The sequence below is a fragment of the Rehaibacterium terrae genome, from assembly GCF_014202935.1.
GTDB lineage: Bacteria > Pseudomonadota > Gammaproteobacteria > Xanthomonadales > Xanthomonadaceae > Rehaibacterium > Rehaibacterium terrae.
Map to the genome: position 1 here is coordinate 68,857 of NZ_JACHHX010000002.1, position 57,671 is coordinate 126,527.

Here is a 57,671-nt window from a genome sequence, read left to right on the forward strand (position 1 = left end):
AGGAGAAGGCCGCGCTGAGCCGTCAGCGCGATGCGCTGGCGCAGGAACTGGCCGAGCGGCAGGCGCAGCTGGAGGCGGCAGAGGCGGAGAACGGCCGGTTGGCGGAGGCCAAGGGGCAGCTGCAGGCCGAGTGCGCCGCGCTGGTGAGCCGGCTGGAGCAGGCCGAGCAGGCACGGGCGGCGCTGCAGGCGGCCCAGGTGGCCTGGGCGGAGGAGAAGGCCGCGCTGAGCCGTCAGCGCGATGCGCTGGCGCAGGAACTGGCCGAGCGGCAGGCGCAGCTGGAGGCGGCAGAGGCGGAGAACGGCCGGCTGGCGGAGGCCAAGGGGCAGCTGGAGGCCGACCTGGCCACCCGGCTGCGACTCATGGATGACGAAGTGTTACGGGCTGAAGCGCAGCTCGATCTGCTCAAGGCACTGGTGGTGAGAGAGTCCGGACCATGAGCAAGCCCTCAGGCCGACCTGCACGACCGCGACGTACGGGGGCGCGCGCCGCGCGTGACACGTCGCGGCCGACGCAGGAAGTCACACCCCACGACGTGCATCTGCTGGAGAGGGCCAGACTGCAGTGGCAGTTCGGCGACTGGCAGAGCCTGGCTGCGCTTGGGCAGGACGCCCTGCAACATCATCCGATGCGAGCCGAACTGGCCCTGTTTGCTGCTGCCGGTCGCTTGCAGACCGGCCAGCTCGACGAGGGGCGGGCCTATCTGCGTTTGGCTCGCGACTGGGGGGCGAGCCTGGAGCAGATCGGCCGGATCCTGATCTCGGGTGTGTACAGCAGCCTGGGTCGTTTTGCCCTGCTGGCTGGCCTGCGGCTCGATGCCATGGACCGGTTCGAAGCGGCCATTGGCGCGGGAAGCCCTGGGGCGGACCTGCGTCTGTTGGCCCAGGCTCGCTATGCACAGCAGATCCAGCAGCTTCGGCAGTTGAGCCAGCAGATGCCTCGCCCATTGCAGGCCGAGACGCCCGAGCGACCACTCTCGATCGCGACCTCGGTGTCCACCTATATCCTCCGGCTTGCCCTCGAGCTCGAGGATCACGCTGTCATCGATCTTGGATTCAACACCGTCAGGAAAGAATGGCTGACCGTGTCGGGAGACGTGGTCGAGTACAGGACCGACGAGAGTGCGCCGCTTTACCTGGTCAGCAACCAAAACGGTAATTTCGACAAGCCCGCCGGTGATGTGCAGATCTCGCTGAGAGCAGGCGCGGCCTATGTGATATCGGGGGAGCTGGCACATAGCGGCGACAGCAGCCCGGTGGTCTGGATCTTTCAGTACGATGCTGCTGGAAAAAGGATCGATTCGGCATCCATCAAGACTGAGCACGGGCGGTTCAAGCATCGGTTTGCGACCCGATCGGAAATGCGGCGCTTCGATATCGGTATCCGGTTCTCCGGCGCCGGGACTGTGACCTTGAGCAAGACGCGTCTGCAGTTGTGCGAGTCGACCGCACAGGATCTGGCCGCCGACTTCGAGGCGAGGCTGGACGAGCTCGCCCGCAAGCAAAAAAAGGAAGTCGAAAACTCGATGAAGCAGATCGAGAACTTCCTGCGCTTGCAGAATTATCTGGGTCAGGATGTGCTGCTGCCCGAGATGCATGGCTGGCCGATCAGCCCCGACCTGGGCGTGCTGCTGGTCAAGCTGGTCGAGCAGAACGGATATGACGCCGTGATCGAGTTCGGATCCGGCACCTCCACGCTGATCTTGGCCAGAGCTGTGCAGCGCATGGCACAGCATACGGGGCAGAGCCCGGTGCCCCTGTTGAGCTTCGAACATCTGAAGGAATATGCCGGTAAAACCCGGACGATCCTCGCGCAGGGCCGGTTGGCGAAGCTGGCGGATGTCGTCTTGACCCCCTTGGTCGATTGGTTGGACGACCAGCAGGTTCGGTACCGCTTCTATGCCTGCGAGGAGGCCTTGGCGCGACTACGGCAGCGATTGCCTCCAGGCAAGGTGGGCAAGGTGCTGGTCTTCGTCGACGGCCCGCCGGCGTCGACGGGCAAGCACGCACGTTATCCAGCTCTGCCCAAAGTGCTGCAGGCATTCCCTCCTGAGCAATTCGTGGTGCATGCGGTGCTGGACGACTACCTGCGTGAAGATGAGCAGCAAATCGTCGCCAGTTGGGTGCAGCACTTGCAGCAGCGCGGCATCCCCCACACGGTGACCAAATACCCGAACTTGGAGAAAATGGCCTGCCTGATCGAGGTGGGTGGCAAAAGGACTGATGAGGAATGAGGATACTGACCATCTTTGGCACCCGCCCGGAAGCGATCAAGATGGCCCCGGTCGTGAGGGCGCTGGCGTCCGACGTGGCTTTCGAAACCAAAATCTGCGTCACTGCGCAGCACAGGCAAATGCTCGACCAGGTGCTGGAGCTTTTCGCCATCCGCCCGGATTTCGACCTCAATCTGATGCAGCCAGGGCAGGACCTGTACGACATAACCGGCAACGTATTGCTCGGGATGCGTGAGGTGCTCAGCCAGTGGCGGCCCGACATCGTGCTAGTGCATGGCGACACCACCACCACCCTGGCAGCAAGCCTTTCGGCCTACTACGCCAAGGTCAGGGTGGGGCATGTGGAAGCCGGCTTGCGCACCCACGACAAATATTCTCCCTGGCCGGAGGAGATGAACCGCCGGATCGCTGGCGCCGTGGCGGACATCCACTTCGCCCCGACCGCCCAGGCGCGCGACAACCTTCTGCACGAAGCCATCGCGCCAGAGGCCATCCATATCACCGGCAACACCGTCATCGATGCGCTGCTCGAGGTGGTAGAGCGGCTGCGCAGTGATGAATCACTCCGCGCCAGCCACGATGCGCGTTTCGACTTCCTCGATCCGTCTCGACGCCTGATCCTCGTCACCGGCCATCGCCGGGAGAACTTCGGCGCCGGGTTCGAAAACATCTGCCTGGCGCTGCGCGATCTGGCTGCGCGCGGTGATGTGCAGATCGTCTATCCGGTGCACCTCAACCCCAACGTGCAGGAGCCAGTGCGCCGCATCCTTTCCAGCGTACCCAACGTGTACCTGATCGAGCCACTCGACTACCTGCCGTTCGTGTACCTGATGGATCGCAGCACGCTGATTCTCACCGACTCTGGCGGTGTACAGGAGGAGGCGCCCTCGCTAGGCAAGCCGGTACTGGTGATGCGCAACACCACCGAACGCCCGGAGGCGGTCGAGGCCGGCACCGTTCGACTGGTCGGCACCGATCGCCATGGCATCGTCCGTGAGGCCAGCCGCCTGCTGGACGACCCGGCAGCTCATGCGGCCATGGCACAGGCCCACAATCCCTATGGCGACGGCATGGCTGCCCGACGCATCCGTGACCTGCTCAAAGCAGGCTCCTGACCGGAGCGATCCACAGGATCTGTACTTGGAGAAAGGAAGTTCCGCATGTTCAACACTCTCTCTATGATCGGCCTGGGCTATATCGGCCTGCCCACCGCCACCCTGTTCGCCTCACGCAAGAAGAAGGTCATCGGTGTCGACATCAATCCGCACGCGGTCGAGACGATCAACCAAGGGAAAATCCACATCGTCGAGCCCGAGCTGGACATGTTGGTGCATTCCGTCGTCACCGAAGGTTATCTGCGCGCCACCACCCGGCCGGAACCCGCCGATGCCTTCCTCATCGCCGTGCCCACCCCGTTCACCGACGGCCACAAGCCGGACCTGAGCTGCATCGAAGCCGCAGCTCGGGCCATCGCTCCGGTGCTGGCCAGGGGCAATCTGGTCATCCTCGAATCCACCTCGCCGGTTGGCACCACAGAAAAGCTTGCCCACTGGCTGTCCCAGGCCAGGCCGGATCTCACCTTCCCGCAACAGGTCGGGGAGGAGGCCGACATTCAGATCGCCTACTGTCCGGAGCGGGTACTGCCGGGCAAAGTGGTGCATGAACTGGTCGCCAACGACCGCGTGATCGGCGGCATGACGCGCAAGGCCAGCGACATGGCCGTGGCGCTGTACAAGGTGTTCGTCCAAGGCGAGTGCATCGTCACCAACGCCCGCACCGCCGAGATGTGCAAGCTCACGGAAAACAGCTTCCGCGACGTGAACATCGCCTTCGCCAACGAGCTGTCGATGATCTGCGACAAGCTCGGCATCAACGTCTGGGAGCTCATTCGCCTGGCCAACCGCCACCCGCGCGTGAACATCCTCCAACCTGGCTGCGGCGTGGGCGGACACTGCATCGCGGTGGACCCGTGGTTCATCGTCGACAGCACGCCCGAACAAGCGCGCCTGATCCGAACGGCGCGCGAAGTCAATGACCACAAACCCGAATGGGTGGTCGACAAGATCAAGGCGGCGATTACCGATGTGCTAGCCGCCAACCCGGGGCGCACCATCAGCGACGTGCGAGTCGCATGTTTAGGCTTGGCGTTCAAGCCGGATATTGACGATCTGCGGGAAAGTCCTGCATTGGAGATTGCCAAAACGGTCGCTCGGCTCGGCTGTCAAGTGGCAGCCGTCGAACCTCACATCGAGGCGCTACCCCCGGATCTCCTGATGGGCAATGTGCGTAAAGCAGAACTGGGTTCAGCCCTATTGAGGACGGATGTCATCTGTGTGCTGGTGAAGCACCGGGTCTTCGTCGAGTCGAAGGCCGAAATTTCTGCACACCTCCGGTTGGTCGACGCCGTGGGGCTGCTGGGTTGATATGGTGCTAGGTTGAAATGGATATGTCCGTCAAAGAAAAACAGGGCACCTCTTTGGCTAGAGCCGCCTCTGAGGCATTCCGCAAGGGTGATTACGCCGCAGCCCTGAAAATCTATCGCCAGCTTTCAACGCTGCTTGGCGAAAGAAATTTTCAAGCCAACGTGTTCCTGTGCGAGAAGCGCTTGTACGAACTGTCAGGGTTGAATCGGTCTGCCAATGCCTCCAAACTGCTCCTAACCCTGACTGAGCGCCGACCCCTCGCAGAGGCGACGCACCCACTCAAGAGCTTGAAAGTGGCCGCCATCATGGACGAGTTCACCCACAGCTCTTACAAATACGAATGTGATTTGCTCCAGTTGTCTCCTCAGCATTGGCGTAAAGAGCTTGAGGAATTTCAGCCTCAACTACTTTTCATTGAGTCGGCTTGGCGTGGCAAGGATGAGCTTTGGGGAAGCAAAGTTGGTCATACGAGTCCGGAGCTGCGCGGCATCGTCCAGTGGTGTAAGCAACACGCTATTCCGACCGTCTTTTGGAACAAGGAAGACCCGGTCCACTTCGAAACCTTCCTGAATACAGCAAAACTGTTCGATCATGTCTTCACAACGGACATCGACTGCATCCATCGCTACAAGGCGGCCTTGGGGCACGAACGCGTGTACCTGCTCCCGTTTGCAGCCCAGCCCGCTGTGAACAATCCGATCGAGCTGTATGAACGCAAAGACGCAATTTGCTTCGCTGGCGCCTATTACGTCAAATATCCTGAGCGAACGAAAGACTTGGTCGAGTTCGTTAGACACCTGCCGCAGTTCAAGCCTTTTGAGATTTTTGACCGGAATTATGGCAGGAGTGATCCGAGTTATGCTTTTCCGGATGATTATAAGCCTTACATCGTTGGCAAACTACCATTTGATCAGATTGACCGGGCATACAAAGGGTATTTTTGCTCGATAAACCTGAATTCGGTCAAGCAGTCTCAGACGATGTTTGCCCGCAGAGTTTTCGAGCTCTTGGCGTCGAACACCATCACGGTGAGCAATTATTCGCGCGGGATACGCCTGCTGTTCGAAGATCTGGTGATCACGACGGACAGCGGCGCTGAAGCGGTTAGACGTTTGAAGGAATTGACCGCCGACGAAACGAAGAGCCGGAAGTTGCGCCTGGCCGCCCTGCGAAAAGTCATGGCCGAGCATACGTATCAAGACAGGTTGGCGTACGTCGCGTCGAAGGCGCTGAACAAACCTGGCTTGGACTGCCTGCTGCCCCAGGTGGCAGTGGTGTGCTACGCCAATGATCAAGAGAAGGTGCAACGCCTCCTGCGCCTGTACCACAACCAGGAATACAGCCGCAAGCGCTTGTTGATGGTAGTTCCCGGCGGCTTCCAGCCCCAACTGCCACTCAACATGGCCGGCGTGGAAGTCTTGAACGCGTCGGCCGTGGCGTCAAAGACGTGGTCAGAGGTGCTGTTGCCGGGTGAGTGGCTGGCACCGATGGTGCCCGAAGACCATTATGGCGCCCATTACCTGACCGACCTTGTGCTGGCTACACGCTATGCCCCCGGCCCCATCATTGGGAAGGCGAGCCATTACGTCCGATCAGAAGCGACGGGGTTATGGCTCAAGGACCGTGCCCAAGCGTACAAGAAAGTACCGGGGTTACTGGCGCGAGCAGCCATGGTACGGGGTGAACACGTGGCGACGGCTCCGGTGCGAGAGTGGATCACCACGCTTCATACCGCAAGGTTGGAGCACCCTGATGCGCTCTCGATTGACGAGTTCAACTACTGTCGCAACGCGGGGATGGAAGGACTCAAGGAAGAGGAACGTGCTGAGACGGATAACTTGCCCGGGCTCTCGACGGGGATCCGTCTTGATGCCCTGATACAGCGGGCTGAGGCCATCCAGCCACTCGCTGCACAGGACGAGGGCCCAGCGCTCAGCCCGGGTGAACTGTCCGATCTTTTCGCAGGCCAACCCAGCCATAAGCCCGTACAGATTTCACAGGATGACCGCGGACTGCGTGTGCAATCGGAACTTCCGGATGATACGCACGAGTACGTCTATGCCCGCCGTGATCTGGACTTGCAGGCGCTGGGTATCACGGAAGGCGGCCGGTTACGCTTCTATCTCGATGCCACCCCGGGGCTGAATTTGCAAGTGGTCTGGCTCTTCTTGGACGGTCGAGGAAAGAAGCTGGGACACGTCGTGAAAGTCGGCAACCGTAATCACGAGGTGGATATCCCTGCGGAAACGGCCAAACTCCGTCTGGGGCTACGGGTCTATGGCCCAGGGGGCGCCCAAGTGAAGAGCCTCCTCCTTGCCCACCGCGCACTGGAACCTGCCGAACTAATCACCACGGGCGACTACCTCGTCCTAACCAATCACTACCCCTCGGCCAATGACCTCTATCGCAACGGTTTTGTGCACCGAAGGGTCGTGGCTTACCGAGAAAGGGGCGTGAAGGCGGATGTATTCCGCTTGCGGCCTGGAGAACAGCTGTCTTACCACGAGTTCGAGAACGTAGATTGTCTCACGGGGTCCGCGGAGGCTCTCGATCGTCTACTGGCCACCGGGCGCTACCGAGCGGTGCTCGTGCACTTCCTCGACCCGGGCATGTGGCAGGTCCTGGAGCGCCACGTGCGACGGCAGCGAATCATCGTGTGGGTGCACGGCGCGGAAATCCAGCCCTTTCACCGCCGCGAGTACAACTACCGCACAGACAAGGAGCGGGCCGCCGCGCAGGCCAAGAGCGATGCCCGCATGGCCTTCTGGCGCGGCTTGCTCAAGACCATGCCGCCCAACCTGCATCTCGTCTTCGTTTCCCGCTATTTCGCGGAAGAAGTCATGGAGGATCTGGGGTTCCGGTTGCCGGAGAGTCACTTTAGCATCATCCACAACCCGATTGACACCCGTCTTTTCACGTACGAACCGAAGCCGCCGGAGCAACGAAAGAAGGTTCTGTCTATTCGGCCCTATGCTTCCGCCACATACGCTAATGACTTGAGCGTCAAGGCCATCACGGAGTTAAAGGACAGGTCGTGGTTCAGCGACGTCGAGTTTCGCCTCATCGGTGACGGAGTACTTTTTGAAGAAACTCTGGCGCCGTTGCGAGGCCTGTCGAATGTGCACCTTGAGAGGCGGTTTCTGACTCAACAGGAAATCGCGTCGCTACATAGGACGTATGGGATCTTCCTCTGCCCCACGAGGATGGATACACAAGGCGTCTCTCGAGATGAAGCCATGGCCTCAGGTCTCGTGCCGGTCACGAATGCCGTTGCCGCTATTCCCGAGTTTGTCGACGAGGGCTGTGGTGTCCTGGCACCAGCAGAAGACCATCTGGCGATGGCGCAAGGTATCGAAAATCTAGTCCTCGATCCGGACAGGTTCCAGCAGATGTCGGCGGCAGCGGCGGCGCGTGTTCGTAGACAGTCAGACGCATCTGTGGTGATCGATGCTGAGCTAAAGATTTTGGGCGCAGAAGATGCTTCTCATAACTGCTGCATGGGGATGTGAATGGAAACGCCGGTTCAGGTTCTGAAAATCCGCGCTGAGTTGTCTGGAAGCACTTTGCGCTGCGAGATAGTAATTTCAGGCGAAGAAGACCCAGAGCTGGAGTATGCATTCTACATAAACAGGAATGATCGCCGCATACATACACGGTGGTATCAGAAGAGCCGGTTGTTTGATTATGACACCGGCTTCGTATCTGGGTATTATCAGGTCATCGGGTTTGTGAGAGGCCGTGGCGGTGCTGTGCAAAGCGCCAAATCTGCTCCGATTTTTGCGCATCCGATAGAGATTGATGAAGGAGCCATCAGTGTGTTTGGCGATGAGGGTTCCGTATATTTGCTGCGGGGTGAGCGATGGAAGTTCCCAGCAATTTTTTTTCCGGGTGAAGCTAATTCACTCTTCGTGCTGATGCCGTCCGCTGTCGATCGAGCCAAGGTTTCTTTGCCTGTCTTTAGCCGTTGGACATGGGCTGCTCAAGGCATCTTCCCGGGAAAAGTGCTATGCGTTGCTGACCCCACGTTGGAGCTAAATCGGGATCTCCAATTGGGCTGGTGCCTTGGGAGTCTAGAGAACTGCGCGACTGAAGAACTTGTTAAACTGGTTATTATGTTTGCTCGCGCTCAAAGCATCCCGCGCGATAGAATAGTTTTCTACGGCTCGTCTGCGGGAGGTTTTGCGGCCCTTGCCCTTGCGGCTCGGCTAGATGGTTCTGTTGCGGTTGCCATCAATGCTCAGACGGATGCACTAGCGTATCATGTATCAAAGCAGGTTGCACTTGTGCGGCAATGGTGTTTTTCTGGGTGGGATGAGGAGCGTATTCGTGACACATTTGCTGATCGAGTGAATATGATCTCTAGGTGGGATAATGTCGGTAGATCCAGAGTTGTGCTTGTCCAGAATGAATTAGATGAACACCATTACTCGATTCATTTTAAACCATTTTGGGAATCGCTTGGGGGAGGGAGGGCAGCAATGGGCATCTGTCGAGCCGGGAAGCACGTGGCGTGGGTCTATCGGGATGAAAGAGGACACGTTCCCGAAACCTCCTCCGCCCCTCGATTTCCTTGGACACGCTCTTGCGGGATCCTAACCCCAAGAGGAGAGTCCGAGATGAAGCACAAGAAGGTCGAGTTGGTGAAGGAGCGCGGCCGCTGGTCGGCGAAGTCCAAGCGTGATGCGGTGCTGAGGCTGCTGCGCGGCGAGGACTTGGACACGGTGTCGCGGGAGTCGAAGGTCACGGCGGCGAAGCTGACCGAGTGGCGCGAGGCGTTTCTCGCATCGGGCATGGCGGGCCTGAAGGCACGCGAGACCGACGCGCGGGACGAGGAAATCGAACGGCTCAAGGCGGTGCTGGGCGAGATGACGATGCGCTGCGAGCTGCAGCGCGACGCGATCCGGAGGTTGAAAGCCGGCCTCCCTTTGGACGAGACGAGGTTGCCGAAATGAGCGCGGCGACGTCGGAGGGGACGGGCCGGGTGTACGGGGTCAGGCGCGTGTGCTCGGCGTGGGAGCTTGCCCGCTCGACGTGGTATGCCCAGGCTGCGGCCACGCGGCCGGACCGTGCCCCGCCGGCCAAGCGCGGCCCGAAGACGGCGCTCAGTGACGAGGCGCTGGTGGCGGCGATCCGGGCCGTGCTGGCGGTGAGCCCGTTCACCGGCGAGGGCTACCGCAAGGTGTGGGCGAAGCTGCGGGCCGAGGGCATCCGTAGCGGCAAGTCGCGGGTGCTGCGGCTGATGGGCGCGCACGGCCTGCTGGCGCCGCAACGCGGCGGCGGCCCGCGGGGACCGCGGGCGCACGAGGGGACGATTCTCACCGAGGCGCCGGACCTGATGTGGGGGACGGACTTCTCGACGACGGTCACGCTGCGGGAGGGTACGGCGGCGGTGTTCATCGCGGTCGACCATTGCACGGCCGAGCTGGTGGGCGTGCATGCGGCGGCCCGTGCGACGCGCTGGGAGGCACTGGAGCCGATCCGGCAGGGGGTGCGGGAGCGCTTCGGGCGGATCGGCGCGAAGGTCGCCAGCGGGCTGCGGTTGCGCCATGACCACGGGACGCAGTACATGGCCGACGATTTCCAGCAGGAGCTCGCGTTCCTGGGGATTGCGTCGAGCCCGTCGTTTGTCCGCGCCCCGGAGGGCAACGGGTGCGCCGAGCGGATGATCCGCACGCTGAAGGAGCAGTTGCTGTGGGTGCGGACGTTCGAGACCGTGGAGGAGCTGCGCCAGGCGCTGCTGGCGTGGCAGAAGGTGTACAACGAGCACTGGATGGTGGGCCGGCACGGCCACCGCAGCCCGGCACAGGTGCGCCGGGATCACCACGCCACGATGCAGCGCATGGCGGCGTGAATTACGCCCTCAGGCGTGTCCAGGAAATCGGGAGCGGTTCAAACCCTTGAAATGGCAAGGAAGATCGTTTCGTTGATCTAAGTGTCTGGTCCCGGAAAGTTCTTGGCCTATTTTGAGAGCAGATGGCACTTCGCGTAAATCCGTTTCCGAGAGCTGAACCGGCATGAGATCGCCCGCATCGTTCAGTTCGCCCCCTCGTCGTTTCGTGCGGTCAGCCGAAGAGGCCGACGAATTGTTTGCACGTTTGAAACGTGACGGCCTCTCGCCGCAAGACCGCGAGCGGATGGCGGCCGGCGCCGATTACGTGGCGAAGCACCACACCTGGGCGCATCGACTGCGCCAGATTCTCGACGTCGTTCACGGCAGTCGATCGAGCTGACGGCGTGCAAGCACTGAAGTTTTTCTGGCGCTGTCGGAAGGAGCAGTACGCTTCCGCCTTGTCGTGTGTGGGCGTGAAGGGATCGCCGCGCACACCGCAACAACTGTGGGCCTTCCACCGCATCGGCGCGCATCGTACGGTTGCCGACGCTCCCGTTGCCTTTGCAGGGTGGCGCTCGGCCTTCGCCAAGGCGGTGGCTCACGCCGCCTGCGGTGACGCTGCGGCTGCCCAAGAGGCCGTCACGCGCTTTGCGGCCCAACGACCGCCGGCTGCTCAGCACCTCCGCCTGGCGGAAGCGCTGCTGCCTTTCATGCCCGAGGCCGCCTTGCGGTTGATCGAAGAGCAACGCGAGGTGCCCGCGGCCCTGCGGGTGGCGGCCTGGCTGCGCTGTGGCCGCGCGCAGGATGCACAGCGCTTGCTCGATGAGCTGCCGCCAGCCCTCTTCGCGGCGCAACCCGAGCTGCACTTGTTGCGCACGAATGCGAGTGCAGGCGCTCCCGCCGAGCAATTGGGGCGCCTCAACGCCTTCCTGCAGGCCCACGGCGTGCCGGCGTTGCGGCTGCGCGATGTGAACCAGCCACCGTCGCCCGGCAATGTCATGGCCGGCGAGCCCACGCAGGTGGCACAAGGGCCGCTGGTCAGCGTGGTGATGACGACCTACCGCACGGGCGCGCGTGCGGTGGCGGCTGTCGAATCGGTGCTGGCGCAAAGTTACCGCCATCTGGAGTTGATTGTGGTGGACGATGCCAGCGGCGATGACACGATCGAACGTCTGCAAGCGCTGGCGCTTCGCGATGCGCGCCTGCGGCTTGTGAGCTTGCCGCGCAACGTCGGCACCTACGCCGCCAAGCTGATCGGCCTGACCCGCGCGCGCGGGGAGTTCCTCACCTGCCACGATTCGGACGATTGGTCGCACCCGGAGAAGATCGCCCGACAGGTGGCGCCGCTGCTGGCAGACCCGCGCTTGGTGTGCACGGTGTCGAACTGGGTGCGCATGAGCGACGACGGCAGCTTCTACGCCCGCATGGTGCATCCGCTCACGCGCCTGAACCCGTCGTCGCCCTTGTTCCGGCGCGAGCGCGTGCTACGTGAAGCCGGCGCCTGGGATTGCGTGCGCACGGGCGCGGACAGTGAGTTCTTGGCCCGCCTGAAGCTGGTGTTTGGCGCCAAGGCCGTTCGCAAGGTCGGTCAGCCCTTGACGCTGGGCAGCCACCGCCCTGATTCCTTGATGACGGCCTCGGCCACCGGCTACTGCGAAGCCGGCATGTCGCCCCAGCGGCTGGCGTACTGGGAGGCCTGGAACCGCTGGCACATCGAAACGCTGGCGCGGCGCCGCAAGCCCTTCATGCCGGCCGACGTCCGCGCTGCGGTGCGGCATCGGCCCTTTGACGTGCCCGAGAGCCTGCGGGTGCCTCCTGAAGACGTGGAAGCCTGCCTGGAGGCCGCGCTTCCCGACGCCTGGGTTTGACGGGCCGGCGCGGTGAAGAGCGAGCCGCCTGAGCCACGGCTGTCGTCGCGCACAATCCCGCCAGATCTTCTTGTTCACCCTGCCAAGACTTTGACCTCTGCGCCCCCCCTGGCCCGCTGCTTGGCCGTCCTCACGCCAGGCCTGCAGCGGGTGGACACCTTGTCGGCGTTGCTCGGCGATGTCGAGCTGCGCATGAGCCGCCGGCCTGCTGTCGAAGGCCTGGACGCGGTCCTCGCCTGGGGCCGCAAACCGAGCGCGCGCGTGGCCGAGGCGTTCGCTTCCCGCCACGGGCTGCCCGTGTGGCGTGCCGAAGACGGTTTCTTGCGGTCGGTGGGGCTCGGGAACCAGGACCCGCCCTTGTCCATCGTGCTCGACGACCTGGGCATCTACTACGACGCTTCCTCTCCCTCTCGAATCGAGGCGTTGATCGCGCGGCCCCACGGGCAAGACGAGTGCTCGCGGGCGGCCGCGCTGCGCGCCTCGTGGTGCGAAGGGCGCCTGTCCAAGTACAACCATGCGCGCGAGGCGACGTCTCCCTTGGAGGGGCCCTTCGCGCTGGTGGTGGATCAGACCTAGTCGGCCCTGAAGAACCCCTCATAGCCAGCAGCCATGCGGCCTGTGGCGTCGAGGGGTCGTGTTGAGTTTGCCGGGAACGGATAATCTCCCCCGCGATTCCTTGCAGATTCGGATACCCGATGCGCCGCCGCTCGACGCCCGCCGAGGACCCGACGGTCCGTCCCGATGACTTGTTCCGGGCCCGCCTGGAAACCCAGATCGACCTGCGTCATCCGCTGGCCCGGCTGGCCTGCCGCATGCCCTGGACGGCGCTGGAGGAAGCGCTTTCGTGCACGTTGCCCGCGCCCACCGTGAGCGGCGGCGGGCGACCGGCGTTGCCGGTTCGGCTGATGGCCGGTCTGCTCTACCTCAAACATGCCTACGACCTGTCGGACGAGGCGGTGTGCGAGCGTTGGCTGGAGAACCCGTACTGGCAGTTCTTCACCGGCGAGGAATTCTTCCAGACCCGGCTGCCGTGCGACCCCAGTTCGCTGGTGCGCTGGCGCAAGCGTCTGGGCGAGGCGGGCATGGAGGAGTTGCTGGCCCAGACGATTGCCGCTGCGCGCTCGATGAAGGCGGTGAAGGCACGGGACCTGGAACGGGTGATCGTGGACAGCACCGTGCAGGAGAAGGCGGTGGCGTACCCGACCGACAGCCGACTATTGGAGGCGGGCCGCCGCAAGCTGGTGCTCCTGGCCAAGCGCCACGGCATTGCGCTGCGGCAGAGCTACGAACGGGAAGGGCCCACGCTCCGTCGCCGTGCTGGCGGCTATGCACACGCCAAGCAGTTCAAGCGGATGCGCCGTGTGCTGCGTCGCCAGCGCACGGTACTGGGCCGGGTGATTCGCGACATCGAACGCAAGCTGGCCGATGCCGGAGAGGCGGCCAAAGCGGCACTTGGGACGTGGCTGGATCGCGCCAAGCGGCTGCATGCGCAGCGTCCGAAGGACAAGGGCAAGCTGTACGCATTGCATGCCCCGGAGGTGGAGTGCATAGGCAAGGGGAAGTCGCGACAGCCGTACGAGTTCGGGGTGAAGGTCGGCCTGGCGGTGACCGCCAGGCAGGGCTTGATCGTCGGGGCCCGCAGTTTTCCCGGCAATCCGTACGACGGCGACACGCTGGCCGAGCAGTTGGAGCAGGCCGAGATCGTGAGCGGCTGCAAGCCGAAGGTGGCGATTGTGGATCTTGGCTACCGGGGCCGCGAAGTGGCGGGCGTGGAGATCCTGCATCGAGGCAAGCCCAAGCGCCTGACCCGAAGCCAATGGCGCTGGGTGAAGCGTCGCCAGGCGATCGAACCGATCATCGGCCACGTCAAGGACGACTGTGGCCTGCGCCGCTGCTGGCTGAAGGGCGCGCAAGGGGACGCCATGCACGCGGTCCTGTGCGCGGCGGGCTACAACCTGCGCTGGCTGATGCGCTGGATCGCGGCTTTTTGTGCCTGGATGCTGGGGGCGTTGATTTCGCTCATCACGGCTGGATCGCAGCCAACGGTACCCGCACGGGGATGAGAGGCGGATTCTTCAGGGCCGACTACCGCGTGTACTGCGCCATGAAACTCAATCTGCGCCGCGCCGCCAAGCGACGCCTGCCGAAGCGCGAGCGCGTGCCGCTGTACGTGCCCGAACATCCCGATACCGTCTGGTCGGCCGATTTCATGCTCGACGCGCTGGCCTGTGGTCGGCCATTCCGCACCTTCAACATCACCGACGATTTCAACCGCGAGATCATCCACATCGAGGTCGACACATCGATCACGTCGCAGCGGCTGGTGCGCATTTTCGAGCGCATCCGCCAGGAGCGGCCCCTGCCGCAGGTGCTTCGCGTGGACAACGGCCCGGAGTTCCTGGGCGAGGTCTTCGTCGCGTGGGCCAAGCAGGCCGGCATGGCGATCGTTTCTGCGCGACGTTTCGGTGGCCAGTCTGGAATTGGTGGCGGGCGCCGGACTGCTGGCGTTCGGTGCCGGCTTCGGCGGCTGGCACTGGTGGGCCTCGGCGCAGGCGGGCACCAGCACGCCGGTGGGGACGATCATGATCGCGGCCCTGTCCGTGCTCTCCGGTTTGCAGCTGCTGCTGGCTTTCGCCGGTTACGACATCGCGACCGTGCCGTGGCGGGCGATTCACAGGCGGGTCGGGCGAGTCCGTGGCGCCGCGTCGGCCCGCTCTGCCCAGCCGCCATTGCCCTAAAGTCCGCTGCCGGGGCGCAGGCCGGCGCGGTAAACTCTGCCGCTCCCTGCACAACCGGATCGTGATCATGGTGGACAGCGCGAACCCCCCGGCCGGCGCGCGGCACGGCGCCGATCGCAAGCTCTACGCCAGCGCCGAGGCGGCGCTGCGCGACATCGTCCGCGACGGGCAGACGCTGGCGGTCGGCGGCTTCGGCCTGTGCGGCATCCCCGAGGCCCTGATCGCGGCGCTGCGCGACAGCGGCGTCACGGGGCTGACGGTGATTTCCAACAACGCCGGCGTGGACGGCTTCGGCCTCGGCATGCTGCTGAGCACGCGGCAGATCAGAAAGATGATTTCGTCCTACGTGGGCGAGAACAAGGAATTCGAGCGGCAGTTCCTGGCCGGCGAGCTGGAGCTGGAATTCAACCCGCAGGGCACCCTGGCCGAGCGCCTGCGCGCCGGCGGCGCCGGCATCCCGGCCTTCTTCACCCGCACCGGCTACGGCACGGTGGTGGCCGAGGGCAAGGAGACGCGCCGGTTCGGCGAGCACTGGTACGTGCTGGAGACCGCGCTCACCGCCGACGTGGCGCTGGTGAAGGCGTGGAAGGCCGACAAGGCCGGCAACCTGGTGTTCCGCAAGACCGCGCGCAATTTCAACCCGGTCTGCGCCATGGCGGGCAAGGTCTGTGTGGCCGAGGTGGAGCAGCTGGTGGAGATCGGCGAGATCGACCCCGATCACGTGCACCTGCCCGGCATCTACGTCGACCGCATCGTGGTCAACCCGACCCCCGAGAAGCGCATCGAGCAGCGCACCGTGCGGACGGGCTGAGCCTCATCCGACGCCGATGCGCCGCGACCTTGCCGTCTTCACGCGATGTCATTCCCGCGAAAGCGGGAATCCAGTGGCTTCAATGTCCGGATGGCACCCCGAAGTCGCTGGATCCCCGCTTTCGCGGGGATGACGGTGTGGAGTTTCCCGGCAGGGGGCAGGGCACTTCGAATACCGAATCCAAGACAGGAACAACGACCATGGCCTGGACCCGCGAGCAGATGGCGCAGCGCGCCGCGAAAGAACTCACCGACGGCATGTACGTCAATCTCGGCATCGGCCTGCCGACGCTGGTGGCCAACTTCATCCCGGAGGGGATGGACGTGTGGCTGCAGAGCGAGAACGGCCTGCTCGGCATCGGCCCGTTCCCGACCGAGGACGAGGTGGACCCGGACCTGATCAACGCCGGCAAGCAGACCGTCACCGCCCGGCCGGGGGCGAGCTATTTCGGCAGCCACGACAGCTTCGCGATGATCCGCGGCGGCCACATCGACCTGGCCATCCTCGGCGCGATGCAGGTCACCGACCGGGGCGACCTCGCCAACTGGATGATCCCCGGCAAGATGGTCAAGGGCATGGGCGGGGCGATGGATCTGGTGGCCGGCGTCAAGCGGGTGGTGGTGCTGATGGAGCACACCGCCAAGGACGGCAGCCACAAGATCCTGCCCGAGTGCACGCTGCCGCTGACCGGCGTGGGCGTGGTGAACCGCATCATCACCGAGCTGGCGGTGCTGGACGTGACGCCGGACGGCCTGGCGCTGGTGGAGCTGGCGCCGGGGGTGAGCGAGGACGAGCTGCGCGGGAAGACCGGGGTGCCGCTCAGGCGCGCCGCCTGAAGCCTGCCCTCCCGGCAGGCGCGCGCTGCCAGCAAAAACAAACGGCCGCCCCGGGGGGGCGGCCGTCCGCGCAGGCGCCGTCGCGGCGGCTCAGCCCAGCGCCGCCTCCAGCTCCGGCACGAGCTTGAACAGGTCGCCGACCAGGCCGATGTCGGCGACTTCGAAGATCGGCGCCTCGGGGTCCTTGTTGATGGCGACGATGGTGCCGGCGTCCTTGATGCCGGTCAGGTGCTGGATCGCGCCGGAGATGCCGATGGCCAGGTACAGTTCCGGGGCGATGATCTTGCCGGTCTGGCCGACCTGCAGCTCGTTGGGCACGTAGCCGGCGTCGACCGCGGCGCGCGAGGCGCCGACCGCCGCGCCGAGCTTGTCGGCGAGCCGGAAGATGATGTCGAAGTTCTCCTTCGAGCCGAGGCCGCGGCCGCCGGACACCACGCGCGATGCGCTCTGCAGGTCCGGGCGGTCGCTCTTGCCCTGCCGGAGTTCGACGAAACGGGTGTGGGTCGGCAGGGCGACATCGACGCTGGCGCTCTCGATGGCGGCGTCGCCGCCGGTGCCGGCAGCCGGCCACGAGGCCACGCGCACGGTGGCGACCACGGTACGGTCGGCCGGCGCCTGCACGGTGACGATGGCATTGCCGGCGTAGATCGGCCGCCGGAAGGTGTGCGTGCCCTCGACCGCCATCACGTCCGACACCTGCGCCACGCCCAGCCGCGCCGCCACGCAGGGCATCAGGTCCTTGCCGAAGGTGGTGGAGGGGCCGAACACGTGGCTGTAACCGGCGGCGATCTTGGCCACCTGCGGCGCCAGCACCTGGGCGATGGGGTGGGCGTTGGCGGGGTTGGCGACGGCGATGACCTTGCGCACGCCGTCGAGCCTGGCCGCCTCGGCGGCGACGGCGGCCGGGTCGGCGGCCAGCACGACGATGTCGATGGCCGCGGGCGCGAGCGCGGCGGCGGCGCTGACGCACTTGGCGGTGGCCGGGTTGAGTTTGCCGTCGAGGTGCTCGGCGACGATCAGGACGTTGCTCATGGAAGCGTTCTCCGTGTTGCAGGCTCCCCTGTCGGAGCGGCGTGAGCCGCGACAGGCGTACCAGCGATGTTCCGGGTCGCGGCTTGCGCCGCTCCGACAGACAGGGCCGGGCTTACAGCAGGCCCTTGGCCTTCAGCGCCGACACCAGTTCGGCCACGTCCTTCACCATCACGCCCTTCTGGCGCTTGGGCGGCGGGGCGTAGCCCAAGATCTGGAGGCCGCCGCCGTGGTCGACGCCGAGCTCGGCGAAGGCGATGGTCTCCAGCGGCTTGGACTTGGCCTTCATGATGTCCGGCAGCTTGATGAAGCGCGGTTCGTTCAGGCGCAGGTCGGTGGTGATGACGGCGGGCAGCTCGATCTCGAGCGTCTCCAGGCCGGCATCCACCTCGCGGGTGACGCGCGCCTTGCCGTCGGCGACCTCGACCTGGCTGGCGAAGGTGGCCTGCGGCCGGCCCCACAGCGTGGCCAGCATCTGGCCGGTCTGGTTGGCATCGTCGTCGATGGCCTGCTTGCCGAGGATGACCAGGCCCGGCTGCTCCTTCTCGATCAGCTTGAGGAAGGCGCGGGCGGCGGCCAGCGGCTGCACCGCCTCGTCGGTGACGACGTGGATGGCGCGGTTGGCGCCCATCGCCAGGCCGTTGCGCAGATGCGCCTGGCAGTCGGCTGGGCCGAGGGTGACCACGACCACCTCGCTGGCCACGCCCTTCTCGCGCAGGCGCAGGGCCTCTTCCAGGGCGATTTCGTCGAACGGGTTGGCGGAGAGCTTGACGCCCTCGGTGACCACGCCGGAGCCGTCCGGCTTGACCTGGATGCGGACGTTGTAGTCCACGACCCGCTTGTATCCGACCAGGATCTTCATCGTCTTCAAGGTTTCCTGTGCGACGGGCCGCGCGGCGCGGGGCCGGCGGCGGAAGGGGAACGCCGGATTTTACCCGCCGGGGCGGGGCGGCGCATCCGCGCGCGCCGCGCCTGCGGCACTGCCGGTACACTCGGCCCACGCAGGCCGTCAGCCGCAGCCACCACGCCCGGAGCATGAGCGCCATCCCCGCCGCCCCCATCGATGTCTCCGTCCCCGGCACCCTGCGCCTGCGCGGGGCGTGGACGCTGCCCGAGGCGGCGACGCTGGAGCGCGAGCTGTCGCGCGATTTCGGCCGCGTCGAGCGGGTCGATGTCGCCGCCGTCGAGCGGCTCGATTCGGCCGGGGTGGTGGTGATCCTGCGCCTGCTCGACCGGCTTGGCCTCGATCCCGCCACGCTGGACTGGCGCCAGGAGCACCGCGCGCTGGCGCAGACGGTCGGCCGCGCCTTCGCCATCGAGCCGCACCCGCTGCGGCGCGATTACGGGGTGAAGGCGCTGGTCGAACGGGTCGGTCACGCCGTGCACGAGGTGTGGGCGCAGGGCCGGATGCTGCTCGGCTTCCTCGGCCTGAGCCTGTCCACGCTCGCCGGCGTGCTGCTGCGCCCGGCCAGGCTGCGGCTGACCGCCACCGTGCATCACATGGAGCAGGTCGGGCTGGATGCGGTGCCGCTGACCGCGCTGCTGAGCTTCATGATCGGCGCGGTGGTGGCCTTTCTCGGCATCACCGTGCTGCGCGACTTCGGCGCGGAGGTGTTCGTGGTCGAGCTGGTGGGGTTCTCCTTCCTGCGCGAGTTCGGCGTGCTGCTGACCGCGATCCTGCTCGCCGGCCGCACCGCCAGCGCCTTCACCGCGCAGATCGGCGCGATGAAGGCGCGCGAGGAGATCGACGCAATCCGCACCCTCGGCCTGGACCCGATCGAGCTGCTGGTGATCCCGCGCCTGCTGGCGCTGCTGGTGATGCTGCCGCTGCTGAGCTTCCTGGCCGCGCTGGCCGGCATCGCCGGCGGCCTGGTGATCTGCATGCTGGAGATGGGGATGTCGCCGGAGGCGTTCGTGGTGCGGCTGCACGAGACCATCCAGCTGCGCCACCTCGTCACCGGCCTGAGCAAGGCGCCGGTGTTCGCGGCGGTGATCGCGCTGATCGGCTGCCTGGAGGGCTTCAAGGTCGGCGGCACGGCGCAGTCGGTCGGCGAGCGCACCACCTCCAGCGTGGTGCAGAGCATCTCGCTGGTGATCCTGCTCGATGCCGTGGCCGCGGTGTTCTTCATGGAGATGGGCTGGTGAGCGAGGCCACCGACGACATCGCCATCCGCATCCGCGGCCTGGTCAACCGTTTCGGCACGCAGACCGTGCACGACGGGCTCGACCTGGACGTGCGCCGTGGCGAGATCATGGGCATCGTCGGCGGCTCGGGCTCCGGCAAGTCGGTGCTGATGCGCACCATCCTGCGGCTGCGTCCGCCGCAGGCCGGCAGCATCCACGTGCTCGGCGTGGACGTGCTCGGCGACCAGGCGGGTGCGCATCGCATCCTGGAGACGCGCACCGGCGTGCTGTTCCAGGACGGTGCGCTGTTCTCCTCGCTCACCGTCGAGGAGAACGTGCAGGTGCCGCTCAAGGAGCACTACCCCGAACTGCCGCGCGAGCTGATCGAGGACCTGGCGCGGGTGAAGATCCGCCTCGCCGGCCTGCCCGAGGGCAGCGGCGCGAAATACCCGGCGCAGCTGTCCGGCGGCATGCGCAAGCGCGCCGCGCTGGCGCGCGCGCTGGCGCTGGACCCGGAGCTGCTGTTCCTGGACGAGCCCACCGCCGGCCTCGACCCGATCAGCGCCGCCGCCTTCGATGAATTGCTGCGCATGCTGCAGCAGTCGCTGGGGCTGACCGTGTTCCTGATCACCCACGACCTGGACACCCTGTACGCCATCTGCGACCGCGTGGCCGTGCTCGGCGACGGCCGCACGCTGGCGGTGGGCACACTGTCCGAGGTCGGCCGCGTGGATCATCCCTGGGTGCAGGACTACTTCCACGGCCCGCGCGGACGGGCTGCCGCCGGGGCCTGAGCCGGGGGCGGGATTCGTTGCAGGCGCGGCGTTGCCGCGATCGCTGCGTTGCGGCGCAGGGTGCCAGGCGGGTCCGGCCACGGGCGGCAGAATCCTGCTGCGATCCCGTATCCTGTGCCCGACCCACGCCCGGAGTCACCATGGAAACCAAGGCCAACCACGTCCTGATCGGCGCCTTCACCCTCGCCGTCTCGGCCGGCCTGCTGCTGTTCGCGCTGTGGGCCGCCAAGTACGCGTCGGAAAGCTCCTGGGCGGAATACGACGTGGTCTTCCGCGAAGCCGTCACCGGCCTGTCGGTCGGCGGCATCGTCCAGTACAACGGCATCACCGTTGGCTCGGTGCGCCATCTGTCGCTGGCGCCGGACGACCCCGGCCGGGTGATCGCCCGTATCCGGGTCGGCGCCGACACGCCCGTGCTGCGCGATACCACCGCCCGCCTCGCTCTGACCGGTCTGACCGGCGTGGCCTTCATCCAGCTCTCCGGGGGCAGCCCCGGCAGCCCCCGGCTCCTCGCGCGCGAGGACGAGCCGGTGCCGGTGATCGTGGCCGAGGAGTCGGCGCTGCAGAAGCTGTTCGCCTCGTCCGAGGACATCGCCATCGCCGCCAGCGAGGTGCTGGTGCGGCTGCGCAACATCCTCAGCGACGAGAACGCCGCGCGCATCGCCACCACCCTGTCCAACATCGATGCGGTCACCACCACCATCGCCGCCGAGCGCGAGGACATCGGCGCCTTGATCCGCTCCGCGCGTGAGGCCTCCGAGCGTCTGGAAGGCAGCCTGCGGCGCTTCGACCGCCTCGCCACCGCGCTGGACGAAAACCTGACCGACGAGCTGCCGCAGCTGCTCGGCAACCTCAGGCGGACGATGACGCAGGTCGATTCGCTCACCCGCCGCGCCGACGTCATCCTGGCCGAGAACCACGAATCGCTGGCCAGCTTCGGCAGCCAGGGGCTGGCCCAGGTCGGCCCGGCGTTGGCCGAGCTGCGCGAACTGCTGCGCGAACTGACCCGCATCAGCGCGCGCCTGGAGGACAACCCGGCCGCCTTCCTGCTCGGCCGCGACCAACCCAAGGAGTTCTCGCCGCGATGACCCGTCTGCCGTTGCCGCGCGCCGTCGTGGCGCTCGCCCTCGCCGCCGCGCTCGCGGCCTGTTCGCCGCTGCCGGCCAAGCGCACCAGCGCGCAGATCTACACCGCCGAGCCGCGCATCGCCGTCGACGAGACCTGGCCGCGGGTGACCTGGCAACTGGTGGTGGTCCGCCCGGTCGCCAGCCAGCTGCTCGATTCCAACCGCATCGCCGTGCGCCCGCGACCGGGCCAGTTGCAGGTGTACCGCGATGCGGTGTGGGTGGAGAGTGCGCCGAACCTGGTGCAGAACGCGATCCTGCGCGGCTTCGAGGATTCCGGCCGGATCGTCGCCGTGGGCCGGCCCGGCACCGGCCTGCGCGCCGACTATTCGCTGAGCCTGGACCTGCGCCGGTTCGAGACCGACTATCCCGCCGACGGCGGCGCGCCGCAGGTGCGGGTGGAGATCCGCGCGCGCCTGCTCGATGCGGTCAGCAACCAGGTGCTGGCCTCGCGCACCTTCGCCGCGGCGACGCCGCTGTCCGACACCGCCACGCCCGCCGCCGTGGCGGCGTTCGAGCCGACACTGGGGCAGGTCGCGCAGGACATCGTCGGCTGGACCCTGGTCACCGGCGAGGCCAACGCGCAGAGCGTGATGCGCCGCCGCTGAGGCGCGCTCGTGCAGAAACGGCCTGGTCGCCTGCCGAAGGTCAAGCAAGGCCTGGACACGTGCCGTCATCCCCGCCAAAGCGGGGATCCGGCGACTTCGAGCCTTTGAAAGCCAAAGACACTGGATTCGGCCGCTTCGCGGCTTACCCGCTGCCACCGGCCAGCCGTTCCTGCATCGGGCGGTGGACGATGCGGCGGAAGGTGAGGTTGATGCGCGCACCGACCGGGCGCGCCGTCTTCGGCAGGGCGTGCCGGTAGTGGCGCTGCGTCGCGCCGCGCATCACCAGCAGGCTGCCGTGCGGCAGCTCCAGCGCCAGTTGCCGCGCCTGGTCGCGGCGATGGCGCAGCACGAAGCGGCGGGCGGCGCCCAGGCTCAGCGAGGCGATGACCGGTGCCGGGCCCAGCGCGGGCTCGTCATCGCTGTGCCAGCCCATGCCGTCGGCACCGTCGCGGTACAGGTTGGCGAGCACGCTGTCGAAGCATTCGCCCGCCGCCGCCGACACGCGTCCGCGCAGGGCGGCGAGGGCGGGCGGCCACGGATGCGGCGCGAAGCGGGTGCGCGAGTAGGTGTAGGCCGCGCCGGGATCGCCGATCCAGCAGCTCAGCCGCGGCGAGTCCACTTCGCGGCCGAAGAGGCGGATGCGGTGGCGCTCCCAGGCGATGCCCTCGCGCAGGGCGGCGAACAGCGCGTCGGCCTCGGCGGCGCACAGCCAGACCGGATCGAACAGCAGCTCGGCATCGGGCAGCGGCAGCGCTTGCAGGCTCATGCGTGCGATTGCACTCGATTGTAGCAACGATGCAGTCGTCTGCCGCAGGCTCACGCCGCTCCGAGATGCATCACTGCATCGCGTCGATGACGCAGGCGAGGATCTGGCCGAGTTCGAGCAGGCGCAGGTCGCTGCCGCGTGCGCCGACCAGTTGCAGGCCGATGCCGTCGCCGAGCGGCAGGCTCAGCGCCGGGCAGCCGGCCAGGCTGGCGAGGGCGGAGAGGTCGGCGAGGTTGGACGGCTCCTCGGCGCCGAGGTCCGGCGGCGGGGCGGAGACGGTCGGCAGCAGCAGCACGTCGACGCGGTCGAAGAGCTGTCGCATCCGCACCACGTGGACGTCGAGGCGGCGGTCGGCGGCGACGTAGTCGACGGCGCGCTTGCCTTCGGCAAAGGCGAGCAGGCCGCGCAGGCGCGGCGAGCTGCCGGCGAGGCGGTCGCCGTGAGCGGCGAGGATCTCGGCCTCCATCAGCAGCAGCGCGGCGCGGCGGGTGGTGGCGATGTCCAGCGGCGCGAGGTCGAGGTCGATGGCGTGCAGCGCGCCCAGTCCGGCGCCGGCGCGCGCCACGGCGCGTTCGAAGACGTCAACGACGCTACCTGTCACGCCCAGCGCATCCAGGCCGCGCACCACGCCGACGCGCAGGCTGCCCGGCTGCCAGTCGGGCAGGGCGAACGGGGTGCGGCGCATGCGCGAGCGCGGGTCGCCCGGGTCGTAGCCGGCCAGCACCTGCAGCAGCGGCGCGATGTCTTCGACCGCGCGGGCGAGCACGCCGACGGTGTCGAGCCGGCGCAGCGCCGGCGCCATGCCGCGGCCGCTGATCTCGCCGAAGGTCGGGCGCAGCCCGGCCAGGCCGCAGAAGGCGGCCGGGATGCGGATCGCGCCGAGCGTGTCGGTGCCGATGGCGGCGCTGGCATGGCCGGCGGCGACGGCGGCGGCCGCGCCGGCCGAGGAGCCGCCGCAGGCCTTGCCGGGGAAGCGCGGGTTGCGCACGTCGCCGTGGTGCGGATTGCGCCCGACGGTGCCGAAGGCGGCCTCGTCGAGCGCGGTCTTGCCGAGGATCACCGCGCCGGCGCCGCGCAGACGGCCGACCGCGTGGGCGTCCTCGGCGGCGACCGGGGCCGGGCCGGGCAGGCCGAGGCCGGTCGGCAGCCCGGCGACGTCGAGGTTGTCCTTGACCGCCAGCGGCACGCCGTCGAGCCGGCCCAGCGGCTGGCCCTGCGCGCGGCGCGCGTCGGAGGCACGGGCGGCGGCCAGCGCGCCGTCGGCATCGACGTGGGTCCAGGCGCGCAGCTGCGGGTTCTCGCCGTCGATGGCGTCCAGACAGGCCGCGGTGAGCGCCGCGCTGCTGGTCTCGCCCAGCGCCAGCGCGCGCAGCACGCGGGTGAGCGGGGCGTGGCGCAGGGCGTCGGCGGTGCTGGCGGTCATGGGCGGTCCGGGGCGGGCAGGTGCGCCGATTATGGTGGCAGCGCTGTCGATTTGCCGTGTCCGGGTCCGATCATCGACAATCCAAACGCTTGATTCGTGACGTGTTCCCCACGGCCTGGCGTCGGGGGCACCAAAGCACGCCCCATCCGCCGGCGCCGTCGCTGCCCGGCAATGCAGCCCTGGAGTGAGCCGATGTCCGAGCGCGAGTTCATGGAATACGACGTGGTGACGGTCGGCGCCGGTCCCGCCGGCCTGGCCTTCGCCATCCGCCTCAAGCAGCTCAAGCCGGAGCTGTCGGTCTGCGTCATCGAAAAGGCCTCGACCATCGGCGCGCACATCCTCTCCGGCGCGGTGATCGAGCCGCAGCCGCTGGACGAGCTGCTGCCGGGCTGGCGCGAGAATCCGCCGCCGATCTGCGTGCCGGCCGGGCAGGACGAGTTCTGGCTGCTCAGCAAGACCGGTGGCATCCGATTCCCGATCGTGCCGCCGGGGATGAACAACCACGGCAATTTCATCGTCAGCCTCGGCGCGCTGTGCGCCTGGCTGGCGCCGCAGGCCGAGGCGCTGGGCGTGGAGATCTACCCCGGCTTCGCCGCGGCCGAGCCGTACTTCAACGAGGACGGCAGCGTCGGCGGCGTGCGCATCGGCGACATGGGCGTGGCCCGCGATGGCTCGCACAAGCCCGGCTACACGCAGGGCATCGACATCCGCGCCAAGGTCACCGTGTTGGCCGAGGGCGCGCGCGGTCACCTCACCAAGCAGCTCGTCCAGCGCTTCGCGCTCGACAGGGACTGCGACCCGCAGGGCTACTCGATCGGCATCAAGGAGCTGTGGCAACTGCCCGCAGGTCGGGTCACCCCCGGCAGGATCGTGCATACCTTCGGCTGGCCGGCCGACAGCAAGACCTACGGCGGCAGCTTCATCTACCACCTGGACAAGGACCGGGTCGCCATCGGCTACGTCTCGGGGCTGGACTACAGCGACCCGCTGTACCAGCCCTACGAGGCCTTCCAGCAGTTCAAGCACCACCCGATGATCAAGCCGCTGCTGGAGGGCGGCAGCATCCTCAGCGCCGGCGCGCGCGCCATCGTCACCGGCGGCTGGCAGTCGCTGCCGAAGGTGGAGATGCCCGGCGCGCTGCTGATCGGCGACACCGCCGGCCTGCTCAACGTGCCCAAGATCAAGGGCACCCACCAGGCGATGCGCTCGGGCATGCTCGCCGCCGAGCATCTGGCGGACGGACTCTCGCCCCAGGGCTTCGATGCGAAGCTGCGCGCCTCGGCGGTGATGAAGGAGCTGCGCCGGGTCCGCAACGTCAAGCCCGGCTTCAAGAAGGGCCTGTGGTTCGGCCTGCTCAACGCCGCCTGGGAAACCGCCACCGCCGGCCTGTCGCCGTGGACGCTCAAGAACCATCCCGACTGGTCGAGCCTGCACAAACTCGGCCAGTACCGGCCGCCCAGGCGCGACTACGTCGAGCGCACGCTGCCGCCGCGCGATCGCCTGGCCGGGGTGTACTTCGCCGCCACCGAGCACGACGAGGACCAGCCGGTGCACCTGAAGGTGGCCGACACCTCGATCTGCGTCACCCGTTGCGTCGAGGAGTACGGCAATCCCTGCACCCGCTTCTGCCCGGCAGGCGTGTACGAGATCGTCGAGGACGCGTCGGGCAAGCGCCTGCAGATCAATGCCGCCAACTGCGTGCACTGCAAGACCTGCGACATCAAGGACCCGTACGAGATCATCACCTGGGTGCCGCCGGAAGGCGGTTCGGGACCGAACTACCAGAACCTCTGACACCTCATCTTCTGTAGGCGCGGCGTGAGCCGCGACCGGCTGGCCCGCGCGGCACCCGGTCGCCGCTCACGCCGCTTCTGTGGGAGCCAAACGCCCATGCCCCGCATCGCCCTGGTCACCGCCATCGCCGCCCACGGCACCGACGACGACATCCCGCCGCTGGCCGAGGCGCTGGCGCGGCTGGGCGTGGCCAGCGAGACGCTGGCCTGGGACGACCCGACCGTGTCCTGGGCGCGCTTCGACGCCGCCGTGCTGCGCTCACCCTGGGACTACACGCGGCGGCTGCCGGAATTCCTCGCCTGGTGCGAGCGCGTCGCCGTGACCACGCAGTTGCTCAATCCGCTGCACGTGGTGCGCTGGAACACCGACAAGCACTATCTCGCCGAACTGGCCTGCGCCGGGGTGGCGGTCGTCGAGAGCGTGTTCCTCGAACCGGGCGACGACCCGGCCGGCTTCCCGGACTGGGACGAGTACGTGATCAAGCCGACGGTGAGTGCCGGCTCACGCGACACCCAGCGCTATGTGCGTGCCGAGCGCCCGGCGGCGGTCGAACACGCGCGGGCGCTGCTCGCCGCCGGGCGCAGCGTGCTGGCGCAGCCCTACCTGCACGAAGTCGACGAGCACGGCGAGACCGCGTTGCTCTATTTCGATGGGATCTTCTCGCACGCCATCCGCAAGGCGGCGCTGCTGACTCGCGGCGAGGCGCCGACCTCGCACCTGTTCGCGCCGGAGCGGATCGCCGCGCGCGAGCCCGATCCCGCCGAACGCGCCGCCGCCGACCGCATCGTGGCGCTGCTGCCGCGCCTGCTCGGCCTGGGCGCGCCGCTGCCCTATGCGCGCGTCGATCTGTTGCCGAGCGCCGACGGGCCGCGCCTGCTCGAGCTGGAACTCACCGAGCCGTCGCTGTTCTTCACCCACGCCCCCGGCGCGGCGGACCGCTTCGCGCAGGCATTGCGGGCGCGGCTCGGCGCACGCTGATTCGCCCGCGCGTGGAGCGGCTTCCGCCGCGACCCGAGGCCCGGGACCTGCACAGCCGTAGGCCACGGATCGGCGCGGATGGACGCGGATAAGACTTTGAATTGGCGCCATCCGCGCTTCATCCGCGCCGATCCGTGGCTGAATCTTCGCCGTTGCGTTCCGGTTGCGGCTCAGGCCGCTCCTGCAAGGGCTGTCCCGGCGGCTCGATATGCGCCACCACCCGCGCCGCCAGGGCCTCGGGCGGCTCGTGGGTGGTGTCCAAGTGCAGTTCGGCCCGTTCGGGCGGCTCGTAGGGCGAGCCGATGCCGGTGAAGTTGGGGATCTGCCCGGCGCGCGCCTTGGCATACAGGCCCTTGGGGTCGCGCCGTTCGCACACCTCCAACGGCGCATCCACGAACACCTCGACGAACTCGCCCGGCGCGAACAGCTCGCGCGCCATGCGCCGCTCGGCGCGGAAGGGCGAGATGAAGCTCACCAGCACGATCAGGCCGGCATCGACCATCAGCTTCGCCACTTCGGCGACGCGGCGGATGTTCTCGACTCGGTCCTCGTCGCTGAAGCCCAAGTCCTTGTTGAGCCCGTGGCGAACGTTGTCGCCGTCGAGCAGGTAGGTGTGGTGGCCGAGCGCGTGCAGGCGGCGCTCGACCAGGTTGGCGATGGTGGACTTGCCGGCGCCCGACAGGCCGGTGAACCACAGGCAGCGCGGCGCCTGGCCCTTGATCGCGGCACGCGCGGCCTTGTCCACGTCCAGCTGCTGCCAGTGCACGTTGGCGGCGCGGCGCAGGGCGAAGTCGAGCGTGCCGGCGGCGACGGTGGCGTGGCTGATGCGGTCGATCAGGATGAAGCCGCCGAGCGTGCGGTTGTCGCGGTAGGCCTCGAAGGGCAGCGGTTGGTCGAGCGCCAGATTGCACACGCCGACCTCGTTGAGCGCGAGCCGCTTGGCGGCGATGTGCTCCTGGGTGTTCACGTCGATGCGGTGCTTGATCTCGGTGACCTGGGCCACGGCGGTGCGGGTGCCGATCCTGAGCCAGTACGGGCGGCCGGGCAGCAGTGGGGCGTCGTCCATCCACAGCAGGTGCGCGGCGAAGGCATCGGCCACCTGGGGCGGGCGTGACGCGCTGGCGATCACGTCGCCGCGGCTGGCGTCGATCTGGTCGGTGAGCGTGAGCGTGACCGGCTGGCCGGCGTCGGCTTGCGGCAGGTCGCCCTCCGGGCCGATGACGCGGGCCACGCGCGAGCGGCGGCCGGACGGCAGCACCACCACCTCGTCGCCGGGGGCGACACGGCCGGCGGCGACGGTGCCGGCGAAGCCGCGGAAGTCCTGGTCCGGCCGGTTCACCCACTGCACCGGCAGCCGGAAGCCGATGTCGCCCGCCGGCTCGGGGATCGGCGCGGCCTCGAGCGCTTCGATCAGGGTCGGGCCGGCATACCACGGCATCGTCGCCGCGCGCGTCACGAGGTTTTCGCCGCGCAGCGCCGACACCGGGATGCATTGCACCGCGGCGATGCCGAGCTGCGCGGCGAGCGCGCGGTAGTCGTCGGCGATGCGTTCGAACACGGCGCGGTCGTGACCGACCAGGTCCATCTTGTTCACCGCCAGCAGCACCTGGCCGATGCCGAGCAGGGCGGCGATGTAGCTGTGCCGGCGGGTCTGGGTGAGCAGGCCCTTGCGGGCGTCGACCAGCACCACGGCGAGGTCGGCGGTGGAGGCGCCGGTGGCCATGTTGCGGGTGTACTGCTCGTGGCCGGGACAGTCGGCGACGATGAACTTGCGCCGCTCGGTGGTGAAGTAGCGGTAGGCGACGTCGATGGTGATGCCCTGCTCGCGCTCGGCCTCCAGGCCGTCGAGCAGCAGGGCGAAGTCGATCTGGTCGCCCTGGGTGCCGTGACGGCGGCTGTCCTTGAGCAGCGCGGCGAGCTGGTCGTCGAACAGCTGGCCGGTGTCATGCAGCAGGCGGCCGAGCAGGGTGCTCTTGCCGTCGTCGACGCTGCCGCAGGTGATCAAGCGCAGCAGCGATTTCGACTCGTGCCGTTGCAGCCAGGCGTGCAGGTCGGTGGCGTCGCCCATGTCAGCGGCCTCCGGAGGCCGTGTCGGCGGGGCGGCGCGGACAGGCCGGTGCGGCCGGATGCGGCGTCCGCGGCGCGCGTGGGGAACCGCAAGCCGGCAGCGTGCGCGCGTCCGCGGCCGTCGTCATCGAATCCCGGCTCAAAAGTAGCCCTCCTGCTTCTTCTTCTCCATCGACGCGGCCGGGTCGTGGTCGATCACCCGGCCCTGCCGCTCGGAGGCGCGGCTATGCAGCATCTCGGCGATCACGGCGTCGAGGGTGTCGGCGTCGGATTCGATGGCACCGGTGAGCGGGTAGCAGCCGAGCGTGCGGAAACGCACCCGCCTGATCGCCGGCGTCTCGCCTTCGCGCAGCGGCAGGCGCTCGTCGTCGACCACGATCAGCGCGCCGTCGCGCTCGACCACCGGCCGCTCGGCGGCGAAGTACAGCGGCACCACCGGGATGCGCTCGCGGCGGATGTACAGCCACACGTCCAGCTCGGTCCAGTTGGAGAGCGGGAACACGCGCACGCTCTCGCCTTTGTGGATGCGGGTGTTGTAGAGGTTCCACAGCTCCGGGCGCTGGTTCTTCGGGTCCCAGCGGTGCTGCGCGTTGCGGAAGGAGAACACGCGCTCCTTGGCGCGGGACTTCTCCTCGTCGCGGCGGGCGCCGCCGATGGCGGCGTCGAAGCCCCACAGGTCCAGCGCCTGGCGTAGCGCCTGGGTCTTCATCACGTCGGTGTGCACGCTGGCGCCGTGGGTCACCGGCGAGACGCCCGCGCGCAGCCCCTCGGGATTGGTGTGCACGCGCAGCTCCAGCCCGCACTCGGCGGCGCGGCGGTCGCGAAAGGCGATCATCTCGCGGAACTTCCAGCCGGTGTCGATGTGCAGCAGCGGGATCGGTGGCCGCGCCGGGTGGAAGGCCTTGAGCAGCAGGTGCAGCAGCACCGAGCTGTCCTTGCCGATCGAGTACAGCAGCACCGGGTTGCGGAACTCGGCCGCCACCTCGCGCAGGATATGGATGCTCTCGGCTTCGAGGCGGTCGAGATGGGACGGGGCGGGCATGGGCGCGCGGGTCGGGAGCGTCGGGCAAGTCTAGCGGATGCGGGCCGTGCTGCGTCCGCAGGCGGCGTGGTTAAGCCTGCGCGTGGCATGCTGTGCGCCGCTTCCGCCGCCGCCCGCCGCCGCGCCATGACCGACGCCGAATCCAGCTTCGTCGCCCGCACCGAGTTCATCATCGAGCTGGCGCGTCGGCTGCACGCCTATGGCACCACCGCGCAGCGCCTGGAGGGCGCGATCTCGGCGGTCGCCAGGCGGCTGGGCGTGGGCTGCGAGGTCTGGTCGAACCCGACCGGCATCATCCTGAGTTTTTCCGACCCCACGCGCGGGCCGCTCACCGACACCACCCGGGTGATCCGGCTGGAGCCGGGCGATGTCGACCTGCGCAAGCTCTGCCAGGCGGACGAGATCGCCGACCGGGTGGTGACCGGGGAGATGGACCTGGCCGCCGGCAAGGCGGCGCTGCGCGCGCTGGATCGGCCGCCGAGCCGGCGCATGGTGGCGATGACGGTGTTCAGTTTCGGCCTGGCCTCGGCCTCGGTGGCGGCGTTGCTGCGCACCGGCTGGGGCGACATCGCCACCGCGGCCGTGATCGGCTGGCTGATCGGCGCGCTGTCGATGGCAGCCACCACCCGGCCGCGCCTGCTCGAGGCTTCCGATGCGGTCGCCGCGCTGCTCGCCACCCTGCTGGCGGCGGCGGTGGCGACCTGGCTGATGCCGCTGACGCTCAACCTGGTCATCGTCGCCTCGCTGATCGTGCTGTTGCCCGGCCTGGCGCTGACCAACGCGGTCGCCGAGCTGACCCATCAGCACCTGGTCTCCGGCACGGCGCGCTTCGCCGGGGCGATGGCGACCCTGCTCAAGCTCACCTTCGGCACCGTGGCGGCGATGCAGTTGGTGCGCCTGCTCGGCTGGCAGCCGCAGGAAGCCGCCACGGCGCTGCTGCCGCCGTGGCTGGAGTGGGTGGCGCTGGCGACGGCCTCGTACGCCTTCGCGGTGCTGTTCCGCGCCGAGAAGCGCGATTACCTGCTGGTGATGGCGGCGGCCTGGCTGGGCTACGGCGTGACCCGTCTGGCCGGTGTCTGGCTCGGCACCGAGGCGGGCGGTTTTCCAGTCGGGGTCTTCCTGGCCGGCATGGCGGTCACCGCGGTCAGCAATGGCTACGCGCGCTGGGTGAATCGGCCCGGCGCATTGATCCGGGTGCCGGGCATCATTCTGCTGGTGCCCGGCAGCGTCGGTTTCCGCAGCCTGACCTTCATGATGGAGCGCGACGTGATGCTGGGTCTGGATACCGCCTTCACCCTGGTCAATGCGCTGGTGGCGCTGGTGGCCGGCATCCTGTTCGGCAATCTGCTGATCCCGTCGCGGCGCAATCTGTAACTGCAAAGCCGGCCGCTGAAACGAAGGTGCCGGCAAACGCAAACGCCGGCCAATGGCCGGCGTTTGCATTCGATGCGCTGGCGCGCTGTCAGATCAGCAGATCCGATTCCTTCCTGCCCTGGGCCAGTGCCTCGGTGAACCAGCGCGGACGCTTGCCGCGGCCGGTCCAGGTCTGGCTGGGGTCGGCCGGGTTGCGGTATTTCGGCGCCACCTTGCCGCCGCTGCGCTTGCGTGCCGCCGGTGCGCGGCCGCCGCCGAACAGCTCCTCGATGGTGTAGCCCTCGGCCTTGGCCATGGCGGTGATTTTCCGGCGGACCTCGGCGATACGGTCGCGATGCAGTTTCTTCTGCTGCTGTTCGGCTCTGGCGATGAGCTCGGCCAGCTCCTGGGCACTGAGACTTTCGAGATTGATGGTCATGAATCCTCCGTAATCCGGTCCTGCGTGGCGGGTGAATCCGGTGAAATCCGGTGATATCCGGTAAAACGGTATCGGAGGCGATTATGTCGAGAATAAGAAAAGCCCGTCAATGGACGGGCTTTTCGACGGGCTGCAATTCGCGGGGCAGGAGCGAATGGGCTATTCGGCCAGCCCCAGTCGCCGGCGCAGGCCGTCGCGATCCAGCGATTCGGCGGCCTGGGCGCGGCGGGCGCGGTATTCGAAGGTGCCGGCGGCCAGGCCGCGCTCGGACACCACCACCCGGTGCGGGATGCCGATCAGTTCGATGTCGGCGAACATCGGGCCGGGACGCAGGCCGCGGTCGTCCAGCAGCGGGTCGAGGCCGGCGGCCTGCAGCTCGCTGTAGAGCGCCTCGGCGGCCGCGGCCACGGCCGGATCGTTCTTCGGGTTGATCACGCACACCGCCACCTGCCAGGGCGCCATCGGCTCGGGCCAGCAGATGCCGCGCTCGTCGAAGTTCTGCTCGATGGCGGCGGCGACGATGCGGCTGACGCCGATGCCGTAGCAGCCCATGTGCATCACCCGCGCCTTGCTGTCCTGGTCGAGCACGGTGGCGCCCATCGCTTCGGCGTACTTGGTGCCGAGCTGGAACACATGGCCGACCTCGATGCCGCGGGCGATGCGCAGCGTGCCCTTGCCGTCCGGCGAGGGGTCGCCCTCGACCACGTTGCGGATGTCGGCGACCAGGTCCGGCTCGGGCAGGTCGCGGCCCCAGTTGACGCCGGCCAGGTGGTAGCCGCCCTGGTTGGCGCCGACCACGAAGTCGGCCATCGCCGCGACGCTGCGGTCGGCGATCACGGTGACCGGCTTGAGCGGGTTCACCGGGCCGAGGAAGCCGGGCGCGGCGCCGAGGTGGTCGAGGATCTCGGCCTCGGTCGCGAGCCGGTATTCGGCCAGGCCCGGCAGCTTGGCCAGCTTGATCTCGTTGACGGTGTGGTCGCCGCGCACCAGCGCGAGCACGAAGCCCTGCTCGCCGACCAGTGCGACCGACTTGACCGTGCGCGCGAGCGCGATGCCCATCAGCGCGGCGACTTCCTCGCAGGTCTTCTGGGTGGGCGTGTCGATGCGGCGCAGCGGCTCGGCGGGGGCCGGGCGCGGCGCGGCCGGGGCCAGCGCCTCGGCCAGTTCGACGTTGGCGGCGTAGTCCGAGCCGTCGGAAAAGGCGATGGCGTCCTCGCCGGAGTCGGCCAGCACGTGGAATTCGTGGCTGGCCGAGCCGCCGATGGCGCCGGTGTCGGCGAAGACGGCGCGGAATTTCAGGCCCAGGCGGGTGAAGATGCGCTCGTAGGCGCGGTACATGTTCCAGTACTCGGCCTCCAGCCCTTCGGCGTCGAGGTGGAAGGAGTAGGCGTCCTTCATCAGGAACTCGCGCGCGCGCATCACGCCGAAGCGCGGGCGGATCTCGTCGCGGAACTTGGTCTGGATCTGGAAGAAGTTGACCGGCAGTTGCCGGTAGGAGCGCAGCTCGTGGCGGGCGAAGTCGGTGATGACTTCCTCGTGGGTGGGGCCGTAGCAGAACTCGCCGTCCTTGCGGTCGCGAAGCTTGAGCAGCTGGCCGCCGAACTTCTCCCAGCGGCCGGTCTCCTCCCACAGCTCGCGCGGCTGGATCGAGGGCATCAGCAGCTCGATCGCGCCGGCGCGGGTCATTTCCTCGCGCACCACGGCTTCCACCTTGCGCAGCACGCGCAGGCCCAGCGGCGTCCAGGTGTAGATGCCGGCGGCGAGCTTGCGGATCATGCCGGCCCTGAGCATCAGCTGGTGGCTGACGATCTCCGCGTCGGCGGGGGTTTCCTTGCTGGTGCTGAGGTGGAATCGCGAAAGGCGCATGGCGCGGTCGGGCCGGTCGGCAAAAAGGAAGGCGATTGTAGCGGCGCGCCCGGCACGGCCCAAACCGCCGCGCCGCGGCGGCGGGCTCAGTCGCGGTCGCGGGGCGGCGTCAGCGGGACGACGTTGCGGTCGTCCGGAATGTCCACGATCTCGTAGGGGCGGCCCTGCGGCGGCCGGTCGGTGACCTGCAGCACGCCGTCATCGTCGCGCCAGCGGTACAGCGTGGGCGGCCGGGTTCCGGTCGTGGCGCGCGGCGTGTCGGCCGGGGCGGCGGCCGGTGCCGCCTCGCGCGGCACGCGGTCCAGCCACCAGGCCAGCGCGCCGCCGAGCAGCAGGCCGAGGATGACGGCGTGCCAGGTCCGCATGGTCGGCCCCGGCCTCAGCCCTCACAGAAACGCCGCAGCTGCTCGGCGGCCAGTTCGATCTGGTGCGCGCGCTCGGTGGCGTCGAGCGGCTCGGCCTGTCCGTCGCCGTCGAGGTCCATGCTGACCTGCGGCGAGCGTTGCAGGGTTTCCAGGTTCTGACGGGCGCGCTGGCAATTCTCGGCACGCAGGGTGGCCTCCGGGGCATCGGCGGTCCCGGCCGTGTCCGTTTCGCCGCGCCCGGAATCGCGTTGGCGGATGTGGACGTCCTGGTAGCGAACGCCCGGCGGCGGCGAGTCGGAGTAGTGGGTGACGCCGCGCTCATCGGTCCACTTGAACACCCGCTCGGCGGCGGGACCGCTCGCGGGCAGGGTGAACAGGACGGCCAGCAAGGCACACGGCACGACGCGCATGGCACTTCTCCAGGGGGGTGGCCCTTGGTAGCACCGTCACCAACTGCGTGCAAGCATCCCGGCCGGGCGTTCATGCCGGCCGGGCCGAACGGCTACACTCTCGGGCAGGAAAGGGCACCGGTCGCCATCCGGCCCGTCCGCCCGTGCCCGCCTCCGCCGAGCCAGGACGCATTGATGCACGCTACCGACAACCCCCAGAAGCCGCGTCCCCGCGCCATCTACCTGCTGCCCAACCTGTTCACCACGGGCGCGCTGTTCGCCGGTTTCTACGCCATCATCGCCGCCTCGCAGGGGCAGTTCATCGCCGCCTGCATCGCCGTCTTCGTGGCCGGGCTGCTCGACGGGCTGGACGGACGCATCGCGCGCCTGACCGGCACCAGCAGCGAATTCGGCATCCAGTACGACTCGCTCGCCGACCTGGTCAGCTTCGGCATGGCGCCGGCGCTGGTGATGTACCACTGGGCGCTGCACACCCTGCGCTACGACGGCGCCACCTGGGGCAAGGTCGGCTGGACCGCCGCCTTCCTCTACGCCGCCTGCACGGCGCTGCGGCTGGCGCGCTTCAACGTGCAGACCGGGCAGGTGGACAAGCGCTGGTTCATCGGTCTGGCCAGCCCGGCGGCCGCGGGCCTGATGATGGCCTTCGTCTGGACGCTGGCGGCCGCGGGCTACAGCGGCGAGCAGGTGCGTTTCCTGGCGCTGGGCGTCACCGTGGCCGCCGGCCTGCTGATGGTCAGCCGGGCGCGCTATTTCAGCTTCAAGGCGTTCCCGCGCTCGGACCGGGTGCCGTTCCTGTTCATCGTGCTGGCGGTGGTGGTGTTCGTCGCGCTCACCATCGACCCGCCCAAGGTGCTGCTGACGGCCGGCGCCTTGTACGCGCTGTCCGGGCCGGCGATGTGGGCATGGCAGCGCCTGCGGCGGCAGCGGAGCGGCGGCGCGGCATGAGCCCGGCGGGCCTGCCCTGGTCGGCCGAGCAGCAGCGCCTGCTGGCGGCGATGGGCTATGCGCTGTATGCGCTGCGCGGGCCGGTGGGCGAGCCGGATGGGGCGGCAACGGCCCCGGCGCCGGCGGTGGCCGTGGACGCTATCGATTTCGACGATCCGCTGTTCCCGGCCCTGATCCGCGCCGCCGGCCTGCTGCCGGCGCGGCCGAGCGAATTCGACTGGCAGGGCTGGGCGCATGCCGTCGGCCTGCCGCCGCTGGCCGAACTGCGCCGCGATCCGCAGGCCAAGCGCGCGTTGTGGCCGCGGCTGCGGCGCTGGCGGCGGGAGCGGGCGCGGCGATGAGCGCCGTCCCGGCCGGCGCCGTCGCCGAGCTGCGGCCGATGCGCGAGGCCGAGATCGAGCTCGTCGCCGCCATCGAGCGGCGCGCCTACGAGTTTCCCTGGACCGCCGGCATCTTCCGCGACTGCCTGCGCGCCGGCTACGAATGCTGGGTGCTGGCGCTGGACGGGATGCCGGTCGGCTACGGCATCCTCAGCGCCGCCGCCGGCGAGGCGCACGTGCTCAACGTCTGTGTGGCGCCGGAGCATCAGGGGCGTGGCCTGGGGCGGCGCCTGCTGCACCGGCTGCTGGAGCTGGCGCGCTGGCACCGGGTCGAGCGGGTGTTCCTGGAGGTGCGGCCGTCCAATCCGGTCGCGATCGGGCTGTACGAACGCGCCGGCTTCAACGAGATCGGCCGGCGGCCCAACTACTACCCGGCCAAGGGCGGGCGCGAGGACGCCATCGTGATGGCGATGGAGCTGCTGCCGCCGTAGGCGCGTGCAGCGTCAGAGAAAGACGAGGCGGTGGCACAGCCTGCGCTCTCCCTCGTTTCTCGCTCCTCTTCACTCGTCTCTCGCACTCCGCACCCCGGCTACAGCGCCGCCAGACGCTGCAACTGTTCGCGCAGGCCGGCGAGCTGACGGGTCCATTCCCCGAGGCGCTGGCGCTCCTGCTCGACGACGGCGGCCGGGGCGTTCTGCACGAAGGTCGCGTTGCCGAGCTTGCCGTTGCACTTGGCGATCTCGCCCTCGACGCGCCGGATCTCCTTCTCCAGCCGCGCGCGCTCGGCGCCGACGTCGATCAGCCCGGCCAGCGGGATCAGCACGCGCAGCTCGCCGATCACCGCGGCGGCGGCCGGCGGGGCTTCGTCGCCGGGGTCGAGCCAGGCGATCGACGCCAGCCGGGCGAGGAACTTCAGCGCCGGCGCGAAACGCGCGCCGCGTTCGCGGTCGGCGGCCACGCCGCCGGCCAGCAGCAGCGGCACGGCGCGGCCCGGGGCGACGTTCATCTCGCTGCGGATGCGGCGGATGCTCGACACCACCGCCTTGAGCCACTCGATGTCGGCTTCGGCATCGCCGAAATCGGCGCTGAAATCGCGCGGCTCCGGGTACGGGCGGCGGCTGATGCTGTCCTCCGTCAGGCCCAGTTGCGGCGCCACCGACTGCCAGATCTCCTCGGTGACGAAGGGGATCAGCGGGTGCAGCAGGCACAGCAGCCGCTCCAGCACGAACAGCAGGGTGTGGCGGGTGCTGTCGGCGACGGTGCGGTCCTCGCCCTGGAGTGCGGGTTTGGCCAGCTCGAGGAACCAGTCGCAGAACTCGTTCCAGGTGAACTCGTACATCGCCTGGCTGGCCAGATCGAAGCGGTAGGCGGCGAACTGCGCCTCGACCTCGCGCACGGCGTGGGCGAGGCGGGCCAGGATCCAGCGCTCGGCATCGGTCTGCGGCTGCGGCATGCCCTGCGCGGCGAAGCCCTCGCAGTGCATCAGGACGAAGCGCGCCGCGTTCCACAGCTTGTTGCAGAAGGCCTTGTAGCCCTCGCAGCGGCTGAGGTCGAACTTGATGTCGCGGCCGTGGGTGGCCAGCGAGGCGAAGGTGAAGCGCAGGGCGTCGGCGCCGAAGGCGGGGATGCCGTCGGGGAATTCCTTGCGGGTGGCCTGTTCGATCTTCGCCGCCATCTGCGGCTGCATCAGGCCGGTGGTGCGCTTGGCCACCAGCGCATCGACGCCGATGCCGTCGATCAGGTCGATGGGGTCGAGCACGTTGCCCTTGGACTTGGACATCTTCTGGCCGTCCTTGTCGCGCACCAGGCCGGTGATGTAGACGTCCCGGAAGGGCACGCGGCCGGTGAAGTGGTCGGTCATCATGATCATCCGGGCGACCCAGAAGAAGATGATGTCGAAGCCGGTCACCAGCACCGAGGTCGGCAGGTAGCGGTCGAAGCCGTACTTCTCCATCTCGGCCGGATCGGGCCAGCCGAGCGTGGAGTGCGACCACAGCGCCGAGCTGAACCAGGTTTCCAGCACGTCCTCGTCCTGGCGCAGCGGGTGTCCGGCGCCGAGGCCGTGCCTGCGGCGCACTTCCTCCTCGTTGCGGCCGACGTAGACCTTGCCCAGGTCGTCGTACCAGGCCGGGATGCGGTGGCCCCACCACAGCTGGCGGCTGATGCACCAGTCCTGGATGTTTTCCATCCAGTGGCGGTAGGTGTTGATCCAGTTCGGCGGCACGAAGCGCACCGCGCCGTTCTCGACCAGCTCCAGGCCGCGCGCGGCGAGCTTTTCCATGCGCACGAACCACTGGTCGGTGAGGTAGGGCTCGATCACCTGGCCGGTGCGGTCGCCGCGCGGCACCATCAGCTTGTGCGGCTCGACCTTGACCAGGAAGCCGCCGGCCTCGAGGTCGGCGAGCACCGCCTTGCGCGCCTGGTAGCGGTCGAGGCCGCGATACTTCGCCGGGGCGTTGTCGTTGATGGTGGCGGTCGGGGTGAAGATGTTGCGCAGCGGCAGACCATGCCGCTGGCCGATGGCGTAGTCGTTGAAGTCGTGCGCCGGGGTGATCTTGACGCAGCCGGTGCCGAACTCGCGCTCGACGTAATCGTCGGCGATGACCGGAATCTCGCGGTCGCACAGCGGCAGTTTCAGCGTCTTGCCGACCAGATGCGCGTAGCGCGCGTCCTCCGGGTGCACGGCCACGGCAACGTCGCCGAGCATGGTTTCCGGGCGGGTGGTGGCGACCTCCAGCGCACCGGTGCCATCGGCCAGCGGGTAGCGGATGGTCCACAGCTGGCCGTTCTCCTCCTCGTTGACCACTTCCAGGTCGGAGATCGCGGTCTGCAGCACCGGATCCCAGTTCACCAGCCGCTGGCCGCGGTAGATCAGGCCTTCCTCGTACAGGCGCACGAAGGTCTCGATCACGGCGCGGCTCAGGCCCTGGTCCATGGTGAAGCGCTCGCGGCTCCAGTCACCGGAGGCGCCGAGGCGACGCATCTGCCGGGTGATGGTGTTGCCGGACTCCTCCTTCCATCGCCACACACGCTCGATGAATTTCTCGCGGCCGAGGCTCTCGCGCGTCTCGCCCTTGCCTTCCAGCGCGAGGTTGCGGTTGACCACCATCTCGGTGGCGATGCCGGCGTGGTCGGTGCCGACCTGCCAGAGCGTGTCGAAGCCGCGCATGCGGTGGTAGCGGATCAGCGTGTCCATCAGCGTGTGCTGGAACGCGTGGCCCATGTGCAGGGTGCCGGTGACGTTCGGCGGCGGCAGCATGATGGCGTACGGCGTGCCCTGTCCGGTGGGCTTGAAGCAGCCGGTGCTTTCCCAGTGGTCGTACCACTTGGTTTCGAAGGTGCCGGGTTCGTAGCTCTTGGGCAGTTCGCGGGTCATGGGCTGGAGGCCTTGGTAACCGGTAATGGGGAGACGGCAACCGGAGAGCGGCGGCGGAACCAGGCGATCCTGTTCCCGGCTGCCGGTTTCCGGTTCCCGTCGTCTACATGTCGTACTTGTTCAGGACGAAGCCACGCGCCTGGTACTCGCGCCAGCGCTGGCGCAGCGGGCCGCGCGCCGATTCGTCGGCCGGCACCACTTCCAGCACGCGCTGGTAGTCGCCGGGCGCAATGCCGTCGCGCAGGTTGATCACCAGCGACCGCGACGGCGGGTCGTGTCCGGGCGCGGCGATCAGCACCGCGGCCTCGTCCTCGTCCTCGTCGGCGCCGGCGATCTGGTGCGGGATGTAGGCATTCTCGTCGAAAGCCCACAGCAGGTCGTCCAGCGCCTCGGCCTGCGCGGCATCGCGCGCCAGGATCAGCGTCGGCTGGCCGGCCTCGTGGGCCTTGCGCGCCAGCTCGCAGACCAGCAGCAGCGGATTCTCGCGGAAGCGCGGCTTGGCGATCAGGTAGAAGTCGGCGCGGGACATGGCTGAAGGCATGGGAACCGGAAACCGGGAGCCGGTGACCGCAGAGCAGGGGGCTTCAGGGGGTGAAGGCGCATGGAGGGACGAGGGTTTTCCGGTTACCGGCTCCTGGTTCCCGATTCCCGATTACCGGTTACCGGCCCTGTCCATCAACCACTGGCTGAGCAACCCCACCGGCCGCCCGGTCGCCATGCCCTTGCGGCCCTCCTCGGAGCCGGAGCCGGCGATGTCCAGGTGCGCCCAGCGCCGGCCTTCGGTGAAGCGGGCGAGGAAGCAGCCGGCGGTGATCGCGCCGCCCCAGCGGCCGCCGATGTTGTAGACGTCGGCGAAGGTGGAGTCGAGCAGCGGCTGGTAGTCGTCCCACAGCGGCAGGCGCCAGGCGCGGTCGTGCACGTGCTGGCCGGCGGCGAGCAGCTCGTCGGCGAGGTCGTCGTGCTTGCTCATCAGGCCGGTGGCGACCTTGCCCAGCGCGATCATGCAGGCGCCGGTGAGGGTGGCGACGTCGACGATCGCGGCCGGCTCGAACTTCTGCACGTAGGTCAGCGCGTCGCACAGCACCAGACGGCCTTCGGCGTCGGTGTTGCCGACCTCGATGGTCTTGCCGGACATCGAGGTGAGCACGTCGCTGGGACGGTAGGCGTTGCCGTCAGGCATGTTCTCGACCGCGGCCAGCACGGCGACGAGATTCAGCGGCAGGCGATTCCTGACCGCGGCGACGAAGGTGCCGAACACGGCGGCGGCGCCGCACATGTCGTACTTCATCTCCTCGATGCCGCCCTGCACCTTGAGGTTGAGGCCGCCGGAGTCGAAGGTCAGGCCCTTGCCGACCAGCGCATAGGGTCTGGCCTCGCCGGCGCCGTTCCAGCGCAGCACGATCAGCTTGGGCGGGTTGGCCGAGCCGCGCGCCACGGCGAGCAGCGCGCCCATGCCGAGTTTTTCCATGTCCTCGCGCTCGAGCACGTCGCACTCGGCGCCGGCGTGTTCGGCGGCGAAGGCGCGGGCGCGTTCGGCGAGGTAGGCCGGGTTGCAGATGTTCGGCGGCAGGTTGCCCAGCTCGCGGGCGGCCTCGACACCGGCGGCGATGCCCACGCCGGTGTCGAGGGCGGGCCGCAGCGCGGCCTCGCCGTACACGGTCACCTGGCGCAGCCCGGGGCCCTCGTCCTTGACCGGCTTGGTGGCGGTGTAGCGGTAGGCGGCATGGTCGGCGGCGACCACGGCCTGCTGCACGGTCCAGGCGGCGTCGCGGCCGGAGACTTCGCACTCGCTCAGGGTCAGCAGCGCGTGCCGCGCCGGGCCGTCCTTGAGCGCCTTCACCGCCTCGCCGACCGCCTTGAGCCAGGCGCCGGCGTCGAGCTTGTCGCGCTCGCCCAGGCCGACCACCAGCACCCGCGGCGCCTTCACGCCCGGCAGGTCGTGCAGCAGTGCGGTGCGGCCGGCCTTGCCGGTGACGTCGCCGCGGGCGATGAGCCGCTTGAGCCGGCCGCCGCTGGCGTCGTCCAGCGCGTCGCCGGCCGGCGTGAGAGTGCCGTCGGCGTACAGGCCGAGCACCACGCAGTCGGTCTCGGCGGCGGCGGGGGCGGGGCGGTTCAGGTCGAATTCGAGGGCCATGTGTGAAGTTCCGTACAATCGCGGTCGTGTTCCGCGGCGGGTGTGGCGCCCGGGCGGACGCGACCGGAGCAGTCGCGTCGCCGATCAAGCACGCAGGTGATTGATCAACCGGGAGGGGGTGGGCACAGTAGCCGGTCCCGGGTCGACCGGGCCGCTGCCAAGCCGCCAGTCTACTAAACGCCGCCCCCGCCTTCATGCCCTGGCCGTGGGCTGGAAGCCGCTCCCGTTCCGGACGCCCACCTGCCTGCCTCCGTTGCCCTGATGCTGATCGAGCGCTACCTCGTCCGCGACTTCATCGCCACCTTCGCCGCCAGCCTGCTGGTGCTGGCGATGGTGAGCCTGGGCGGCATCGTCACGGCCCTGCTGTCGGAGATCGCGCGCGGCAAGCTGCCGGCCAGCCTGCTGCTCTCGCAGCTGGGGCTGCGCTCGGTCGGCTACTTCTCGCTGATGCTGCCGCTGGCGTTGTTCCTCGGCCTGCTGCTGGCGATCGGCCGGCTGTACCGCGACTCGGAGATGGCGGTGCTGGCCTCGGTGGGCCTGGGGCCGCGCCAGCTGTTGCGGCCGGTGGCGATGCTGACCGTGCCGGTGGCGCTGCTGGTGGGGCTGTGCTCGCTGTGGGCGGCGCCCAAGGCGCTGGACCACTCGCAGCGGATGATCGACCAGGCCAACCGCTCGCTGCTGGTGGCCGGGCTGGAGCCGGGCCGGTTCATCGAGCTGCCCGGCGGCGGCGGCGTGCTCTACGTCGGCGAGATGTCCGACGACGGCACCCGTTTCGGCCGGCTGTTCCTGCAGTCCGAGAAGGACGGCCGGGTGGATGTGACCACGGCCCGTGCCGGCGAGCTGTTTCTCGACGGCGGCGAGGAGCGCTACCTGCAGCTGTATGATGGCTTCCGCGCCGAGGGCGAGCTGGGCGCGCGCGAGTACCGGCTGATGCGCTTCGCCCGCAACGAGATCCGCCTGCCCGACCGTGCCGGTGACGTGGTCCGCGACGAGGTGCGCATCCGCAGTCTGCGCAGCCTGTTGCCCGATGCCGCCCCGGAGGCACGCGCCGAGCTGCACTGGCGGCTGGGCGCGCCGCTGGCGACGCTGGCGCTCGGCCTGCTCGCCCTGCCGCTGGCGCGCAGCGAGCCGCGCCAGCCGCGCTACGGCCGGGTGCTGTTCGCCCTGCTGGCCTACCTGCTCTACACCAATCTGCTGATCCTGTCCCGCGCCTGGCTGGGGAGCGGGCAGATCCCGCTCTGGCTGGGCGCCTGGTGGGTGCACCTGCCGGCTTTCGCGATCGGGGCGTGGCTGCTGCTCACCGATGGCCAGGTGGCGCGGCCGCGGAGGGCGCGCGCATGACGCTGCGCCCGCGCATCCACGATCTGTACGTCGCCAGGACGGTGCTGCTGTCGCTGGCGGCGGCCTGGGGCGTGCTGCTCGGCTTCGACCTGATCATCGCCTTCGCCGACGCGCTGAACTCGGTCGGCGAGGGCGATTACACCGCTGGCCATGCCGTGCTGTACACGCTCAACACGCTGCCGCGGCGCGCCTACACCCTGTTTCCGACCGCCGCGGTGATCGGCTGCCTGCTCGGCCTGGGTGGGCTGGCCGCGACCTCCGAGCTGACCGCGCTGCGTGCGGCCGGATTGTCGCGCCTGCGCATCTGCGCCGGCGCTGCGCTGGCGCTGGGCGTGGTCACCGCCGGCATGGTGGTGGTCGGCGAGACGGCCGGCCCGGAGGGCGACCAGCGCGCCCAGGCGCTGGCCACCGCCGCCAAGTCGCGCGACATGATCCTGGCCCGCTTCTCCGGCCTGTGGGCGCGCGAGGGCGACGTCTTCCTCAACGCCCGCACCGGCGTGCAGCGCGGGCGCAGCGGCGAGGGCTGGGTCGAGCTGGAGGACGTGCGGCTGTACGAGTTCGCGCCCGACGGCCGGCTGCTGTCGCTGGCACAGGCGCGCATCGCCGAGCACCGCGCCGGCGAGTGGACCCTGCGCGAGGTGCGTCGCACCCGGTTCGGCGAGCGCGAGGCGACGCTGGAGGAGCGGGCCGAGGAGCGCTGGGCCTCCTCGCTCGATGCGGGGACGCTGGCCGCCAGCATGGTCCGTCCGCGCTACCTGACCACCGCCCAGCTCGGCGCCACCATCGAACACATGCGGCGCAACGGCATCGATCCCGGCCCCTACGCGGTGGCCTACTGGGAGCGCTGGTTCTACCCGCTCAACGTGCTGGCACTGTGCCTGGCGGCGATGCCGTTCGCCTTCGGCCAGCTGCGCTCGGGCGGCTTCGGCAAGCGGCTGTTCGCCGGCATCGTGTTCGGTCTGAGTTTCTTCCTGCTGGAGCGGCTGGCGGTGAACCTGGCCAGCGTCTACCGCATCGACCTGCGCCTGGCCCACCTGCTGCCGCCCTTGCTGGTGCTGGCGACCAGCTGGCTGCTGTTCCATCGCCGCGTCTGAACCGGTCGCGGCCCGCGCCGCCTACCCTCGCGCGGGTTTCGGCAGGCGTACCAGCACGGTGTCGGCGGCCAGGTCGTGCAGGCCGCGGCGTTCGTCGTCGATCAGGCTCCACAGCAGCGCCAGTCCGAGGCTGAGGCTGGCGACCGCATAGCGCCGCCACAGCATGGCCACGCCGGCGGGGCGGCCGTCGGCGGCGACCACTTTCAGCCGCCACGGCCGCATCCCGAGGGTCTGGCCCCCGCGCCGCCACGACAGTACCGCGTAGGCGCCGGTCACCGCCCACAGCAGGGCCAGCTCCAGCCAGGCGCCGGGGCTGCCCGGGGTCACCGGCACGCCGCCGCGCAGGGCATAGACCACGGCGCTGGTCAGCAACCACAGCGCCAGCACGGGCAGGGCGTCGTAGAGCAGGGCGAGCAGACGCCAGCCGAGGTGGGCGGGGCGGGCGGCGGTGTCGGGAGTCGAGGCCATCGCGACAGGATAGCCGTTAAGCTTCGGCGCATGCCTGCTTCCACCCCCGCCGACCGCCGTCTGCGCGCCCGGGCGATGCCGCCGGCCCCTGCGCCCGACCAGCGTCTGATCGACGATGTTCTCGACCGTTTGTGGGCGGAAGCCGGCCTGGCGCGACAGACGCTGGCCAGCTACCGGCGCGATCTGGACGGGCTGGCGCGCTGGCTGGGCGGGCACGACGGCGGGCTGCGCGGGGCCGGCCGCGAGCGCCTGTTCGCCTACCTGGCCGAGCGCACCGCGCAGGGCTACTCGGCGCGCAGCAACGCCCGCCTGTTGTCGGCCTTGCGCGCCTTCTACGGCCAGTTGCTGCGGCGCGGCGAGATCGCCGTCGATCCGACCGCCCGGCTCGATCCGCCCAAGCTGCGCAAGGCCCTGCCCAAGGCGCTGTCCGAGAGCGAGGTCGAGGCCCTGCTGCTGGCGCCCGACATCGGCACTCCGTTGGGCCTGCGCGACCGCGCCATGCTCGAACTGATGTACGCCACCGGCCTGCGCGTGAGCGAGCTGGTCGGTCTGCCGACGGTCGCGGTCAACCTGTGCCAGGGCGTGCTGCGGGTGCTCGGCAAGGGCGGCAAGGAGCGGCTGGTGCCGCTGGGCGAGGAGGCCCAGCACTGGCTGGAGCGCTACCTGGCCGAAGCGCGGCCGCTGCTGGCCGGGCAACGGACCCTGGCACCGCTGTTCCTCAACCGGCGCGGCAAGGCGCCGAGCCGGCAGCAGTTCTGGAACACGGTCAAGGCCTGTGCGCTGCGTGCCGGCATCGACCCGGCGCGGGTCAGCCCGCACGGCCTGCGCCACAGTTTCGCCACCCATCTTCTCAACCACGGCGCCGACCTGCGCGCGCTGCAGATGCTGCTCGGCCACAGCTCGCTCTCGACCACCCAGATCTACACCCTGGTGGCCAGGGAGGGGCTCAAGCGGCTGCACGAGCGGCATCATCCGCGCGGCTGAGGGGGTGATTCGGAGCCCGGAACCCGGAGCCCGGACCCCGGCAAGCGGCAAGGGCGTGAAACATCGGTCGTCGCCGCGGCCTGCGGCGAGGCAGTGCTTGTCCCGAGCCCCGAGCCCCGAGTCCATGCCAAAATCCCGGGAACCCCACCGGCCGGCCGCTGTCACACCGGCCCAGACCGACGCTTTCGCAAGGATCCGCCCATGAATCGCCTGCTTGCCGCCGCCCTGGTCGGCGCCCTGAGTATCACCGCCTGCGCCGCCGACCAGTCCGGGGACGCGCGCGCGACGCCGGCCGCCGCCTCGGCCGCGGAGGGCGACGCCGCCGTCCGGCAGGCGCTGGAAACGCTGGTCCCCAACGTCAAGATCGACAGCATCAAGCCGTCGCCGATCGCCGGTTTCCGCGAGGTGGTGCTGTCCGGACAGGTGCTGTACGTCTCCGAGGACGGCAAGTACCTGATCCAGGGCACGCTGTTCGACATCGCCACCCGTACCGACCTCACCGAGGCGACCCGCGCCGGCATCCGCCGCGAGGCGCTGGCCAAGGTCGGCCCCGAGCAGCGCATCGTGTTCGCGCCAGCCGAGCGCAAGCACACGGTCACCGTCTTCACCGACATCGACTGCGGCTACTGCCGTCGCCTGCACCAGCAGATGAAGGAGTACAACGAGCTCGGCATCGCGGTGGAATACCTGTTCTTCCCGCGCGCCGGCATCGGCTCGGAGAGCTTCCAGAAGGCGGTGTCGGTGTGGTGCGCCGACGACCGCCACCAGGCGATGACCGAGGCCAAGAACGGCATCGAGATCCCCCGGCGCGAGTGTGACAACCCGGTCGCCAGCGACTTTGCCCTCGGTCAGCAGGTCGGCGTGGACGGCACGCCCGCCATCTACACCGGCGAGGGCATCTACATCGGCGGCTACCTGGCCCCGCAGCAGATGCTGCAGCGCCTGGAGCAGCTGGCGGCGCGCCAGGCCGCACGCTGAATCCCGGCCCCGCGCGACCCCGGGCGCCAACCGGCCCAGGCCCGCGCCGGGGCCGGCCATCCGGTATCATTTGCGCCCCGTCGATCACGGATCTCCCGCGGAAATGATCGCTCTCGAGGGCCGACCGGCCCTGTCGCCGTTCCGGCGCGACCGCCTGCAATCCCGTCTCCAGTCCCTCGCCCCCGGCGCCGTCGTCAGCGACAGCCGGCATGTCTATTTCGTCGATCCGGAGCCGGGCGCGGTGCCCGACCGCGAGGCGCTGGCGCGCATCCTCGAAGGCGGCTACGACAGCGTGCCGGCCGCCGCCGGCAGCCTGAGCCTGTTCGTGGTGCCGCGGCTGGGCACGGTCTCGCCCTGGGCGAGCAAGGCCACCGAGATCCTGCGCGGCGCCGAGCTGCCGGTCCGCCGGGTTGAGCGCGGCCTGCGGCTGGACATCGCCGGCCTGCCGGCGCCCGGGTCGGCCGAATTCGCCGCGGTGGCGAAGCTGCTGCACGACCCGATGACGCAGTCGCTGCTGACCTCGCGCGACGAGGCCGCGAAGCTGTTCGTCGCGCCACCGGCCGGCGCGCTCGTGCGCATCCCGCTTGCCGCGCTGCGCGAGGCCAACGCCCGCCTCGGCCTGGCATTGAGCGAGGACGAGATCGAATACCTGGAAGCCCGCTACGGCGAGCTCGGCCGCGACCCCAGCGACGCCGAGCTGATGATGTTCGCGCAGGCCAATTCCGAGCATTGCCGGCACAAGATCTTCAACGCCAGCTACTGCATCGACGGCGAGGACCAGCCGCTGTCGCTGTTCAGGATGATCCGCCACACCCACGCGCAGGCGCCGCAGCTCACGCTGACCGCGTATGCGGACAATGCGGCGGTGATCGAGGGCTTCGACGGCCGCCGCTTCCGACCCGGCGACGACGGCGTGTACCGCGCCGAACCGGTCGCCCCGTCGGCGTTCGCGATCAAGGTCGAGACGCACAACCACCCGACCGCCATCTCGCCCTATCCGGGCGCCTCCACCGGCGCCGGCGGCGAGATCCGCGACGAGGGCGCCACCGGCCGCGGCGGCAAGCCCAAGGCCGGCCTGACCGGCTTTTCCGTGTCGCACCTGCGCATCCCGAGCCTGCCACAGCCGTGGGAGCGGCCGCGCCCGCTCAACCCGCGCATGGCCAGCGCGCTGGAGATCATGCTCGACGGCCCGATCGGTGCGGCGGCGTTCAACAACGAGTTCGGCCGGCCGGCCCTGGCCGGCTACTTCCGCAGCTTCGAGCTGGCCACCGACACGCCGGGCCTGACCCGCGCCTACGACAAGCCGATCATGCTGGCCGGCGGCCTGGGCGCGATCGACCGCGGCCAGGTGCAGAAGCTGCGCCTGCGGCCGGGCGACGCGGTGGTGGTGCTCGGCGGCCCGGCGATGCTGATCGGCCTGGGCGGCGGCGCGGCCAGCTCGGTCGCCTCCGGCCAGAGTTCGGAGGCGCTCGACTTCGCCTCGGTGCAGCGCGACAACCCCGAGATGCAGCGCCGCTGCCAGGAAGTGATCGATCGCTGCGCCGCGCTGGGTGAGCGCAACCCGATCCTGAGCGCCCACGATGTCGGTGCCGGCGGCCTGTCCAACGCCATCCCCGAGCTGCTGCACGATTCCGGTGTCGGTGGCCTCATCGACCTGGCGAAGATCCCGCGGGTGGATCCCTCGCTGTCGCCGATGCAGCTGTGGTGCAACGAGTCGCAGGAGCGCTACGTGCTCGGCATCGCCGCCGAGCGCCTGGCCGAGTTCGAGGCGATCTGCGCCCGCGAGCGCTGCCCCTGCGCCGTGGTCGGCACCGTCACCGCCGAGGAGCGCCTCGTGGTCGGCGAAGGCGTCGGTCCCGGAGCTGCGGCCCCCGGCTCCGGATCCCGGGAGCCCGCCATCGACCTGCCGATGGACGTCCTGTTCGGCAAGGCGCCGAAGATGCACCGCGACACCCGCCGTCCGCCGCGCCCGCGCTGGCCGAAGCTGGACACCGCCGCGCTCGACCTGCGCGAGGCCGGCCTGCGCGTGCTGTCGCACCCGACCGTCGCGGCCAAGAATTTCCTCGTCACCATCGGCGACCGCACCGTCGGCGGCCTGTGCTCGCGCGACCAGATGGTCGGCCCGTGGCAGCTGCCGCTGGCCGACTGCGCCATCACCCTCACCGACTTCGACGGCGTCGCCGGCGAGGCGATGGCGGTGGGCGAGCGCACGCCGCTGGCGCTGATCGACGCCGCCGCCTCGGCGCGCATGGCGGTGGGCGAGGCGATCACCAACCTCGCCGCCGCGCCGGTCGCGTCGCTGGAGGAGGTCAAGCTCTCGGCCAACTGGATGGCCGCCGCCGGCTTCGACGGCGAGGACGCGCTGCTGTACGACGCCGTGCGCGCGGTCGGCCTGGAACTGTGCCCGGCGCTGGGCATCAGCATCCCGGTCGGCAAGGACTCGCTGTCGATGCAGGCGCAGTGGAGCGCGCCGGAAGGCCCGCAGCAGTCGGTGTCGCCGGTGTCGCTGATCGTCTCGGCTTTCGCCCGCGTCGGCGACGTGCGCGGCCAGCTCGTGCCGGTGCTCGACCGCGGAGTCGAGTCGGAGCTGTGGCTGATCGGCCTGGGCGCCGGCCAGCGCCGCCTGGGCGGCTCGATCCTGGCCCAGGTCTGCAACGCCTTCGGCGGCGCGTCGCCCGACCTCGACGAGCCCGGACGCCTGAAGGATTTCTTCGGCCTGATCCAGGCCGCGCGCGCCGACGGGTTGATCCGCGCCTACCACGACCGCAGCGACGGCGGCGCCTTCGCCGCGCTGTGCGAGATGGCCTTCGCCTCGCACTGCGGGCTGGAGCTCAACCTCGACGGCTGGGGCGAGGATCCGTTCAGCACGCTGTTCAACGAGGAGCTGGGCGCGGTGGTGCAGGTCGCGGTCGAGGACCGCGCCGCCTTCGCCGACCTCGTCGACCGCTACAACCTCACCCATTGCGCGCAGCGCATCGGCCGACCGACCACCTCGCCGCGCATCCGCGTCACCGGGGGGCGCGTGACCGTCGCCGAGTGGACCTGGCAGGAGCTGTTCGACGCCTGGTGGTCGGTCACCCACGCCATGCAGCGCCTGCGCGACAACCCCGAGTGCGCCGACGCCGAGCGCGAGGCGCGTCGCGACTTCGACGCCCCGGGTCTGACCCCGGTGCTGAGCTTCGATCCGGCCGAGGATGTGGCGGCGCCGTTCATCAACACCGGCGTGAAACCGCGCGTGGCGGTGCTGCGCGAGCAGGGCGTCAACGGCCAGATCGAGATGGCGGCCGCGTTCACCCGCGCCGGCTTCGAGGCCGTGGACGTGCACATGAGCGACCTGATCGCCGGCCGCATCGACCTCGCCGGCTTCAAGGGGCTGGCTGCCTGCGGCGGCTTCAGCTACGGCGACGTCCTTGGCGCCGGCCGTGGCTGGGCGATGTCGATCCTCGAGCACCCGTCGCTGCGTGACGAGTTCGCCGCGTACTTCGCCCGCCCCGACACCTTCAGCCTGGGCGTGTGCAACGGTTGCCAGATGCTCAGCCAGCTCAAGGCGCTGATCCCCGGCGCCCGGCACTGGCCGACGTTCCTGCGCAACCGCAGCGAGCAGTACGAAGCGCGGCTGGCCCTGCTCGAAGTGCAGGACTCGCCGTCGATCTTCTTCCGCGGCATGGAAGGCTCGCGCATCCCGGTCGCCGTCGCCCACGGCGAGGGCCAGGCGCGCTTCGACAGCGAACTCGACATGGCCGCCGCCCGCGTCGCGCTGCGCTTCGTCGACGGCCACGGCAACATCGCCACGCGCTATCCCGCCAATCCCAACGGCTCGCCCGAGGGCATCACCGGCCTGACCTCCGAGGACGGCCGCGCCACCTTGCTGATGCCGCACCCCGAGCGCGTCTTCCGCAGTGTGCAGATGAGCTGGCACCCGGCCGACTGGGGCGAGGACTCGCCGTGGATGCGCATGTTCCGCAACGCGCGGGTGTGGGTGGGCTGAGCCGGCTGGTCCCCGTGCCCACGCCGCGGTGTGCCCAGGCCGCGGTGGCGATCCCGGCAGGGGCGGACCGGCTTGGCCGGCCACATGCACTCATGGCTCTCCGCGGCGGCGGGATTTCTTTCATGGAGACTGAGTCGCCACGCCCGGATTCGCATGGCCCGGCGTGCGCGGAAGAGCGACGGGCCCGATCCGTTGCGGATCGGGCCCGCCGAGGCGCGGCAGGTGCCGGGGGCGTTCAGCGGAATTCGAACATCGCTGTGTGCACGCTGCCGTCCTTGAGCTTGACCGTCAGCAGCCGGCAACCCCTCCAGCTGCGTTCGCTCTTCCACACATAGACGTACTGATCGAGTGTGGCGTCGTAATTGAGGCTGCTGTTGCCGGCGGTGACCGTCTCGGCGACTTCCTCGCCGGTGCTGCCAGTGCAGGCCATGACCGTCGAACGCGGATGGCCGGGCGCGAAGATGTCCAGCCCCTGGTTGCCGCCGAGGCTGAACTTGAGCGGGATCGCGCTGCCGGCCTTGACGGCGTTGGTCTTGCCGTTCTCGACCGGCTTGAAGAACCCGGCGAAGTGGTAGGACACCGTGACCGTGAAGCTGCGGCTGGCCTGGTTGCCGCGGCTGTCCTCGGCCTGGCAGGTCACCGTGGTGTCACCCATGCCGAAGCTGCTGCCGGACGACGGGCTGCAGGAAACCGGTACCGGGCCGTCGACGAGGTCGATGGCGTTCGGCGTCGCGTACTCGACCACGGCCTGAGAGCCGGATTCGGAGACGACGGCGATGTCGGCCACCGGGTCGATGACCGGCGGGGTGGTGTCGACCACCTGCACGTTGAAGCTCACCGGGCTGGCGGCGTTGCCGGCGGCGTCGGACGCGGTGCAGGTCACCACGGTGCTGCCGAGCGCGAAGGTGCTGCCGGAGGCCGGCAGGCAGGTCGCGACGCCGGCGCCGTCGACGATGTCGGAGGTCGCCGGGGCGGTGTAGTGGACGACCGCACCATCCGGGCCGGTGGCCTCGACGCCGAGGATGTCGGCCATCGGGTCGATGACTGGCGGGGTGGTGTCGACCACCTGCACGTTGAAGCTCACCGGGCTGGCGGCGTTGCCGGCGGCGTCGGACGCGGTGCAGGTCACCACGGTGCTGCCGAGCGCGAAGGTGCTGCCGGAGGCCGGCAGGCAGGTCGCGACGCCGGCGCCGTCGACGATGTCGGAGGTCGCCGGGGCGGTGTAGTGGACGACCGCACCGGCCGGGCCGGTGGCTTCTACACCGAGGATGTCGTCCATCGGGTCGATGACCGGCGGGGTGGTGTCGACCACGGTCACGTCGAAGCTGGCGTCGGCGCCGTTGCCGGCGGCGTCGCTGGCGCTGCATTCCACGGTGGTGGTGCCGAGCGGGAAGGTGCTGCCGGAGGGCGGCAGGCAGTCCACCGGCACATTGCCGCTGACCAGGTCGGTGGCACTGACGGCGAAGCTGACTTCGGCACCGGACGCCGAGGTGGCCTCGGCCGTGATCGGGTCGGGCACGTCGATCGCCGGCGGGGTGGTGTCGACCACGGTCACCTTGAAGCTGGCGCTGGCCTGGTTGCCGGCCGAGTCCTCGGCGCCGCAGGCCACCGTGGTTTCGCCGAGCGGGAACACGCTGCCCGACGGCGGCGCGCAGCCGCTGGCGCCGATCTCGTACGGTTCGGCGTCGTCCACCGCGTCCTGCGCGGTGACGCTGAAGCCGACGCTGGCGCCGGCCGCGGAGGTGGCTTCGGCGGTGATGTCGGCGGGGACCGCAATCGCCGGCGGGGTGATGTCGAGGATCTGCACTTCACACTCGTCGGTGGTGAAGGCGCCCTGGAAGTCGGTGACGGTCAGCTCGAACGGCAGCAAGCCGAGCTGCTGGTAGCCGAGCTGCGGGGCGACGAAGACGAACTGCGCGGGATCGTCGCTGATGTTCACCACCAGCGGCGGACCGTTGAGCTGGTTCCAGGCGTAGCTGGCGATGCCGTCGTCGAGATCGTATGAGAGGCTGCCGTCGAGTGTGGCTTGCTGGCCTTCAGCGACGCTGTCCGGGCAGACCGCGATCGCCACGGGCGGCGCGTTGACCCAGACCACGTTGACTTCGACGTCGTCGATACCGGTCAGGGTGCCGTCGGAAACGGTCAGGCGGAACTGCAGCGTTTCGCCGGCCATGCCCACGTCGGGCGCGGTGAAGCCGGCGATCGCGCTGTTGGCGTTCTGGATGACGACCGGCGTGCCGAGAATCTGCGTCCAGGCATAGGTCAGCGGATCGCCGTCGGGGTCGCTCGATCCGGAGCCGTCCAGGATCACCACCTCACCCTCGTCCACGCTGTCGGGGACGGCGACGGCCACCGCCGTCGGCGGCAGGTTGAGCACGACATCGGTGATGTTGATGTGGGTGGTCGCGGTGTCCGTGCGGGTGCCGCAGTTGACGGTCAGCCGGAAGGTCAGCGTTTCGCCGCCCGGGCCGACATCGGGTGCGCTGAAGGTCGGTGTGGCCGTGTTCGGGTTGTTCAGGGTCACGGGCGTGCCGGCGGTCTGCACCCAGGAAAAGCCGAGATTGGCGCTCGGCGTGGAGCCGGAGCCGTTGAGGGTGACCAGTGTCGGCTGACCGTGGGTCCGCTCCGGCACGGTCTGGGTGGCGGGATTGATGCGTGCGGTCGGATTGCCGTTGCAGGTGCCGGCCTGGGCGAAGGCCGGAGTCGAGAATGCGGACGCGGCCAGCAGTAGCAGCCATGCTGGCCAGCGACGGTGCGCCGTCGCGATCGAGCGTTTCATGACGATGTCCCCCTGTTCCGCCATCCCGCACAGGGATGGTCGCGATCACGCTATGCGGGGGGAGACTGCGGGTTCATCACCCAAATGGGGTAAGCCGGCCGAACGGTCCGACCGGTGGTCAGCCTTCGAGTCGGCGGCCGACCAGTGCGACCAGGCCGGCCTGGGTGCGGGTGCCGGTCTTGAGCATCGCCGCCTTGAGCTGGCTGCGGACCGTATGGATCGACTTGCCGGCATGGCGGGCCAGCGCCTCGACCGAGCCGGCGGCGTACAGGCCGAGTGCGGTCTCGGCTTCCTTCGGCGTGAGCCCGAAGCGCTCGCAGAGCAGGTTCAGCGCATCGGCGGAGGGGCCGCGCTCGCGGACCTCGACCAGCAGCATCCGCTCGGCGGGCATGTCGAGCGTGGCGCAGGGCTCGATTGCATCGACGTGCACGACCAGGCTGCCGGCCGTGTCGTCGACCCGGACTTCGACCGTCTGCGGGTAGCCCGGACCCTGCAGCTGGGCCAGCCGCAGGGCGCGGCCGAGCTGGGCGCCGGCCGGCGTCGCGGCGATCCGCAGCCGGTCGGCATCCAGCACCAGCGGCATGCCGGGCAGCAACCGGCGGCGCGCCGCGGCGTTGGCGAACCAGACCGTGGGCGGGTGGCCGGGCGCGACGATCAGCAGCGGATGGCAGAGCGTGTCGAGTGCGGCGCCGAAGGTGCGCGCGCTGTCGAGCAGGCGGCGCTGGTCGCGGCGCCTTTCGACGTTGATGCGCCGCTCGCCAGGCAGGCGAGCGGTGTCGATGGAGAGGTTCACGGACAGCCCCCTGTTCGCGAGGCTTTCCTATAGCGCGGCCCACGCCGGCAGGCACGCTCCGGCACGACGGGTTCCGACGGGCGGCTGTGGCGGGTGCGCGAGCGGTAGCGGGGCGAGGCATGGACGTTGGCGGCCGTTTCCGTCCGCATCATCCCGGCTTTCGCGTGAACTGCTAAAGTCCGGGCAGGAAACCCGCGGCCAGGAACAACGGCATGAATGCGGTTGCAAGCGATACCCTCATTCCGGACAGCGACGATCGCATCGTCGCGGCGCTGCTGGCGCGTGGCCGGCTCAAGGAGGCCGACCTCGGCCGCGCGCGCAAGCTACGCGAGGAATCCGGCGGCTCGCTGGCGGCGCTGCTGGTGCGGCTCGGCCTGGTGTCCGAGCGCGACATGGCCGAGGCGGCGAGCGAAGTGCTCGGGCTGCCCCTGCTCGCCGCCCGCGACTGCCCGGAGTCGGCGCCGGCCGGGGTGCAGGTGTCGGTGCGCTTCCTCAAGCAGCACGCGGTCTGTCCGGTGGGCGAGGGCGAGGCGCACGTCGACCTGCTGGTGGCCGATCCGCAGGACGGCTACCCGGCCGAGGCGCTGGCGCTGGCGACCGGCCGGGAGGTGCGGATGAAGGTCGGCCTGCGCTCGGAGATCGCCGATCTGATCGAGCGCTATTACGGCGCCGGCCGCTCGGCGATGGGGGCGATCGTCGAGAGCGTGGGCGATGAGGGCGCGCGCGACGAGGACGACGTCGAGCACCTGCGCGACCTCGCCTCCGAGGCGCCGGTGATCCGGCTGGTGAATCTCATCATCCAGCGTGCGGTCGAAGCGCGCGCCAGCGACATCCACATCGAGCCGTTCGAGAACCGGCTCAAGGTGCGCTACCGCATCGACGGCGTGCTGGAGGAGGCCGAGAGCCCGCCCGCCAACCTCACCGCTGCGGTGATCTCGCGCATCAAGATCATGGCCAGGCTCAACATCGCCGAGCGCCGGCTGCCGCAGGACGGACGGATCATGATCCGCGTGCAGGGCAAGGAGCTGGACCTGCGCGTGAGCACCGTGCCGACCGCGCACGGCGAGTCGGTGGTGATGCGTCTGCTCGACCGCGAGGCGATCGTCTTCGACTTCGAATCGCTCGGCTTCACCGACGAGTTCCTGCCGAAATTCATCAAGGTGCTCGAACAGCCGCACGGCATCCTGCTGGTGACCGGCCCGACCGGCTCGGGCAAGACGACCACGCTTTACACCGCCCTGCAGAAGCTCAACACGCCCGACGTCAAGATCATCACCGTCGAGGATCCGGTCGAGTACCAGCTCGAAGGCATCAACCAGATCCAGGCCAAGCCGCAGATCGGCCTGGACTTCGCCAACGCGCTGCGTTCGATCGTGCGCCAGGACCCGGACATCATCATGATCGGCGAGATGCGCGACCTGGAGACCGCGCGCATCGCCATCCAGTCGGCGCTGACCGGTCACCTGGTGCTGTCCACGCTGCACACCAACAACGCCGCCGGCGGCATCACCCGCCTGCTCGACATGGGCGTGGAGGATTACCTGCTCACCTCCACGGTCAACGGCATCCTCGCCCAGCGGCTGGTGCGCCGGCTGGAGCCGACCCACGCCGAGAAGTACGAGGCGCTGCCCGAGGTGATCGAGGAATTCGGCCTGCGCCGCTTCCAGCCCGAAGGCCCGATCTACCTGTACCGCCCCCGCCCCTCGGAACTGACCCCGACCGGCTACCTCGGCCGCACCACGATCATGGAATTCCTGGTGATGAGCGACCCACTGCGGCGGTTGGTGATGCAGCACGCCGGCATGGGCGAGATCGAGGCCCAGGCCCGCGCCGAAGGTATGCAGACCATGTACGAGGACGGCCTGCGCAAGGCGCTGGCCGGCGTCACCACCATCGAGGAAGTGCTGCGGGTGACGCAGGAAGCGTGACCTCAGCCCCGGCATAAGGTTGGTACCGGATGCGTACCAGCATCCCGGCGAAAGCGGGGAGGTGCGGAGGAGAAAGCGCGTCCGCTCCGGGCGTAGCCCCTGTGAGCTGACGAACCCCGACGATCCGCCTATGCAGGCGCGGTGCATCTCGTGCCGGGCTCGCAAGCTCGCTCCAGCCCCGGGCTTTCCAGAGCTTCCAGGAAGGGCGCGCCTTGACAATCTGCGCGGGGGGGCGTGCGCGGCGCACCCGATCCGGGTGCTTGGCATAAGGAGATGTCATGCTGCGTCGTACGCTTTTTTTCGTTGTGCTCGCGCTGTGCTCGCAGGACGCACTCCCCACCACGCTGCCCACGGTGACGGTGGTCGGGTATCGTGTCAGTGGCTGGACCACGCTGTGCGAAGGCTCCGGCTGCAATGCCTATATCAGGCCCTCGACCAGCGAGCCACTGCCGGGAGAGGCGTCGCTGCCGCCGGAGGATGACCGTATCGGCATCGAACAGGTATGCAGCCCGGACAAGTCCACGCGGGAGAATGCTGCTTGGGATGCGTACAAACGGATGATGAGTGCATACTACTCGAATGCGTACGATCTGAGAAATAATGATGCCGAAATCCAGTCCAACTTGATTCCGATCATAATGAATTTCAGCAATGGCTCGGTTGGTAGTTACTTGCGCACCACTGCACAATATACGTCCGCAACTGGCGGACTGATTGAAATTCAGGCGCCGAATTGCGGCTGATAGGCCATGGTGAAGATTAAAAAGCCTGGCGTATGGCTGGTTGTTGCGGCGCTCGCGATCGCGAGCGCCGCTCTGTATGCGTGGATATCTCGCGTCGATGACGCCCGCGGGTGGGTGGATGCGCAGCTACGACATCCCTTGTATAGCGATGCAGTGCAAGCACCAGGCGGCTCGATCAGTTCGCTTTCGGAGTCTGCGTCTGCGGAGCAATTGCGTCAGCAGGGCATGGTTATGGTGTCATCCGTTGCCTGGTTGGATCGAGTGGCCAGCCTTGAGGGGCTTGATGAAGAGCTTCTGACGCGGGCTTGGGCGGGCGACACCAAGGCGATGGCGGCATTCGCCGAGCTGGGATTTCGGTGCGCGGAATTCGATCCGACTCGACGGGACTATGCAGCCCGGCTGGTCGAAAAGTCTCCGGTCGGCAGCCCGGAGCGGGTAGCGCGGGAGAGGGCCGCCCGGCTGATGATTGCCTATTGTGGAACCGCGTATCGTTGGTTCTCGCCCGATGGACCGAAAGACGAAATCCTGAAGATGCTGCGCGAGGCGGCGGATCGAGGTGACTTGGTCGCAAGAGCGGATGGGTATTTCATGGGGGAGGACGAAGCACAACTGTTGGATGTGCTGGCAGCCTCGGACGACCCTTGGGTTGTAGAGCGTGCTTTGGGCAGGCTGGTAATGCAGCGCGACGGACCTGTCGGTCAGCAGGCTGAAAGCGGAGTGTTTGCGCAGAACATGCCCCGGGATGAGGTCAATCGCATCAAACTCGCGGCAGCACGATGGCGCGCATGCGAGTTGGGGGCGCCTTGTGGTCCGAATCAGGCGTACGAGTTGCTCAGTTGTCTGCAACACGGCAACTGCTCATTGGATATGGATGTTCGC

Annotated in this window: 44 protein-coding genes and 3 pseudogenes (1 of these 47 running past the window's edge); 31 read left to right on the plus strand and 16 right to left on the minus strand. The window is 68.8% G+C overall.

Annotated features, from left to right (window positions below; genetic code table 11):
* The 13 genes and pseudogenes from HNQ58_RS01660 to HNQ58_RS01720 form a co-directional block, all read left to right on the plus strand.
* The coding region (locus HNQ58_RS01660) for a hypothetical protein (RefSeq protein WP_425504134.1) at positions 1-440 on the plus strand (440 nt) is incomplete at its 5' end.
* Positions 437-2,233, plus strand: a complete 1,797-nt coding sequence (locus tag HNQ58_RS01665; RefSeq protein WP_183947045.1) for a hypothetical protein — start codon at positions 437-439, stop codon at positions 2,231-2,233. The genes HNQ58_RS01660 and HNQ58_RS01665, both read left to right, overlap by 4 nt.
* Complete coding sequence (gene wecB / locus HNQ58_RS01670; protein WP_183947046.1) at positions 2,230-3,348, plus strand: non-hydrolyzing UDP-N-acetylglucosamine 2-epimerase; 1,119 nt, start codon at positions 2,230-2,232, stop codon at positions 3,346-3,348. Before HNQ58_RS01665 ends, wecB begins: the two co-directional genes overlap by 4 nt.
* A gap of 45 nt (positions 3,349-3,393) precedes the next feature.
* Positions 3,394-4,656 carry a UDP-N-acetyl-D-mannosamine dehydrogenase gene (wecC, locus tag HNQ58_RS01675; RefSeq protein ID WP_183947047.1) on the plus strand — a complete coding sequence of 421 codons (1,263 nt, stop codon included), beginning with the start codon at positions 3,394-3,396 and terminating at the stop codon, positions 4,654-4,656.
* 23 nt (positions 4,657-4,679) lie between these two features.
* On the plus strand, positions 4,680-8,165 hold the full coding sequence (locus tag HNQ58_RS01680) for a glycosyltransferase family protein (RefSeq protein WP_183947048.1): 3,486 nt from the start codon (positions 4,680-4,682) through the stop codon (positions 8,163-8,165).
* Between the two features lie 1,107 nt (positions 8,166-9,272).
* Positions 9,273-10,507: pseudogene (locus tag HNQ58_RS01685) on the plus strand (IS3 family transposase).
* A gap of 163 nt (positions 10,508-10,670) precedes the next feature.
* Positions 10,671-10,886 carry a glycosyltransferase family protein gene (locus HNQ58_RS13650; RefSeq protein WP_183947049.1) on the plus strand — a complete coding sequence of 72 codons (216 nt, stop codon included), beginning with the start codon at positions 10,671-10,673 and terminating at the stop codon, positions 10,884-10,886.
* Positions 10,887-10,890: 4 nt separating this feature from the next.
* Positions 10,891-12,354, plus strand: coding sequence for a glycosyltransferase (locus HNQ58_RS01695; protein WP_183947050.1), 1,464 nt, complete (start codon positions 10,891-10,893; stop codon positions 12,352-12,354).
* 120 nt (positions 12,355-12,474) lie between these two features.
* Positions 12,475-12,930 carry a capsular polysaccharide export protein, LipB/KpsS family gene (locus tag HNQ58_RS01700; RefSeq protein WP_221301112.1) on the plus strand — a complete coding sequence of 152 codons (456 nt, stop codon included), beginning with the start codon at positions 12,475-12,477 and terminating at the stop codon, positions 12,928-12,930.
* 119 nt (positions 12,931-13,049) lie between these two features.
* Complete coding sequence (locus tag HNQ58_RS01705) at positions 13,050-14,417, plus strand: IS5 family transposase (protein ID WP_246416807.1); 1,368 nt, start codon at positions 13,050-13,052, stop codon at positions 14,415-14,417.
* 23 nt (positions 14,418-14,440) lie between these two features.
* Positions 14,441-14,800 (plus strand): annotated as a pseudogene (locus tag HNQ58_RS13290) (DDE-type integrase/transposase/recombinase); the annotation flags it as partial.
* A gap of 359 nt (positions 14,801-15,159) precedes the next feature.
* Positions 15,160-15,903 carry a CoA transferase subunit A gene (locus tag HNQ58_RS01715; protein WP_183947053.1) on the plus strand — a complete coding sequence of 248 codons (744 nt, stop codon included), beginning with the start codon at positions 15,160-15,162 and terminating at the stop codon, positions 15,901-15,903.
* Between the two features lie 200 nt (positions 15,904-16,103).
* Entirely contained in the window at positions 16,104-16,739 is a 636-nt protein-coding gene (locus HNQ58_RS01720; protein ID WP_183947054.1) for a CoA transferase subunit B, read from the plus strand.
* Positions 16,740-16,829: 90 nt separating this feature from the next.
* Here HNQ58_RS01720 and HNQ58_RS01725 read toward each other — a convergent pair whose 3' ends face one another.
* Entirely contained in the window at positions 16,830-17,771 is a 942-nt protein-coding gene (locus HNQ58_RS01725) for an electron transfer flavoprotein subunit alpha/FixB family protein (RefSeq protein WP_183947055.1), read from the minus strand.
* A 112-nt stretch (positions 17,772-17,883) separates the two neighbouring features.
* Entirely contained in the window at positions 17,884-18,630 is a 747-nt protein-coding gene (locus HNQ58_RS01730) for an electron transfer flavoprotein subunit beta/FixA family protein (protein WP_183947056.1), read from the minus strand.
* 173 nt (positions 18,631-18,803) lie between these two features.
* Here HNQ58_RS01730 and HNQ58_RS01735 point away from each other — a divergent pair, with 173 nt between their 5' ends.
* The 4 genes from HNQ58_RS01735 (at position 18,804) to HNQ58_RS01750 (ending at position 22,418) form a co-directional block, all read left to right on the plus strand.
* On the plus strand, positions 18,804-19,913 hold the full coding sequence (locus HNQ58_RS01735) for an MlaE family lipid ABC transporter permease subunit (RefSeq protein WP_183947057.1): 1,110 nt from the start codon (positions 18,804-18,806) through the stop codon (positions 19,911-19,913).
* Positions 19,907-20,686, plus strand: coding sequence for an ABC transporter ATP-binding protein (locus tag HNQ58_RS01740; protein WP_183947210.1), 780 nt, complete (start codon positions 19,907-19,909; stop codon positions 20,684-20,686). The genes HNQ58_RS01735 and HNQ58_RS01740 overlap by 7 nt, the downstream gene beginning before the upstream one ends.
* A 140-nt stretch (positions 20,687-20,826) precedes the next feature.
* On the plus strand, positions 20,827-21,774 hold the full coding sequence (locus tag HNQ58_RS01745; protein ID WP_183947058.1) for an MlaD family protein: 948 nt from the start codon (positions 20,827-20,829) through the stop codon (positions 21,772-21,774).
* Positions 21,771-22,418 carry an ABC-type transport auxiliary lipoprotein family protein gene (locus HNQ58_RS01750; protein ID WP_183947059.1) on the plus strand — a complete coding sequence of 216 codons (648 nt, stop codon included), beginning with the start codon at positions 21,771-21,773 and terminating at the stop codon, positions 22,416-22,418. Before HNQ58_RS01745 ends, HNQ58_RS01750 begins: the two co-directional genes overlap by 4 nt.
* 142 nt (positions 22,419-22,560) lie before the next feature.
* Here the strand turns inward: HNQ58_RS01750 and HNQ58_RS01755 are convergent, their stop codons facing one another.
* Complete coding sequence (locus HNQ58_RS01755; protein WP_183947060.1) at positions 22,561-23,184, minus strand: alpha-ketoglutarate-dependent dioxygenase AlkB family protein; 624 nt, start codon at positions 23,182-23,184, stop codon at positions 22,561-22,563.
* Between the two features lie 70 nt (positions 23,185-23,254).
* Positions 23,255-24,607 carry an amidase gene (locus HNQ58_RS01760; protein ID WP_183947061.1) on the minus strand — a complete coding sequence of 451 codons (1,353 nt, stop codon included), beginning with the start codon at positions 24,605-24,607 and terminating at the stop codon, positions 23,255-23,257.
* 192 nt (positions 24,608-24,799) lie between these two features.
* Between HNQ58_RS01760 and HNQ58_RS01765 the strand changes: the two genes are divergently transcribed.
* Both HNQ58_RS01765 and HNQ58_RS01770 read left to right on the plus strand, forming a co-directional pair.
* Positions 24,800-26,401 (plus strand): electron transfer flavoprotein-ubiquinone oxidoreductase, encoded by a 1,602-nt coding sequence (locus HNQ58_RS01765; protein ID WP_183947062.1) that lies wholly within the window; start codon positions 24,800-24,802, stop codon positions 26,399-26,401.
* 96 nt (positions 26,402-26,497) lie between these two features.
* Positions 26,498-27,379: an ATP-grasp domain-containing protein gene (locus HNQ58_RS01770; RefSeq protein WP_183947063.1), complete on the plus strand. Its 882-nt coding sequence runs from the start codon at positions 26,498-26,500 to the stop codon at positions 27,377-27,379.
* A 205-nt stretch (positions 27,380-27,584) separates the two neighbouring features.
* On the opposite strand, the pseudogene cysN reads toward HNQ58_RS01770, so the two are convergent.
* A pseudogene (cysN, locus tag HNQ58_RS01775) lies at positions 27,585-29,447 on the minus strand (sulfate adenylyltransferase subunit CysN); the annotation flags it as partial.
* A 138-nt stretch (positions 29,448-29,585) separates the two neighbouring features.
* The gene (gene cysD / locus HNQ58_RS01780) at positions 29,586-30,488 is read right to left on the minus strand and encodes a sulfate adenylyltransferase subunit CysD (protein ID WP_183947065.1); all 903 of its coding nucleotides are present in this window, start codon (positions 30,486-30,488) and stop codon (positions 29,586-29,588) included.
* A 126-nt stretch (positions 30,489-30,614) separates the two neighbouring features.
* Between cysD and HNQ58_RS01785 the strand changes: the two genes are divergently transcribed.
* The gene (locus HNQ58_RS01785) at positions 30,615-31,862 is read left to right on the plus strand and encodes a threonine/serine exporter family protein (RefSeq protein WP_246416809.1); all 1,248 of its coding nucleotides are present in this window, start codon (positions 30,615-30,617) and stop codon (positions 31,860-31,862) included.
* 88 nt (positions 31,863-31,950) lie between these two features.
* Here the strand turns inward: HNQ58_RS01785 and HNQ58_RS01790 are convergent, their stop codons facing one another.
* From HNQ58_RS01790 to HNQ58_RS01805, 4 genes are all read right to left on the minus strand, one after another.
* Entirely contained in the window at positions 31,951-32,280 is a 330-nt protein-coding gene (locus tag HNQ58_RS01790; protein ID WP_183947066.1) for an H-NS histone family protein, read from the minus strand.
* 159 nt (positions 32,281-32,439) lie between these two features.
* Entirely contained in the window at positions 32,440-34,146 is a 1,707-nt protein-coding gene (locus tag HNQ58_RS01795; RefSeq protein WP_183947067.1) for a proline--tRNA ligase, read from the minus strand.
* 86 nt (positions 34,147-34,232) lie between these two features.
* Positions 34,233-34,511, minus strand: a complete 279-nt coding sequence (locus HNQ58_RS01800) for a DUF4124 domain-containing protein (protein WP_183947068.1) — start codon at positions 34,509-34,511, stop codon at positions 34,233-34,235.
* A 14-nt stretch (positions 34,512-34,525) separates the two neighbouring features.
* The gene (locus HNQ58_RS01805; RefSeq protein WP_183947069.1) at positions 34,526-34,921 is read right to left on the minus strand and encodes a DUF4124 domain-containing protein; all 396 of its coding nucleotides are present in this window, start codon (positions 34,919-34,921) and stop codon (positions 34,526-34,528) included.
* Positions 34,922-35,095: 174 nt separating this feature from the next.
* Between HNQ58_RS01805 and pssA the strand changes: the two genes are divergently transcribed.
* Genes pssA through rimI form a run of 3 tightly spaced genes read left to right on the plus strand, consistent with a single transcriptional unit; the run spans position 35,096 to position 36,677 of the window.
* Positions 35,096-35,866 carry a CDP-diacylglycerol--serine O-phosphatidyltransferase gene (pssA, locus tag HNQ58_RS01810; RefSeq protein ID WP_183947070.1) on the plus strand — a complete coding sequence of 257 codons (771 nt, stop codon included), beginning with the start codon at positions 35,096-35,098 and terminating at the stop codon, positions 35,864-35,866.
* Positions 35,863-36,207 carry a hypothetical protein gene (locus HNQ58_RS01815; RefSeq protein ID WP_183947071.1) on the plus strand — a complete coding sequence of 115 codons (345 nt, stop codon included), beginning with the start codon at positions 35,863-35,865 and terminating at the stop codon, positions 36,205-36,207. Before pssA ends, HNQ58_RS01815 begins: the two co-directional genes overlap by 4 nt.
* Complete coding sequence (rimI, locus tag HNQ58_RS01820; RefSeq protein ID WP_183947072.1) at positions 36,204-36,677, plus strand: ribosomal protein S18-alanine N-acetyltransferase; 474 nt, start codon at positions 36,204-36,206, stop codon at positions 36,675-36,677. The genes HNQ58_RS01815 and rimI overlap by 4 nt, the downstream gene beginning before the upstream one ends.
* Positions 36,678-36,775: 98 nt before the next feature.
* Here the strand turns inward: rimI and HNQ58_RS01825 are convergent, their stop codons facing one another.
* From HNQ58_RS01825 to HNQ58_RS01835, 3 genes are all read right to left on the minus strand, one after another.
* The gene (locus HNQ58_RS01825) at positions 36,776-39,562 is read right to left on the minus strand and encodes a valine--tRNA ligase (RefSeq protein WP_183947073.1); all 2,787 of its coding nucleotides are present in this window, start codon (positions 39,560-39,562) and stop codon (positions 36,776-36,778) included.
* 103 nt (positions 39,563-39,665) lie between these two features.
* Positions 39,666-40,091 carry a DNA polymerase III subunit chi gene (locus HNQ58_RS01830; RefSeq protein WP_183947074.1) on the minus strand — a complete coding sequence of 142 codons (426 nt, stop codon included), beginning with the start codon at positions 40,089-40,091 and terminating at the stop codon, positions 39,666-39,668.
* A gap of 123 nt (positions 40,092-40,214) precedes the next feature.
* Positions 40,215-41,696, minus strand: coding sequence for a leucyl aminopeptidase (locus HNQ58_RS01835; protein WP_183947075.1), 1,482 nt, complete (start codon positions 41,694-41,696; stop codon positions 40,215-40,217).
* 258 nt (positions 41,697-41,954) lie between these two features.
* Here HNQ58_RS01835 and lptF point away from each other — a divergent pair, with 258 nt between their 5' ends.
* Together lptF and lptG are read left to right on the plus strand one after the other, a co-directional pair.
* Positions 41,955-43,037 carry an LPS export ABC transporter permease LptF gene (gene lptF, locus HNQ58_RS01840; protein ID WP_183947212.1) on the plus strand — a complete coding sequence of 361 codons (1,083 nt, stop codon included), beginning with the start codon at positions 41,955-41,957 and terminating at the stop codon, positions 43,035-43,037.
* Positions 43,034-44,131, plus strand: coding sequence for an LPS export ABC transporter permease LptG (gene lptG, locus HNQ58_RS01845; RefSeq protein ID WP_183947076.1), 1,098 nt, complete (start codon positions 43,034-43,036; stop codon positions 44,129-44,131). Before lptF ends, lptG begins: the two co-directional genes overlap by 4 nt.
* Positions 44,132-44,152: 21 nt before the next feature.
* Here lptG and HNQ58_RS01850 read toward each other — a convergent pair whose 3' ends face one another.
* The gene (locus HNQ58_RS01850; RefSeq protein WP_183947077.1) at positions 44,153-44,599 is read right to left on the minus strand and encodes an RDD family protein; all 447 of its coding nucleotides are present in this window, start codon (positions 44,597-44,599) and stop codon (positions 44,153-44,155) included.
* A 30-nt stretch (positions 44,600-44,629) separates the two neighbouring features.
* Here HNQ58_RS01850 and xerD point away from each other — a divergent pair, with 30 nt between their 5' ends.
* The 3 genes from xerD (at position 44,630) to purL (ending at position 50,549) form a co-directional block, all read left to right on the plus strand.
* Positions 44,630-45,583 carry a site-specific tyrosine recombinase XerD gene (xerD, locus tag HNQ58_RS01855; protein ID WP_183947078.1) on the plus strand — a complete coding sequence of 318 codons (954 nt, stop codon included), beginning with the start codon at positions 44,630-44,632 and terminating at the stop codon, positions 45,581-45,583.
* A gap of 201 nt (positions 45,584-45,784) precedes the next feature.
* Positions 45,785-46,561, plus strand: a complete 777-nt coding sequence (locus HNQ58_RS01860; RefSeq protein WP_183947079.1) for a disulfide isomerase DsbC N-terminal domain-containing protein — start codon at positions 45,785-45,787, stop codon at positions 46,559-46,561.
* A gap of 103 nt (positions 46,562-46,664) precedes the next feature.
* The gene (gene purL, locus HNQ58_RS01865; protein WP_183947080.1) at positions 46,665-50,549 is read left to right on the plus strand and encodes a phosphoribosylformylglycinamidine synthase; all 3,885 of its coding nucleotides are present in this window, start codon (positions 46,665-46,667) and stop codon (positions 50,547-50,549) included.
* Between the two features lie 235 nt (positions 50,550-50,784).
* Here purL and HNQ58_RS01870 read toward each other — a convergent pair whose 3' ends face one another.
* Positions 50,785-53,328, minus strand: a complete 2,544-nt coding sequence (locus HNQ58_RS01870) for an HYR domain-containing protein (protein ID WP_183947081.1) — start codon at positions 53,326-53,328, stop codon at positions 50,785-50,787.
* Positions 53,329-53,446: 118 nt separating this feature from the next.
* A complete protein-coding gene (locus HNQ58_RS01875) occupies positions 53,447-54,121 on the minus strand; it encodes a helix-turn-helix transcriptional regulator (protein ID WP_183947082.1) in 675 nt (224 codons plus the stop codon).
* A gap of 212 nt (positions 54,122-54,333) precedes the next feature.
* On the opposite strand from HNQ58_RS01875, the gene gspE reads away from it, so the two are divergent.
* From gspE to HNQ58_RS01890, 3 genes are all read left to right on the plus strand, one after another.
* Positions 54,334-56,049 (plus strand): type II secretion system ATPase GspE, encoded by a 1,716-nt coding sequence (gene gspE / locus HNQ58_RS01880; RefSeq protein WP_183947083.1) that lies wholly within the window; start codon positions 54,334-54,336, stop codon positions 56,047-56,049.
* Between the two features lie 278 nt (positions 56,050-56,327).
* Entirely contained in the window at positions 56,328-56,792 is a 465-nt protein-coding gene (locus tag HNQ58_RS01885; RefSeq protein ID WP_183947084.1) for a hypothetical protein, read from the plus strand.
* A 6-nt stretch (positions 56,793-56,798) separates the two neighbouring features.
* Positions 56,799-57,671, plus strand: the 5' portion of a protein-coding gene (locus HNQ58_RS01890; protein ID WP_183947085.1) for a hypothetical protein. The gene runs 117 nt beyond the window's last position; only the first 873 of its 990 coding nucleotides appear in the window; it begins with the start codon at positions 56,799-56,801; its stop codon lies off the right edge, out of view.

Bases quoted from the DNA above. Each gene is read 5' to 3' on its own strand.
- pssA (WP_183947070.1), top strand. From the start codon at position 35,096: ATGCACGCTACCGACAACCCCCAGAAGCCGCGTCCCCGCGCCATCTAC.
- HNQ58_RS01750 (WP_183947059.1), top strand. From the start codon at position 21,771: ATGACCCGTCTGCCGTTGCCGCGCGCCGTCGTGGCGCTCGCCCTCGCC.
- gspE (WP_183947083.1), top strand. From the start codon at position 54,334: ATGAATGCGGTTGCAAGCGATACCCTCATTCCGGACAGCGACGATCGC.
- HNQ58_RS01765 (WP_183947062.1), top strand. From the start codon at position 24,800: ATGTCCGAGCGCGAGTTCATGGAATACGACGTGGTGACGGTCGGCGCC.
- HNQ58_RS01790 (WP_183947066.1), bottom strand. From the start codon at position 32,280: ATGACCATCAATCTCGAAAGTCTCAGTGCCCAGGAGCTGGCCGAGCTC.
- HNQ58_RS01805 (WP_183947069.1), bottom strand. From the start codon at position 34,921: ATGCGCGTCGTGCCGTGTGCCTTGCTGGCCGTCCTGTTCACCCTGCCC.
- HNQ58_RS01730 (WP_183947056.1), bottom strand. From the start codon at position 18,630: ATGAAGATCCTGGTCGGATACAAGCGGGTCGTGGACTACAACGTCCGC.
- HNQ58_RS01795 (WP_183947067.1), bottom strand. From the start codon at position 34,146: ATGCGCCTTTCGCGATTCCACCTCAGCACCAGCAAGGAAACCCCCGCC.
- HNQ58_RS01680 (WP_183947048.1), top strand. From the start codon at position 4,680: ATGTCCGTCAAAGAAAAACAGGGCACCTCTTTGGCTAGAGCCGCCTCT.
- HNQ58_RS01755 (WP_183947060.1), bottom strand. From the start codon at position 23,184: ATGAGCCTGCAAGCGCTGCCGCTGCCCGATGCCGAGCTGCTGTTCGAT.
- HNQ58_RS01830 (WP_183947074.1), bottom strand. From the start codon at position 40,091: ATGTCCCGCGCCGACTTCTACCTGATCGCCAAGCCGCGCTTCCGCGAG.
- HNQ58_RS01860 (WP_183947079.1), top strand. From the start codon at position 45,785: ATGAATCGCCTGCTTGCCGCCGCCCTGGTCGGCGCCCTGAGTATCACC.
- HNQ58_RS01745 (WP_183947058.1), top strand. From the start codon at position 20,827: ATGGAAACCAAGGCCAACCACGTCCTGATCGGCGCCTTCACCCTCGCC.
- HNQ58_RS01705 (WP_246416807.1), top strand. From the start codon at position 13,050: ATGCGCCGCCGCTCGACGCCCGCCGAGGACCCGACGGTCCGTCCCGAT.
- HNQ58_RS01850 (WP_183947077.1), bottom strand. From the start codon at position 44,599: ATGGCCTCGACTCCCGACACCGCCGCCCGCCCCGCCCACCTCGGCTGG.
- HNQ58_RS01835 (WP_183947075.1), bottom strand. From the start codon at position 41,696: ATGGCCCTCGAATTCGACCTGAACCGCCCCGCCCCCGCCGCCGCCGAG.
- HNQ58_RS01715 (WP_183947053.1), top strand. From the start codon at position 15,160: ATGGTGGACAGCGCGAACCCCCCGGCCGGCGCGCGGCACGGCGCCGAT.
- HNQ58_RS01735 (WP_183947057.1), top strand. From the start codon at position 18,804: ATGAGCGCCATCCCCGCCGCCCCCATCGATGTCTCCGTCCCCGGCACC.
- xerD (WP_183947078.1), top strand. From the start codon at position 44,630: ATGCCTGCTTCCACCCCCGCCGACCGCCGTCTGCGCGCCCGGGCGATG.
- HNQ58_RS01785 (WP_246416809.1), top strand. From the start codon at position 30,615: ATGACCGACGCCGAATCCAGCTTCGTCGCCCGCACCGAGTTCATCATC.
- HNQ58_RS01725 (WP_183947055.1), bottom strand. From the start codon at position 17,771: ATGAGCAACGTCCTGATCGTCGCCGAGCACCTCGACGGCAAACTCAAC.
- HNQ58_RS01720 (WP_183947054.1), top strand. From the start codon at position 16,104: ATGGCCTGGACCCGCGAGCAGATGGCGCAGCGCGCCGCGAAAGAACTC.
- wecB (WP_183947046.1), top strand. From the start codon at position 2,230: ATGAGGATACTGACCATCTTTGGCACCCGCCCGGAAGCGATCAAGATG.
- HNQ58_RS01885 (WP_183947084.1), top strand. From the start codon at position 56,328: ATGCTGCGTCGTACGCTTTTTTTCGTTGTGCTCGCGCTGTGCTCGCAG.
- HNQ58_RS01770 (WP_183947063.1), top strand. From the start codon at position 26,498: ATGCCCCGCATCGCCCTGGTCACCGCCATCGCCGCCCACGGCACCGAC.
- cysD (WP_183947065.1), bottom strand. From the start codon at position 30,488: ATGCCCGCCCCGTCCCATCTCGACCGCCTCGAAGCCGAGAGCATCCAT.
- purL (WP_183947080.1), top strand. From the start codon at position 46,665: ATGATCGCTCTCGAGGGCCGACCGGCCCTGTCGCCGTTCCGGCGCGAC.
- rimI (WP_183947072.1), top strand. From the start codon at position 36,204: ATGAGCGCCGTCCCGGCCGGCGCCGTCGCCGAGCTGCGGCCGATGCGC.
- HNQ58_RS13650 (WP_183947049.1), top strand. From the start codon at position 10,671: ATGAGATCGCCCGCATCGTTCAGTTCGCCCCCTCGTCGTTTCGTGCGG.
- HNQ58_RS01665 (WP_183947045.1), top strand. From the start codon at position 437: ATGAGCAAGCCCTCAGGCCGACCTGCACGACCGCGACGTACGGGGGCG.
- HNQ58_RS01870 (WP_183947081.1), bottom strand. From the start codon at position 53,328: ATGAAACGCTCGATCGCGACGGCGCACCGTCGCTGGCCAGCATGGCTG.
- lptG (WP_183947076.1), top strand. From the start codon at position 43,034: ATGACGCTGCGCCCGCGCATCCACGATCTGTACGTCGCCAGGACGGTG.
- HNQ58_RS01825 (WP_183947073.1), bottom strand. From the start codon at position 39,562: ATGACCCGCGAACTGCCCAAGAGCTACGAACCCGGCACCTTCGAAACC.
- HNQ58_RS01815 (WP_183947071.1), top strand. From the start codon at position 35,863: ATGAGCCCGGCGGGCCTGCCCTGGTCGGCCGAGCAGCAGCGCCTGCTG.
- HNQ58_RS01760 (WP_183947061.1), bottom strand. From the start codon at position 24,607: ATGACCGCCAGCACCGCCGACGCCCTGCGCCACGCCCCGCTCACCCGC.
- wecC (WP_183947047.1), top strand. From the start codon at position 3,394: ATGTTCAACACTCTCTCTATGATCGGCCTGGGCTATATCGGCCTGCCC.
- HNQ58_RS01800 (WP_183947068.1), bottom strand. From the start codon at position 34,511: ATGCGGACCTGGCACGCCGTCATCCTCGGCCTGCTGCTCGGCGGCGCG.